Source organism: Neobacillus drentensis NBRC 102427, assembly GCF_001591445.1.
Classification (GTDB): Bacteria; Bacillota; Bacilli; order Bacillales; family Cytobacillaceae; genus Neobacillus; species Neobacillus drentensis.
On record NZ_BCUX01000013.1, the window covers coordinates 1 to 57,671 of the forward strand.

At 38.4% G+C, this 57,671-nt stretch carries 50 protein-coding genes and 3 pseudogenes (1 of these 53 running past the window's edge); 38 read left to right on the forward strand and 15 right to left on the reverse strand.

Going from position 1 to position 57,671, the window contains the following annotated elements; translation table 11 throughout:
- Nucleotides 1–68: 68 nt before the first annotated feature.
- Nucleotides 69–293, reverse strand: a complete 225-nt coding sequence (locus tag BDR01S_RS07920; protein ID WP_066251264.1) for a DUF1128 domain-containing protein — start codon at nucleotides 291–293, stop codon at nucleotides 69–71.
- 229 nt (nucleotides 294–522) lie between these two features.
- On the opposite strand from BDR01S_RS07920, the gene BDR01S_RS07925 reads away from it, so the two are divergent.
- Together BDR01S_RS07925 and BDR01S_RS07930 are read left to right on the forward strand one after the other, a co-directional pair.
- Nucleotides 523–894, forward strand: coding sequence for a YtxH domain-containing protein (locus tag BDR01S_RS07925; protein ID WP_066251267.1), 372 nt, complete (start codon nucleotides 523–525; stop codon nucleotides 892–894).
- A 13-nt stretch (nucleotides 895–907) separates the two neighbouring features.
- Complete coding sequence (locus BDR01S_RS07930; protein WP_066251271.1) at nucleotides 908–1,744, forward strand: YihY/virulence factor BrkB family protein; 837 nt, start codon at nucleotides 908–910, stop codon at nucleotides 1,742–1,744.
- Between the two features lie 243 nt (nucleotides 1,745–1,987).
- Here the strand turns inward: BDR01S_RS07930 and BDR01S_RS07935 are convergent, their stop codons facing one another.
- Together BDR01S_RS07935 and BDR01S_RS07940 are read right to left on the reverse strand one after the other, a co-directional pair.
- Nucleotides 1,988–3,901, reverse strand: coding sequence for a heavy metal translocating P-type ATPase (locus BDR01S_RS07935; protein WP_066259716.1), 1,914 nt, complete (start codon nucleotides 3,899–3,901; stop codon nucleotides 1,988–1,990).
- Nucleotides 3,902–4,073: 172 nt separating this feature from the next.
- Nucleotides 4,074–5,252 (reverse strand): MFS transporter, encoded by a 1,179-nt coding sequence (locus tag BDR01S_RS07940; RefSeq protein WP_066251272.1) that lies wholly within the window; start codon nucleotides 5,250–5,252, stop codon nucleotides 4,074–4,076.
- A 212-nt stretch (nucleotides 5,253–5,464) separates the two neighbouring features.
- On the opposite strand from BDR01S_RS07940, the gene cax reads away from it, so the two are divergent.
- From cax to BDR01S_RS08010, 14 genes are all read left to right on the forward strand, one after another.
- Complete coding sequence (cax, locus tag BDR01S_RS07945; RefSeq protein ID WP_418303038.1) at nucleotides 5,465–6,505, forward strand: calcium/proton exchanger; 1,041 nt, start codon at nucleotides 5,465–5,467, stop codon at nucleotides 6,503–6,505.
- 388 nt (nucleotides 6,506–6,893) lie between these two features.
- Nucleotides 6,894–7,511: a YczE/YyaS/YitT family protein gene (locus tag BDR01S_RS07950; protein ID WP_066251279.1), complete on the forward strand. Its 618-nt coding sequence runs from the start codon at nucleotides 6,894–6,896 to the stop codon at nucleotides 7,509–7,511.
- An 88-nt stretch (nucleotides 7,512–7,599) separates the two neighbouring features.
- On the forward strand, nucleotides 7,600–8,409 hold the full coding sequence (locus tag BDR01S_RS07955) for a YfkD famly protein (protein WP_066251281.1): 810 nt from the start codon (nucleotides 7,600–7,602) through the stop codon (nucleotides 8,407–8,409).
- Nucleotides 8,410–8,542: 133 nt separating this feature from the next.
- Nucleotides 8,543–8,740, forward strand: coding sequence for an SE1561 family protein (locus tag BDR01S_RS07960; protein WP_066251284.1), 198 nt, complete (start codon nucleotides 8,543–8,545; stop codon nucleotides 8,738–8,740).
- Between the two features lie 161 nt (nucleotides 8,741–8,901).
- On the forward strand, nucleotides 8,902–10,443 hold the full coding sequence (locus BDR01S_RS07965; protein ID WP_066251286.1) for a fumarate hydratase: 1,542 nt from the start codon (nucleotides 8,902–8,904) through the stop codon (nucleotides 10,441–10,443).
- A 547-nt stretch (nucleotides 10,444–10,990) separates the two neighbouring features.
- Nucleotides 10,991–11,758, forward strand: a complete 768-nt coding sequence (pdaA, locus tag BDR01S_RS07970) for a delta-lactam-biosynthetic de-N-acetylase (protein WP_066251288.1) — start codon at nucleotides 10,991–10,993, stop codon at nucleotides 11,756–11,758.
- 88 nt (nucleotides 11,759–11,846) lie between these two features.
- Nucleotides 11,847–12,602, forward strand: coding sequence for a class I SAM-dependent methyltransferase (locus tag BDR01S_RS07975; protein WP_066251290.1), 756 nt, complete (start codon nucleotides 11,847–11,849; stop codon nucleotides 12,600–12,602).
- 204 nt (nucleotides 12,603–12,806) lie between these two features.
- Nucleotides 12,807–14,177, forward strand: a complete 1,371-nt coding sequence (locus tag BDR01S_RS07980) for a sulfurtransferase (protein ID WP_066251295.1) — start codon at nucleotides 12,807–12,809, stop codon at nucleotides 14,175–14,177.
- Between the two features lie 67 nt (nucleotides 14,178–14,244).
- Nucleotides 14,245–14,655, forward strand: coding sequence for a hypothetical protein (locus BDR01S_RS07985; protein ID WP_066251297.1), 411 nt, complete (start codon nucleotides 14,245–14,247; stop codon nucleotides 14,653–14,655).
- Between the two features lie 118 nt (nucleotides 14,656–14,773).
- Nucleotides 14,774–16,156: a 23S rRNA (uracil(1939)-C(5))-methyltransferase RlmD gene (gene rlmD / locus BDR01S_RS07990; RefSeq protein ID WP_066251299.1), complete on the forward strand. Its 1,383-nt coding sequence runs from the start codon at nucleotides 14,774–14,776 to the stop codon at nucleotides 16,154–16,156.
- Nucleotides 16,157–16,391: 235 nt separating this feature from the next.
- Nucleotides 16,392–16,637 carry a DUF6429 family protein gene (locus BDR01S_RS07995; RefSeq protein WP_066251300.1) on the forward strand — a complete coding sequence of 82 codons (246 nt, stop codon included), beginning with the start codon at nucleotides 16,392–16,394 and terminating at the stop codon, nucleotides 16,635–16,637.
- Between the two features lie 46 nt (nucleotides 16,638–16,683).
- A complete protein-coding gene (locus BDR01S_RS08000) occupies nucleotides 16,684–16,932 on the forward strand; it encodes a hypothetical protein (RefSeq protein ID WP_066251304.1) in 249 nt (82 codons plus the stop codon).
- A 9-nt stretch (nucleotides 16,933–16,941) separates the two neighbouring features.
- A complete protein-coding gene (locus tag BDR01S_RS25710; RefSeq protein WP_501193413.1) occupies nucleotides 16,942–17,277 on the forward strand; it encodes an HI_0787 family protein in 336 nt (111 codons plus the stop codon).
- A 39-nt stretch (nucleotides 17,278–17,316) separates the two neighbouring features.
- Nucleotides 17,317–17,538 carry a hypothetical protein gene (locus BDR01S_RS08010; protein ID WP_066251306.1) on the forward strand — a complete coding sequence of 74 codons (222 nt, stop codon included), beginning with the start codon at nucleotides 17,317–17,319 and terminating at the stop codon, nucleotides 17,536–17,538.
- Between the two features lie 383 nt (nucleotides 17,539–17,921).
- Here BDR01S_RS08010 and BDR01S_RS08015 read toward each other — a convergent pair whose 3' ends face one another.
- Entirely contained in the window at nucleotides 17,922–18,401 is a 480-nt protein-coding gene (locus BDR01S_RS08015; RefSeq protein ID WP_157406124.1) for a VOC family protein, read from the reverse strand.
- Between the two features lie 301 nt (nucleotides 18,402–18,702).
- On the opposite strand from BDR01S_RS08015, the gene BDR01S_RS08020 reads away from it, so the two are divergent.
- The 4 genes and pseudogenes from BDR01S_RS08020 to BDR01S_RS26475 all read left to right on the forward strand — a co-directional run.
- A complete protein-coding gene (locus tag BDR01S_RS08020) occupies nucleotides 18,703–19,542 on the forward strand; it encodes a hypothetical protein (RefSeq protein ID WP_066251310.1) in 840 nt (279 codons plus the stop codon).
- 378 nt (nucleotides 19,543–19,920) lie between these two features.
- Nucleotides 19,921–20,169 (forward strand): annotated as a pseudogene (locus tag BDR01S_RS08025) (hypothetical protein).
- A 332-nt stretch (nucleotides 20,170–20,501) separates the two neighbouring features.
- Nucleotides 20,502–20,915 carry an NAD(+)--rifampin ADP-ribosyltransferase gene (gene arr, locus BDR01S_RS26725; RefSeq protein ID WP_066259718.1) on the forward strand — a complete coding sequence of 138 codons (414 nt, stop codon included), beginning with the start codon at nucleotides 20,502–20,504 and terminating at the stop codon, nucleotides 20,913–20,915.
- A gap of 105 nt (nucleotides 20,916–21,020) precedes the next feature.
- Nucleotides 21,021–21,208: pseudogene (locus BDR01S_RS26475) on the forward strand (hypothetical protein); the annotation flags it as partial.
- Between the two features lie 96 nt (nucleotides 21,209–21,304).
- Here the strand turns inward: BDR01S_RS26475 and BDR01S_RS25270 are convergent.
- The 3 genes and pseudogenes from BDR01S_RS25270 to BDR01S_RS08040 all read right to left on the reverse strand — a co-directional run.
- Nucleotides 21,305–21,411: pseudogene (locus tag BDR01S_RS25270) on the reverse strand (transposase); the annotation flags it as partial.
- 26 nt (nucleotides 21,412–21,437) lie between these two features.
- The gene (locus tag BDR01S_RS08035; protein ID WP_066363109.1) at nucleotides 21,438–23,348 is read right to left on the reverse strand and encodes a sigma 54-interacting transcriptional regulator; all 1,911 of its coding nucleotides are present in this window, start codon (nucleotides 23,346–23,348) and stop codon (nucleotides 21,438–21,440) included.
- A gap of 260 nt (nucleotides 23,349–23,608) precedes the next feature.
- Entirely contained in the window at nucleotides 23,609–24,895 is a 1,287-nt protein-coding gene (locus BDR01S_RS08040; protein ID WP_235846518.1) for an MFS transporter, read from the reverse strand.
- Between the two features lie 386 nt (nucleotides 24,896–25,281).
- On the opposite strand from BDR01S_RS08040, the gene BDR01S_RS08045 reads away from it, so the two are divergent.
- From BDR01S_RS08045 to BDR01S_RS08120, 15 genes are all read left to right on the forward strand, one after another.
- On the forward strand, nucleotides 25,282–26,493 hold the full coding sequence (locus tag BDR01S_RS08045; RefSeq protein WP_066251314.1) for an MFS transporter: 1,212 nt from the start codon (nucleotides 25,282–25,284) through the stop codon (nucleotides 26,491–26,493).
- A 275-nt stretch (nucleotides 26,494–26,768) separates the two neighbouring features.
- Entirely contained in the window at nucleotides 26,769–27,548 is a 780-nt protein-coding gene (locus tag BDR01S_RS08050) for an enoyl-CoA hydratase/isomerase family protein (protein ID WP_066363114.1), read from the forward strand.
- 309 nt (nucleotides 27,549–27,857) lie between these two features.
- Entirely contained in the window at nucleotides 27,858–28,838 is a 981-nt protein-coding gene (locus BDR01S_RS08055; protein WP_066251317.1) for a TAXI family TRAP transporter solute-binding subunit, read from the forward strand.
- Between the two features lie 38 nt (nucleotides 28,839–28,876).
- On the forward strand, nucleotides 28,877–30,784 hold the full coding sequence (locus tag BDR01S_RS08060) for a TRAP transporter permease (protein WP_066251318.1): 1,908 nt from the start codon (nucleotides 28,877–28,879) through the stop codon (nucleotides 30,782–30,784).
- Nucleotides 30,785–30,819: 35 nt separating this feature from the next.
- Entirely contained in the window at nucleotides 30,820–32,190 is a 1,371-nt protein-coding gene (locus BDR01S_RS08065; RefSeq protein ID WP_066251321.1) for an MmgE/PrpD family protein, read from the forward strand.
- A 25-nt stretch (nucleotides 32,191–32,215) separates the two neighbouring features.
- The gene (locus tag BDR01S_RS08070) at nucleotides 32,216–32,992 is read left to right on the forward strand and encodes an enoyl-CoA hydratase/isomerase family protein (protein ID WP_066251324.1); all 777 of its coding nucleotides are present in this window, start codon (nucleotides 32,216–32,218) and stop codon (nucleotides 32,990–32,992) included.
- Nucleotides 32,993–33,315: 323 nt separating this feature from the next.
- On the forward strand, nucleotides 33,316–34,494 hold the full coding sequence (locus BDR01S_RS08080) for an acyl-CoA dehydrogenase family protein (protein WP_066251330.1): 1,179 nt from the start codon (nucleotides 33,316–33,318) through the stop codon (nucleotides 34,492–34,494).
- Nucleotides 34,481–36,592: an acetate--CoA ligase family protein gene (locus BDR01S_RS08085; RefSeq protein WP_066251332.1), complete on the forward strand. Its 2,112-nt coding sequence runs from the start codon at nucleotides 34,481–34,483 to the stop codon at nucleotides 36,590–36,592. The genes BDR01S_RS08080 and BDR01S_RS08085 overlap by 14 nt, the downstream gene beginning before the upstream one ends.
- A 90-nt stretch (nucleotides 36,593–36,682) precedes the next feature.
- Complete coding sequence (locus BDR01S_RS08090; protein WP_066251335.1) at nucleotides 36,683–37,546, forward strand: 3-hydroxyacyl-CoA dehydrogenase; 864 nt, start codon at nucleotides 36,683–36,685, stop codon at nucleotides 37,544–37,546.
- A complete protein-coding gene (locus BDR01S_RS08095; protein WP_066251336.1) occupies nucleotides 37,543–38,736 on the forward strand; it encodes a thiolase family protein in 1,194 nt (397 codons plus the stop codon). The genes BDR01S_RS08090 and BDR01S_RS08095 overlap by 4 nt, the downstream gene beginning before the upstream one ends.
- Before the next feature lie 117 nt (nucleotides 38,737–38,853).
- On the forward strand, nucleotides 38,854–39,621 hold the full coding sequence (locus tag BDR01S_RS08100; protein ID WP_066251338.1) for an electron transfer flavoprotein subunit beta/FixA family protein: 768 nt from the start codon (nucleotides 38,854–38,856) through the stop codon (nucleotides 39,619–39,621).
- Nucleotides 39,622–39,634: 13 nt separating this feature from the next.
- On the forward strand, nucleotides 39,635–40,609 hold the full coding sequence (locus BDR01S_RS08105; RefSeq protein ID WP_066251340.1) for an electron transfer flavoprotein subunit alpha/FixB family protein: 975 nt from the start codon (nucleotides 39,635–39,637) through the stop codon (nucleotides 40,607–40,609).
- Between the two features lie 63 nt (nucleotides 40,610–40,672).
- Nucleotides 40,673–42,772, forward strand: a complete 2,100-nt coding sequence (locus tag BDR01S_RS08110; protein WP_066251343.1) for a (Fe-S)-binding protein — start codon at nucleotides 40,673–40,675, stop codon at nucleotides 42,770–42,772.
- Nucleotides 42,773–42,847: 75 nt separating this feature from the next.
- Nucleotides 42,848–43,360: an acyl-CoA thioesterase gene (locus BDR01S_RS08115; protein ID WP_066251346.1), complete on the forward strand. Its 513-nt coding sequence runs from the start codon at nucleotides 42,848–42,850 to the stop codon at nucleotides 43,358–43,360.
- A 97-nt stretch (nucleotides 43,361–43,457) separates the two neighbouring features.
- Nucleotides 43,458–43,844 carry a PaaI family thioesterase gene (locus tag BDR01S_RS08120; RefSeq protein ID WP_066251349.1) on the forward strand — a complete coding sequence of 129 codons (387 nt, stop codon included), beginning with the start codon at nucleotides 43,458–43,460 and terminating at the stop codon, nucleotides 43,842–43,844.
- Between the two features lie 327 nt (nucleotides 43,845–44,171).
- Here BDR01S_RS08120 and BDR01S_RS08125 read toward each other — a convergent pair whose 3' ends face one another.
- The 3 genes from BDR01S_RS08125 to BDR01S_RS08135 form a co-directional block, all read right to left on the reverse strand.
- Complete coding sequence (locus tag BDR01S_RS08125) at nucleotides 44,172–45,725, reverse strand: ABC-F family ATP-binding cassette domain-containing protein (protein ID WP_066251352.1); 1,554 nt, start codon at nucleotides 45,723–45,725, stop codon at nucleotides 44,172–44,174.
- Nucleotides 45,726–46,016: 291 nt separating this feature from the next.
- On the reverse strand, nucleotides 46,017–46,343 hold the full coding sequence (locus BDR01S_RS08130) for an AzlD domain-containing protein (RefSeq protein WP_066251355.1): 327 nt from the start codon (nucleotides 46,341–46,343) through the stop codon (nucleotides 46,017–46,019).
- A complete protein-coding gene (locus tag BDR01S_RS08135) occupies nucleotides 46,334–47,053 on the reverse strand; it encodes an AzlC family ABC transporter permease (RefSeq protein WP_066251358.1) in 720 nt (239 codons plus the stop codon). The genes BDR01S_RS08130 and BDR01S_RS08135 overlap by 10 nt, the downstream gene beginning before the upstream one ends.
- 113 nt (nucleotides 47,054–47,166) lie before the next feature.
- Here BDR01S_RS08135 and BDR01S_RS08140 point away from each other — a divergent pair, with 113 nt between their 5' ends.
- Nucleotides 47,167–48,552, forward strand: coding sequence for an aminotransferase-like domain-containing protein (locus tag BDR01S_RS08140; protein WP_066251361.1), 1,386 nt, complete (start codon nucleotides 47,167–47,169; stop codon nucleotides 48,550–48,552).
- A gap of 661 nt (nucleotides 48,553–49,213) precedes the next feature.
- Entirely contained in the window at nucleotides 49,214–50,605 is a 1,392-nt protein-coding gene (locus BDR01S_RS08145) for a purine-cytosine permease family protein (protein ID WP_066251364.1), read from the forward strand.
- 350 nt (nucleotides 50,606–50,955) lie between these two features.
- Here the strand turns inward: BDR01S_RS08145 and BDR01S_RS08150 are convergent, their stop codons facing one another.
- From BDR01S_RS08150 to BDR01S_RS08165, 4 genes are all read right to left on the reverse strand, one after another.
- A complete protein-coding gene (locus BDR01S_RS08150) occupies nucleotides 50,956–51,996 on the reverse strand; it encodes an AbrB family transcriptional regulator (RefSeq protein WP_066259724.1) in 1,041 nt (346 codons plus the stop codon).
- 103 nt (nucleotides 51,997–52,099) lie between these two features.
- Entirely contained in the window at nucleotides 52,100–53,080 is a 981-nt protein-coding gene (locus BDR01S_RS08155) for a VOC family protein (RefSeq protein WP_066251366.1), read from the reverse strand.
- A 94-nt stretch (nucleotides 53,081–53,174) separates the two neighbouring features.
- A complete protein-coding gene (locus tag BDR01S_RS08160) occupies nucleotides 53,175–54,344 on the reverse strand; it encodes an acyl-CoA dehydrogenase family protein (protein ID WP_066251369.1) in 1,170 nt (389 codons plus the stop codon).
- A 24-nt stretch (nucleotides 54,345–54,368) separates the two neighbouring features.
- A complete protein-coding gene (locus BDR01S_RS08165) occupies nucleotides 54,369–55,265 on the reverse strand; it encodes an alpha/beta fold hydrolase (RefSeq protein ID WP_066251372.1) in 897 nt (298 codons plus the stop codon).
- Nucleotides 55,266–55,438: 173 nt separating this feature from the next.
- Between BDR01S_RS08165 and BDR01S_RS08170 the strand changes: the two genes are divergently transcribed.
- Entirely contained in the window at nucleotides 55,439–57,244 is a 1,806-nt protein-coding gene (locus BDR01S_RS08170) for a V4R domain-containing protein (RefSeq protein WP_066251374.1), read from the forward strand.
- Nucleotides 57,245–57,366: 122 nt separating this feature from the next.
- Here BDR01S_RS08170 and BDR01S_RS08175 read toward each other — a convergent pair whose 3' ends face one another.
- Nucleotides 57,367–57,671: the 3' portion of an MFS transporter gene (locus BDR01S_RS08175; protein WP_066251378.1), read on the reverse strand. The gene runs 991 nt beyond the window's last position; 305 of the gene's 1,296 nt are visible here — the last part of the coding sequence; its start codon lies off the right edge, out of view — the gene reads right to left on this strand; it ends in the stop codon at nucleotides 57,367–57,369.

Below are 57,671 nucleotides of genomic sequence, written 5' to 3' on the forward strand. Positions count from 1 at the left end.
ATTTGGTTTGTGATTAACCATTTTGCACCTCACATGAATCCATTAATATGAAATAACGGGTTTTTGACTTATTTTTTTCGAAGGCTTCCCAATTCTTCCACTAATGCCTGCATTTCATTGGGACTAAATGAATTCTTTCTAAGTACCATGTCATAAATCTCTTTTAATTCCTCGTACATTTCTTCATCAAAATGAGAAGGCTTTATGGCGCCAAGGTTCAGAACCTTAAGTTTTTCCTTTATTTGTTCAATCATATATTCGACATTCTCAATCGATTTTTCAGATAAATTCATTTCGGTCACCCTTTTCGAATTAATATATTCATCTTTTCATGTTGAAAATTATATGTCAATATAAACATCCTCGAATAACTCCAATTAGTTTAGCCAAAAAAGTGGATAAAAGTATCAACTGGACTTGCGTCGAAATCCGCTATGAAGCAAAATAAATGAAAGAGGGAGTTTGGTATTTTTTTTATGTGGTAATTTAATGATAATAATAATGATTAAAGGAGACGTTAACATGATAAAGAAAAATCAATTTTGGCGCGGAATGTTACTCGGGGCACTTGCTGGCGGGGCGATCAGCCTATTAGATAAACAAACACGCGAAGTAATGTGTGAAAATGTACAAAAAACCACTAGTAAGGTGACCTATGTTTTGAAAAATCCCGGAGAGGTAACTGAAAAGGTAAGGGAGACGGCAGAGAAATTAAAGACTACCGTTAAGCAGGTCAGTGAAGACATCACTTACATAACAGATAAAGTGGAGGAGTTCCGAGAAATAACCCCTCAGGTAACTGACATTTTGAAAGAAACGAAGGATGCCTTCACAAAAAGTGACGAAGAACTCCTATTAGCAGAAGTGGTGGGAGAAGAAGAAAAAATTCATTAAAAGGAGGATGGAAATGGAAAAGGGGGGGAATGTCCGCTCTTCTTTACTGAAATTACTTTGGCATAGAATCGATGAAGATGATCTTCCTGGATTAAGTGCACAGTTGGCCTATTACTTTCTATTGTCCTTATTTCCGCTCCTGATTGTTCTATTTACACTTTTGCCTTATATTCCGATACCTCATCAAGATATGCTGGGGCTGATAAGAGATTTTGCACCAGTGGAGGCAATGGACCTTATTGAGAAAAATGTCCATGATATTATGAACGACCGGAATGGCGGTCTGCTTTCGTTCGGGATCATCGGTACAATTTGGTCGGCGTCAAACGGAATCGAGGCCATTGTAAAGGCATTAAATAAGGCATACAACGTCAAAGAGAGCCGCTCATTTATAGTTTCTAGAGGAATGGCTATTCTATTAACCTTTGGAATGATTTTGGTTCTAATTCTTGCGATTGTTCTTCCAATATTCGGCAGAGAAATAGGTCTATTTTTATTTTCTCGAATGGGCTATACCACAGAATTTATTAAGTTATGGGATACGCTTAGCAGGCTGGTTAGTGCGATTATTTTGTTCCTAATTTTTACAGGATTGTATTGGATTGCACCGAATGTAAAATTAAAATGCCGTAGTGCCTTTCCGGGGGCCGCTTTTGCAACCATTGGATGGATTATTTCCTCGCTTGGCTTAACATTTTATGTGGGAAATATCAGTAATTATTCGCTAACCTATGGCAGTATTGGGGCAATAATTGTCTTAATGATCTGGTTGTACATATCGGCATTTATTATTATTTTAGGTGGAGAAATAAATGCCTTTTATAGTGAAAAAAGCCGTAAAAACTGCTAATAGTTACCTTCATGAAAATAGCCCATCTGTTTAAACTAAGATAGAAGGCTAATTAATTTAACTTCAGGGAGGTCACTAACATGACAAAGAAGACTAAAAAAGATGGCGGTACAAAACAAAAAGGTAAGGGAAGTAAAGGAAATAAAACTTCCAGTTCTGCGAACGGCTCAAATGGCTATCACTAATGGGTTACAATCCCTATAAAAAAAGGCCGGATGAATTTTCATCCGGTCTTCTTATGGTTTATTTTAATAATCTTAGGCTATTTAGAATAACTAAAATAGTACTGCCTTCATGACCGATTACTCCATAGGGCAAATCGAGCATCTGAAAGAAATTCGATGAAATTAAGAGCATGATAACGGTGATGGAGAAAATAACATTTTGCTTAATAATTCTATTCATACGCTTCGAAAGATCAATCGCCTCGGCAATTCGCGGCAAGTCATTCTTCATTAGGACAATATCCGCAGTCTCAAGGGCAACATCCGTGCCACCGCCCATGGCAATACCGACATTAGCAATTGCCAATGCAGGTGCATCATTAATCCCATCACCAACCATCGCCACTGTTTGAAACTTTGCTTTCAAACTCTTAAGTTTTTCGACTTTGACCTCGGGTAAGCATTCGGCGAAAAATTCATCGACATGGCTTTCATTGGCAATCGCATGAGCTGTCTTCTCACTATCACCTGTCAGCATAACTGTATGGATACCTTGCTTTCTTAAATGGTCAATCGCAAGCTTTGTTTCCTCGCGCACGACATCCTTCATGGCAATGATTGCACTCAGTTCACCGTTTATCTCAATAAATACAAGTGTATTGCCAAGACTTGCAAGGTCTCTTGCTTTACCTTCAGCAAATGTGTCAATATGTTCATTGTCAACAAAGGCAGCCTTACCAATTTTCCACTGTTCTCCGTTAATGGTCGCCCGAACACCCCAGCCTGGTACATCCTCAAGGCTTTCTGGATAAAGTAGTTCCTTGGTGATGTTCGATTTCACGTAGTTCACAATCGCGTTTGCGAGCGGGTGGTTCGAATGGCTTTCAATTGAAGCTGCTTTCCAAATAAGATCCTTTTTATCAAGCCCTTCTTTAACAAACACTTCAGTTACTTCCGGTTTTCCTTTGGTAAGTGTTCCCGTTTTGTCAAAAGCAATTGCCCCAAGATGGCTTAAATTTTCAAGATGAACCCCGCCCTTAACCAATATCCCATGCCTTGCCCCATTAGAGATGGCAGATAAAGTGGCCGGCATAATGGAAGCAACTAGGGCACAGGGGGATGCAACCACTAATAAAATCATTGCCCTGTAAAAGGATTCCTGCCAACTCCAGCCTAATATAAAGTGTGGAAGGAAGAACATCAGTAACACAACTGATAGAACTACTTTTACATAGGTTCCTTCAAAACGTTCAATAAACTGCTGGCTGGGAGATTTCTCACTTTGAGCAGATTGAACGAGTTGAATAATTTTATGAAATAGGGTATCATGACTTTCTTTTGTAACTTGGACTGTAATTGCGCCAGTCATGTTAACCGTTCCGGCAAATACAGTTTCCTCTGCCCCCTTTGAAACAGGCATAGATTCTCCCGTTATCGCTGCTTCATCGATATTCGTGTGTCCTTTGATGATCATGCCATCAGAAGGGACACGTTCCCCAGGCTTAATTAAAATAAGATCACCGACACGAAGCACTGAAACTGGAACTTTTTTTTCATAACCACTTGAGATAAGCAAGGCTTCATCTGGCTGAAGCTTCATTAAAGAGGAAATTTCTTTGTGGCTTTTATTCATGGTATAGGTTTCTAATGCTCCACTAACAGCGAAAATGAAAATGAGCATAGCACCTTCTGTCCAGTAACCAATAATGGCTGATCCGATTGCAGCAAAAATCATTAACATTTCAACATTTAATTCTTTATTTTCATAGGTCGCTTCAATACCCTCTTTTGCCTTTGCAAATCCACCAATAACAAAAGCCAGAAGGTAAGCAATGATTGAATCCGCACCATCTCCATACTTATCAAGGATCCAGCCAGCTGCGATAAATCCACCACTTAAACCAGCCGCAATTAATTCTGCGTGCGGTTTAATTTTTTCTAAGAAACCTACTTTGTTTATACTCTTTGTTAGAGCCTTTGCTTCGGTATTCAATGAATCTCCCTCCCCATTATCTAATTGATAAGAATAATCAAAGTCAATCCCCTTAAAAAACACGAAAGCTGTCATCAAAGAGATGACAGCAACATTCTTAAATTTCACTTTATTTACCTTTATCTTACCACATATTTTATGCTTAAGATATGAATTTGCTCCATAATAGGGATTAAGATTTTTGTTGTTCGAAAGCCAAAAAAGTTTTTTTTCCAAAAGCGAAGATGATAATAGATAAGGCTAAAAGCATTGTGCTAATGATATAGAAGAAACTCACATTTTCGGAGAATTTAATGAACAATCCCCCAATGATAGGTCCACTTAAAGACCCAAGACTAAAAAAGATCCCACATAGTAAATTTCCTGTCGGAAGAAGGCTCTTTGGAACCAAATCGGTCATGTAGCTAATACCGAGCGAGAAGGTAGAACCGACTATCATCCCAGAAATGAGGAAAGCTACAAACAGTCCAACAAAGGAGTGCTCCAGGAAACTGGCTGCTGTAAAGCTGAAAAATCCCAAAAAAAGAATAGTTATTAAGAGATTTTTGCGCCCATACTTATCGCTAATGATTCCTAATGGCAGTTGGGTAATAATACTACCGACGGCAAAAGCCGCTAACACCATGGAAACACTGGTTACGTCTATACCCATTCTTAATGCATAGACAGGAAAACTGCCGTTTAAGGAGGATTCTAAGAAGCCGTATGAAAAGGGCGGCAAGAAAGCAACCCAACCGTATTTCAATGCCTTCCTAAACTGTTTGATCGTTGCTAAGAATGAATTGATACCAGCTTCCTGTTCAGGAAGTTCATTTTTAAGAGTAAAAACAAACACCCAGCCAATAAAACATAAAATCGAGGAGACAATAAAGGGCAGCGATTGATTTACGTTTACTAATGGTGTCATTAGAGGACCAGAGGCAAAACCAATCCCAAAAAACAGGCCATATAGTGAAATGTTTCGTCCCCTTCTTGCAGCCGGAGAAGAGGAAGTGATCCACGTTTGTGTGGCAAAATGGAGGGAATGGTCGCCAATGCCAATCAGCAACCTTAGGGCAAACCAAAACCAAAAGGTCTTCCATAATGGAAACAAAGCGAGTGAGACAATGACGAGCGCCCCTCCAAAGATAATCACTGGTTTATACCCGTATTTTCGGAGCGGCATTTCCATAAAAGGGGACACAAGTAAAATTCCGATATAGAGTGCTGTGGCATTTAAGCCATTTAATGAAGGAGAGACGCCACTTTGCTCAAAAATGACTGCAATAAGCGGTAACAGCATTCCTTGCGAAAAACCAGAAATAGCCACGATACTTACCAATATCCAGAAACGATGGTTATTTTTATTCATAGAACTTCCTCAATTCTGAAAGGTCATTCATTATTTTTAATAGTACCTAAATGATGGTACCGAGAAAAACTTCCATTTGCAAGTGAAAAATCTTACCTAGACATTTGTGTGTCTATTAGGTAAATTAAGGAATAAAAGGAAAAAAATGATATGTAGAGATGTTAAGCAGATTACATATAGATTATGGAGGGAATACAGTGAACAGGATTTTTATGCTTATGACACTTATTGGGGTACCACTTTCAGTGATTGGATCACTTATGCATTGGTCTAATATCATTTTATTTATCATTTATTGTTTAACGATCGTAGCATTAGCCAGTTTTATGGGGAGGGCAACAGAGAGTCTTGCCATCGTGGCAGGGCCGCGAATTGGCGGACTATTAAATGCCACCTTTGGTAATGCAGTAGAGCTTATTATTTCTATCTTTTCATTGAAGGCTGGACTTATTGGCATTGTGCTAGCCTCATTAACGGGTTCCGTGCTCGGAAACTTACTTCTTGTGGCAGGACTATCTTTTTTTATTGGGGGCATAAAATTTAAGCGACAATCTTTTAATGTATACGATGCTCGACACAATTCAGGACTGCTTATGTTTGCTGTTATTATTGCCTTTGTCATTCCGGAAGTTTTTTCGATGCACATGAATGAAACGAAAACTCTTTCTTTAAGTATCGGAATTTCAATCATTCTGATTATCCTTTATCTGGCTGCTTTATTCTTTAAGCTGGTAACCCATCGAGGTGTGTATCAGCACGGTAATGAAAAACCGGTACATGAGGAAGAAGAACCGGAATGGAGTAAAGGGAAGGCGATTGCTGTCCTTTTTGTGGCCACAATAGCAGTTGCATACATTTCTGAACACCTTGTCCATACCTTTGAATATGTTGGAGAAACACTCGGTTGGTCTGAATTGTTTATTGGGGTGATTATCGTGGCGATTGTTGGTAATGCAGCAGAACATGCCTCGGCGGTAGTCATGGCCTTTAAAAACAAAATGGATATTGCGGTAGAAATCGCAATTGGTTCTACCTTGCAAGTGGCCATGTTTGTTTTACCCGTACTTGTCCTTGTTTCTCTATTCTTTGAAACCACGATGCCGCTTCTTTTTAGCTGGCAGGAATTAATTGCAATGGTTTCATCGGTACTCCTGATGGTAGTCATCTCTAACGACGGCGAATCCAATTGGTTTGAAGGGTTAACTTTAATGGCTGCCTATTTGATTATGGGAATCGGCTTTTACTTACTCTAATTCACATTAAAAAGAGACTCTAAGCCTAATGGTGGCTTGGAGTCTCTTTTTAAATTTATAACATTTTAAATTCCTTCATGTACAGAGTAAATCACCTTACGTGTGATATAATGAAAAATAGCTTTTTGTAGGGTTAAGTATCAATCGCTTTTCTCTGGGCCATCAATCACCATCCTTCATGTTAATTTAGATACATGAACACGAGTGTTGAATCTCATATAAGACGGGAATCCCAACCTCCTTATGAATAAATAGGTTAATGGTAAGCGAATTGAGTACGGCCCTCCTTACTTGGTAGATTAAGTTTATTATAAAATAAAATTAAAATTTTGTAAATGTTCTGATTATTACACTTATGTTACTTTTTCAAAAAAAAAAGGAGCGACACATGAAATTACTTATTAGAGCTCTATTTTTCATTTTCGGTTTAGCAATTATGACTTTCGGTGTTTGTATGACAATTAAAGTAGCAGAAATCGGTGTAGGAGCATGGGATGCCTTAAATGTCAGCCTAACGGAAAAGGTTGGGTTATCGGTGGGAAAATGGGTGATGATTGACGGGGCAGTCTTAGTCATCGTTGTGTCTTTATTATTGAAAAAAAGACCGGATTTGCTTTCGCTGCTAACCATTATAATCATCGGTTCTCTGGTTGATTTTTGGTTGGGTACTGTTTTTGAATTATTTGAAGTCAACCAATTGATAGGGAAAATTGGGATGTTATTGATTGGGATCTTGATCATTGGATTTGGTGCATCTATTTATATTCAGGCCAAGTTCCCACAAAGTCCAATTGATAATTTTATGTTAGCGATAAAGGAACGGTTTCATGTGAATTTAATGGTTGCGAAGACAATTGGGGAAATTACCGCCTTAATTCCAGCATTTTTCCTAAACGGTCCTATTTCATACGGAACTATAGTTATTACGTTTACGGTTGGACCTGCCATTCAATTGTTTTTTCCATTTTTTGAAAAATTAATGGTGCGTCTTCAAGCGAAATATTGAAATTATTACTAGGATGGATAAAATATATCAACTCCGAAAAAACTAGTAGCAGACTGATTAATGCTATTTAGTGAAAGGAGTTTCGCTCGTGAAGAGAAATATCTCTATTCTAATAACCATGCTATTAATGTTAACTTTTATTCCGTCTGCCTACGCCCAAAAGGTCCCGGTGAAAAAAGTCGCGGTAAAATACCAAGTCCCGCCTTCGGTTCGGAATATTACTAAGGAAAATACGTATCCGAATTCGACCCAGGACCTGCCATTATTGCAACCCAGTGATTTAACGAAGAAGTTGATTAATTCTTCCAAGGTCAAGATTGAAAATCCGGATTTAATACGGATGCTGAATGAATCAAGTATTAATAGCACACCATTTGCGATTGGTTATCGTGCCATCGTTTACTTAGGTCAGTGGCCCTTGAATTATGAATCCACTGAGACCTCCCCAAATTGGGAGTTCCAAAAGATTAACACCAACTACTTTGATAATCGCGGCGGGAAAGTACCCTATCAGATCAAATATGTTCAGGAGTCGCAAAAGATTATCAGAGGCGGGCTGACTGCTAAAATCGCCAATGCTGAAGATGTGAAAAAAATGATGCTATTAAAGGCAATGGAAAAAACGCAACTTCCCCTTTCATTCGATACGATTATTGGTGCAGGCACGAAGAATGACCATATTTATAACATCCCGCCGAACCGCTTGGGCTATTTATTTGCCTATGCACCGGGTGTAAATGAAAAAGGTAAAGTAACCTACGGAGAAGTTTACTTAATGCTAAAAGGAAGTAAAAAGTTTATCGTGATTAAAAATGTCACCTCGCAAGGGATTGGAGCTTGGATCCCGGTGCAGGACTATGTTTCCTTTGGCTTTGCGGCATCTGAACGGCCACGCTGATAATGATTTAAATGGACTCCTGATCGTGGGGGTCTTTTTATTTTTAAAAAATAGGGCAAAATATGATTAATTGATTGTCAAAGGATCAATTTTTCGGTAGGATGAGAACGTTAACGAAAAGGAGTGAAACCGCTTGGGTAGTCCAATTGAAGATAAAAATACACAAGTCAATTTTTTAAAACAACGCTTAAATATGTTCATTGATGTGCTCGATGCCATTGATCCGGAGGATACGGATCTCGAGGATATTGACCGCTTAATTTCAATGTTAGATGATATGGAATCTAAATGCAGAGAATTTAATAACCGTGAAGTGAGTGAGTCTGTTTAATCAACAGGCTTTTTTTATTGAATTTATTTCCTTTAGCAAACAAGTAAACGATTCCAAGCTAATCCTTTAATTCAAGTGGTTTTAGGAGTATAATATAAACGTGCAAAAAATTGTAAAATTGAAAAAGATTACTGGGGAACATTGGGAGAGGGGTACTCGAATTGAATATTACTAAATTTCAAGAAAGCATGTACAAGCTAGTCGTTGAAACTTCTACAAAACTTCCTAAGGATGTACGCCGGGCTGTTAAAAGGGCGAAGGAAATAGAAAATGCCGGAACCAGTGCAGCCATGAGCCTTGCGACGATTACCAACAATATTAAAATGGCGGACGATCAAGTGTCACCCATTTGCCAGGACACTGGTTTACCAACTTTTAAAATTAAAACGCCGGTTGGTGTGAATCAGTTAGAAATCAAAGAAGCGATTCGTAATGCCATTGTGTTGGCGACGAAAGAAGGAAAATTGCGCCCGAACTCGGTTGATTCGCTAACCGGAGAAAACAGTGGTGACAATCTTGGTGCAGGAGTGCCGGTCATCAAATTTGACCAATGGGAAAAAGACTATATCGACGTTCGTCTGATTTTAAAAGGCGGCGGTTGTGAAAATAAAAACATTCAATACAGCCTGCCGTGTGAGATTGACGGCCTAGGCCGTGCTGGTCGTGACCTTGATGGCATTCGCAAGTGTGTTATGCATTCTGTCTATCAAGCTCAAGGACAAGGCTGCAGTGCTGGGTTTATCGGTGTCGGTATTGGCGGTGACCGTTCCTCCGGATACGATTTAGCCAAAGAACAGCTATTCCGTTCGGTAGAAGATGTGAACCCAAATGAAGATCTTCGCAAATTAGAAGAGTATGTGATGGAAAATGCGAATAAATTAGGAATTGGCACCATGGGCTTTGGCGGGGAGGCAACACTTTTGGGCTGTAAAGTCGGTGTAATGAATCGTATCCCTGCAAGCTTCTATGTGTCTGTTGCCTACAATTGCTGGGCATTCCGCCGTTTAGGCGTGAGTGTGGATCCTATTTCTGGTGAAATTAATGAGTGGATGTACCAAGACGGAGAATTCATTGATTTTGCCGAAGGAGAGGCGGCGAAGGAAACAGCAGCTAATTCTGAGGATGTTATCACGCTGCAAGCGCCAATTTCCGAAGAACAGATTCGTTCTCTTAAAGTTGGCGATGTCGTTCAAATTAACGGCATGATGTATACAGGCCGTGATGCAATCCATAAATATTTAAGCGATCACGACGCACCGGTTGATTTGAATGGACAAGTTATTTATCACTGTGGGCCAGTCATGCTGAAGGATGAGGCCGGTGAGTGGCATGTTAAAGCTGCCGGACCGACAACCAGTATTCGGGAGGAGCCATACCAAGGCGATATCATGAAGAAGTTCGGCATCCGCGCTGTTATCGGCAAAGGCGGAATGGGTCCGAAAACCTTGGCTGCTTTAGAAGAGCATGGCGGCGTGTACTTAAATGCGATTGGCGGTGCGGCCCAGTATTACGCAGATTGCATTAAAGCAGTTGAAGGTGTCGATTTAATGCAATTCGGAATCCCAGAAGCCATGTGGCATCTACGTGTAGAGGGCTTCACAGCCGTAGTTACAATGGACTCGCACGGAAACAGCTTACACGCAGACGTCGATAAATCTTCATTGGAGAAATTAGCTCAGTTTAAGGAACCGGTTTTTAAATAGGATATCTTTGAGATAGGCGCTTTGTATAGGTGCCTATTTTTTATGCACTAGTGAGGTTGAGGAAATTCCCAATAAATATCCAGGAAATGTCGTAAGTTTTGTGAAATATGTAATAATAGTCTGGAATTATGTAGTAGGTTTTGGAAAATATGTAATAAAGACTTGGAATTATGTAATAAGAACCAAAAAATATGTAGTAATTATCGTGGGGGTGATATAATTTCCAATTAATATCCAGTAGATGTCGTAAGTTTTGTAAAATAGGTAGTAAAAGTCTGGAATTATGTAGTAAGCTCCGAAAAATGTGTAATATTAAGCGATTACTTCTTGCTGATAAGACCCTCATTTAGCAATCCGGAAATACGGTCATTTCTTCTCTTGCCATCTTCAAGAGCAACCACATCATTTCTACCAAAACTAAATTTTCCCCATACGGGTACGAAAAAAGGCCGAATCTACCATCAGCCAACATTTCCTTTTTTAACCAATCATGATATTCCAATTAAAAACAAACAATAAAATTAAACAAAAAATAGGGGGAATATGGATGAGAAGATTATTGTGCATCCTCAGTATGCTTTTTTTATTAATACCTCAGAGTACATATGCGGCTGTATCAAATCAGCCAATTCATTGGGGCTTTAAAAAAGGGGCAAACGAACAGCCTGCGGAAGCAGGGGCCGAGCTTGATCAGGTAATCGAAAAATATGGTGCTTTTTATAAAAGTGACCCCAATAAAAGGATTCTTTACCTGACCTTTGATAACGGTTATGAACAAGGCTATACCCCACAGATTCTTGATATCTTAAAAAAGGAAAAGGTTCCTGCCACATTTTTTGTCACGGGGCATTACTTGCTTTCCGCAGGGGATATAGTTAAAAGGATGGTAAAAGAAGGACATATTGTCGGCAACCATTCATGGCATCATCCGGACCTGACAACCGTTAGTGACCAAAGGATTCGTGAAGAACTGGAAAAGGTCCGCGTCAAAACCAAAGAATTAACTGGTCAAAAAGAAATGAAATACCTTCGGCCGCCACGAGGAGTATTTAGTGAAAGAACGATGCAGATTGCTAAAGAACAGGGATTCACTCATGTTTTCTGGTCACTCGCTTTCGTCGATTGGAATGTAAACGCGCAAAAAGGCTGGCAATATTCTTACGATAATATTATGAAGCAGGTCCATCCCGGCTGTATTCTCCTTTTACACACAGTCTCAAAGGATAATGCCGATGCACTTGAAAAGGTTATTCAGGACTTAAAGAAAAAAGGCTACAAGTTCAAAAGCCTAGATAAATTTCCGATAAAAAAATAATTAAAGCTAAAGGCGAATTTTAATTAAATTCGCCTTTTCATGATTTATTTCTTAATATACAATATTATCCAGGGGGGAGGAATGTTTAATGAAATCCACAGAAAAATTTACGGACAAGGCAGAGGTTTATGAAAAATATCGTCCCAATTATCCCAATGAGTATGTTGATTACTTGCTGGCTGCAACGATGTTAAATGAGAATTCTACCATTGCAGATATTGGTTCAGGGACAGGCATATTCAGTAGACAATTACTTGAAAGAAACCTGACTGTTATTGGGGTAGAACCAAACGATGATATGAGGAAGAAAGCAGAACAATTGTTAAAAGAGAAAGTCCGGTTTATTTCGGTAAAAGGTGAGGCTGAGCAAACGACTCTCAAAGATAAAAGTGTTGATTTAGTTACGGTTGCACAGGCATTTCATTGGTTTGATAAAGAGAAGTTCAGATTGGAATGTAAACGGATATTGAAACCGCAAGCAAAGGTAGTGCTAGTATGGAATAGTCGAGATGGAGCAAGTGAGTTAAACCAGAAAAGTGCAGAAATTTGCCAAAAGTACTGTCCTAATTTTAAAGGGTTTAGTGGCGGAATTGACGAAACTCCGGAAGTTTACCAACAATTTTTTAAAGATGGAACTTATGAGTTCAAAAGTTTTCGAAATGACTTGGAATTAGATTTTGAAGGATTTCTGGGCAGATATTTGTCCGCTTCCTATTCTCCCAAAAAGAATGAAAACGAGTATGAAAACTTCCGGAATGCTCTATCAAATTTATTCGATAAATATAGTAATAACGGGCAAATAATCTTTCTAAATATAACCCGAAGCTATTTGGGGAAAGTGTAAATTTTATAAAATAAAGGCCGAATTCTTATCTGGAATTCGGTTTATTTTTTGCGTTGAAAACAATACGGCCATAGTTCTAATTATAAAAGCGATTCAATAGCATTGGTCTGATGGATAGAATGAATTTATTTAAGAAATTCATTTATTTATAATGGTTAAGGAATCAATATTTGTAACACGTAAATTTTAGGAGGAATAACGTTAATGGTACTTCATAGAAAAGCAATCCTATTTCTTTTGTTCAGCTGTTTATTAATCTTATCAGCAGCATGCTCAAATGTTTCAAAGTCAAGCAATGAAAAGGCTGATAAAAAGGATTCTACCAATTTAGCAGAATCTATTAAAACAGAGGACTTAAAAGCGAATATTGGAAAAAACGACTGGGTAATTGTTGATACAAGATCGAATGATGCATTTAATGGTTGGGCGTTAGATGGAGTGGAAAGGGGCGGCCATATTAAGGGTGCTGTAGATTTTTCTGCTAACTGGCTAAATGTAGAAGCTGATCAAAAAAATAAAAAATTATCAGATACACTGAAAAGTAAAGGGATTACTTCCGATAAAAAAGTCGTTCTTTACGATGCCAATGGGAAAGATGCTCAAAGCGTTGCAGAATATCTAAAAGGTGAAGGATTCAAAAACCTATATAAATATGATGTGAAGGAATGGGCAGCCAATCAAGACTTGGCAATGGAAAACTATCCGAATTACGAAATGCTGGTGCCACCAGCATGGGTTAATGACCTAAAGACTAATAAAAATAACGGAAAGCCTTACAAAATTTTTGAAGTCAGCTGGGGCGATGAAGCGAAGGATTATAAAACTGGCCATATTCCTAGGGCTGTCCATATTAATACGGACGAAGTGGAGGAAGGACCAGTTTGGAATCGTCTGCAAGATCAAGAACTTGAAAAGTTTGCATTAATAAATGGAATTACAACAGATACAACAGTTGTTCTCTATGGCAGTGATTCCATGCCGGCATTTCGTGTTGCGGTGATTTTGAAATATATGGGTGTTAAAGATGTAAGAGTTCTAAATGGTGGATATACTGCTTGGAAAAATGCTAAATACGATGTTGAAACAAAGGTGAATTCTAAAGAGTCAGTTCCAACGTTTGGAGCAACCGTACCTGCTAATCCGGATTATATTATTGACCTGGCAGAAGCAAAAGAAATTCTTGCTAATAAATCTACGAGCACATTAGTGGATATTAGAAGTTGGGATGAATACATCGGGAAAATATCAGGTTATGATTATATTAAACCAAAAGGGCGTCCTGCGGGTGCAGTATGGGGACATGCTGGTTCTGATTCAAGCAATCTTGAGGATTTTAGAAATATTGATCATACGATGAGGAACGGGTCAGATGTTTTGGCTATGTGGGAAAAAGATGGAATTAATCCTGACAATAAGCTATCCTTTTATTGCGGAACCGGTTGGAGAGCTGCCGAAGTATTATTTTATGCAGATGTTTTAGGTTTAAAAAATATTTCACTTTACGATGGTGGTTGGAATGAATGGAGTATGGATTCTTCCAATCCTGTTGAAAAGGGTGAACCAAACAAGAAATAATATCTTTTGGAAAAAGACAATCCGAATATTGGTATTGTCTTTTTCTATCGGCAAAGGAGATCTTACTATGATAAAAAAAATAACCTACTTGCTGGTTTTTCTACTTCAATTTTCGGGTATTATCTTAGCCATCGTCCTTGAAAATCTATCATCTAAAAAAATGGGAGTTGCCAGATATCTAACCTATAAAAAACAAGAATTTGAATCAACTTTATTTACTCCTTTTATTGTGCATCTTCTTATGTACCTTTTGATTGTGGGGACAATCGTGTGTTTAGCCCTCCTGTTGCTAAAAAAAGGAGGCGGAGTGGTTTTATTCGCAGCACTTGTCAATATTATTGGAATCATTTTTATTCGGTTTGAAAAAGAGCTGCAAGCCTATCACTTTTTTGTACTTGGCATATTAATCGTTCTAGTTATTCAATATGTTTGGATTATGTATTTCTACTTTAGAAAAAGAAGATCCGCGACTAAGTAACAACATCTAAAAAAACCGAATTTCAGATGGAATTCGGTTTTTTTGTATGAAACATGCTATAATACGGGGAAAATTAAAATGCTATTTTGAATTTATGGAATAATTTGGAGTGAAATAGATGAAAACTGATCAAAATATCAAAATCGAACTGAATCAAACCTTTCCGCTCACCATTAAAAGGCTTGGAATTAATGGGGAAGGCGTAGGCTATTTTAAAAAGCAGGTTGTCTTTGTACCAGGAGCCCTTCCAGGAGAAGAAGTTGTCGTCGAGGCAACAAAGATTAACCCTAAATTTGCTGAGGCAAAAATAAAAAAAATTCGCATTAAATCGCCGCATCGCGTCCTGCCACTTTGCCCGGTTTATGATCAATGCGGAGGATGCCAGCTGCAGCACTTGAAATACGATCAACAGCTTAAGGAAAAACGTGATATTATCATTCAATCACTTGAGCGCCATACCAAAGTTGACATTAGCAAGCTCGATATCCGTGAAACCATTGGTATGGAAGACCCTTGGGGATATAGAAACAAGAGCAGTTTTCAAGTAAAGGCGGTTGATGGCAAGGTCCTAGCCGGATTGTATGGCCTTAATTCCCATCAATTGATTAACATTGACAAATGTGCAGTCCAGCACGCACAAACAAATGAAGGAACAGCAAAAGTTAAACAAATTTTAGAGGAATTAAAAATTCCTATTTATAATGAAAAATCCAGAAAAGGTATTATCCGAACCATTGTCACGCGTGTCGGCATTCAATCAGGAGAGCTGCAAATCGTTCTGATTACCACACAAAAAGAATTGCCAAAAGTGGACATCATCATTCAGGAAATTCAAAAACGGCTTCCGAATGTGAAATCGATCGTTCAGAACATTAATGGACAAAAAACTTCACTTATTTTTGGAGAAGAAACATTACCATTGGCTGGTGAGGATTTTATCCAAGAGACACTCGGAGATTTACAATTCGAGCTTTCAGCAAGGACCTTCTTCCAGTTAAACCCTGTTCAGACGGTAAAGCTCTATAACGAAGTGAAAGTAGCAGCAGCACTGACGGGTCAAGAAAAAGTCCTCGATGCCTATTGTGGAGTGGGCACAATTGGGTTGTGGCTTGCAAACCAGGCAGCTGAAGTTCGTGGGATGGACGTCATCACGGAATCGATTGAGGATGCGAAGAAAAACGCGAAGCGTCACGGATTTACCAATACAAAATATGTACCGGGAAAAGCGGAGGAAGTTCTTCCTAAATGGGTCAAAAAGGGTTGGAAGCCAGATGTCATTGTCGTCGATCCACCTAGAACAGGCCTCGAGGGGCAATTAATCCAAACTATTCTTCAGGCAGAACCCAAAAAGCTCATTTACATCTCGTGCAATCCATCTACATTGGCTAAAGACATTCAGGACTTAGGTGCAAAATATGAGGTAAAGTATATTCAACCAGTGGACATGTTCCCGCATACGGCGCATGTTGAGTGTGTTGTGCAACTCATTCTTGTAAAGTAATATATATAGAATTTATGCCTATTCTTCGGAGTAGGCTTTTTGCGTAGCTCAGAAAGGGATTGATTTTAGACAAGATTTGGCACTCTTCGAGTCGTGACAGGCACCCAACTTAACAAGGGCTGATTTGAAGTGTTTTCAAGTCGGTCTGTTTTTTTAGTTTGAAAACAATATTATAATTTCCTGTCATTTCTATTAAGCTGAAGTTAATACTGGTGTAGTAAGGATTTTGTTGGACATGGAGGAAAAGATTAAGGAGCTTACTCTGTTATTGCTATACTTAACATCATGGAAAGAAAATGATCTTCCTGGAGAGATGAGGAGAAGTTGGAAGGGGTATCCGTTTGATATCTTAAATGAACTAACAGATGAGGAATTGCTCCGAGGTAGTACCCGGTCAAAGTCAGTTTATTTAACTGAGGATGGTATTAAAAAAGCTGAAGAATTAATGGGAAAGTATCTAGCGGACATAGAAAATGTGTAAGTAAAAGTATGGATTTGTTCAGAAGCAAAAAAGGGAGAGGGAGCATATGATTAAACAATTCTCTAAAGAGGTTTTGAATAAATTAAAATATTATGTTTATATTTACTCCGACCCGGAAACTGAAGAAATATTTTATGTTGGAAAAGGTATAGCGAATAGAGTATTTTCCCATTTATCTGACACTGAAGATATAGAAAAGAGTCGGCTTATTAGACGTATTTTGGATCGAGGGCTAGAGCCAAAAATTGAAATCCTAATCCATGGCTTGGAAGATGAGCATATTGGGAGAAGTTAATCAATTAATATCGCATTATGCGTTACACTTGTAAATGAGATTGCCAAGGTACAGATGGATAATGGAACGGTAAAGAATTTTTATTCCTTTGCCACCAAGTATTGTAGTCACCATAACCCAACGGAGTTTCCTATATATGATAGCTACGTTGATAAAGCCCTTCGCTATTTTAGGGAAATGGATAATTTTTTTCATTTTAAGAATGATGAATTAAAAAGATATATAGAGTTTAAAAATATTCTTCTTCAGTTTAGAACTTTTTATGAGCTTGAACCGTGTACATTGAAGGATATCGATAAATACCTATGGCTGCTGGGTAAAGAGAAGTTCCCTAATAAATATTAGGTTAAAGACATATAAGAAAATAATGGAGGGGTAAAGTTAATGAATGGAGAATTAATGTGGAATAGCATTATATCAAAACTTACGACTGTGGGCATTGAATTACAAACAACAACAGGTCTTTGGTTTAATGCGTCAACTGATAAAGGTAAATTATATGTAGATAAGGCAACAATCTATACACCATCAAGTAAATTATCAATGCGTAGACCAATCTCAAAAAATGATTTTTACTTATATACTCCTACCACGATCGCTGGGTAAATGGTGAAAGGGATAAGACATGAGGCTAGTAGAAAATCAAGAAATACAGCGTATATATTTGCACTTATAGAAAAATTTATATAATGGGTGAACATAGGCAAAAGAATTACTTCGTTTGTCATGTTTTTTACCCGCGAAAGCAAACCGACATACCGCTTATCGCCAATGCATTTGTCTATGGGTATCGTCTGGAAAATGTGTTAACGTTAAAGAGTTTAAAAAGTAAAAAAAAGCCTAATCCCTCCGTATTTTAGCGAAGAGTTAGGCTAATGGATCCTCCACAAACGTGCCCGATTACGGAAGATTAAGATAATTATTGATTGCTGCTTTAGCTTATTGAAAACGCTAAAGCATCATATATGATGCCATCTTCCAAAATAGTTTTATTTCTTCGTGGATTCTGTCCTCTCGTTAGCTATCTTCCCTCCCCAGCTAACAGGACTAACGTCTTTAACGTGCTCCGAAAAAGTCCATACATGCCCCTCTAAATCTTGGGCTGAATATTGACGCTCACCGTATTCCGTGTTGAAAATCTCCTCCAAAATGCGTGCACCCGAAGATATCGAATTCCTATAATGCACATCTACATTGTTGACGAATACCATAAGGGACTGCGTTTGGAGTCCAAGTTTACTAGGGCTTGTCATTGTTCGGCCCGAATTTTTAAGCATGACCCAGGCATTACCTTTATGTATCATCACACCATGAAGTTGTCCATCGGGGAGATTGAAATGATAGTCTTCGACGAAATCGAACACTGAAGTTAACCAAGCTAAGGCATCAGCAACGTTCTCATAATAAACATGCGGAAGGATGTGATCAGTTGGTACGGAACGATTTTTCACCATAAATAGACCCTCCATTTATTTGTCTATTTTACTAGTTCTCCAATTTTAAACAAACACCTCTTCGAATTTACATAGAATAATCTTAGACATCTTCCGACTGAGAATAATGAAAAAAAGTTTGATATAGCTGTCTTTCGCATTGAAAGATATACCACTTTTGGAAAAGTTTTTTCAGACTGTGACACAAGAGTATTCATCTCCCATTATCAAAGGGATAATGCAATTGTTTTTCTTCATTTGTTAATGACAAATGAAGAAAAACAATTATAATGTAGGTTGTTAATTATGTTCTTTCAAAAAAGGAGCCACCACAAGTATGCAAAACAATAAATTAAAAGTCATCATGCCCTATTTTTTGATGATACCTTCTATCATTATAGGGATACTGGCAATGATATCATATGGTGTAGACTCAAGTATTTGGATTCAAAATATAATAGTTTGGATTTTCGGAACCATTTTGGGGTGTGCTTTTTTAATCAGAAACAAGAAAAGTTATTTACACCAGGATAATTTTAGTTTTACTATTATTATTTTACTTTTATTAGTTTTACCATTTTTGTTTAATGGATTAGATGGTGTTCATCGTTGGGTATCGTTGGGACCAATAAGATTTAATGTAGCGGTGATTTTTTTGCCTTTACTAATTATTCAACTTTGGCGTTTATCATTAAAACGTCCTATATTTTATACAGTATTACTGACCTACATCGCATTAATCACATTGCTATTCCATCCAGATGCAAGTCAAGTAACTGCTTTTGCATGTGCTACTGTAGTTATTATCTGGAAAAAGATTACTAATACTATGCTAAAGATACTTTATCTAGCACTTACAGCTATTATTGTTATTCTATCATGGCTCTTCCTTGATGATTTAACTCCGGTTCCTTACGTAGAACAAATTATCTTTTTAGTTGCAGATATGGGGACTATCTGGCTTATTTTGGGTGTCATATCTCTTATATTATTATTGCTTCCCTTCTTTTTTGGGGGAAAAAAAACTGTTTTATCTTTATCACTAGGAGCTTATTGTCTAATAATGATCATTGCAACTTTCTTTGGGAATTTCCCAATGCCAATCATGGGATATGGAGTATCACCAATTATTGGTTATTCAATCGCCATCACTTTACTGAACAAAGTTAATAGATAACTTCAATGGGTTAGGAAGAATAACTAAAAAACTTGTTATTTTTTTTCGCGTTTTTTCTTAATATCTTTATTACGCAGTATTGTCCAACTGTAAAATAATGAAGAATTTATATAAAAATAGGTATAATCGCCTTTAAGATATTTATTATCTGTTAAAAACAACCCACATATGTTGAGTGTGTTATCAAGATCATTTTAAAATCCTTTAAACATTCCCAATCTTAGGACTGGGTTTTAGTATATAAAGGGTGCTTACATTACAGGAGTGATAATTTCGAGCATGTGTGACAAGTAGCTGAGCATTCTATGGTTTTGTATGATATTTCCTTTGAATCAATTATAATAAATTTAAGGAAAAGTAAGAGGAGGGCTGGCTAAAATGAAATGGCAAGAAGCGAGGGAGTTATTCCTAAATCAATTTCTTTTGGTTTCAATTCTTGATTATCATGAAGAAGGTGACAAGAAGATTGTCGATGTAGTAGCCCCAATAAGAACTATTTCTGAATAGGACGCAAACAAAGAATTCTTTCGCGCTAAAGAGGGAACTTTTGTTTATCACTCTTCTAATGAAGAATTTGTGATTCACATTCGAAGAGATCCTTTAATGAAAGTGGAGGTAATTAGATGAATATAAAATTTGATCCAAATAACGTCGTGATTAAACTCTGTATGAGTGGGATGGGATTGGAGGATAGTGGAAATATTGAAGATGCAGTCAAGGTGTTTCATAAAGCATGGCACGAAGCAACAGACGACTATGAAAGATTTATTGCAGCTTATCATTTAGCTCGTCAACAAAAGAGTATTACAGACAAATTAAAATGGATGGAAACATCTCTACAGTGTGCACTAAAAATAAACGATGATAATGTGAAGAGTGCATACTCAACGTTATATTTAAACATTGCCAAATGTTATGAGGAGTTGTGTGATACTGAGAATGCAAAAAGAAATTATGAATTGTCAAATTCATCTAAGGGTGCACCTTCTGATGTAGGACTATTTTACCATGGGACAAAGGCAGATTTGAAGGTTGGTGATTTACTAACAGCAGGTGGAAATTCAAATTACAAACCTGGGCTTAAAATGAACCACATTTATTTCACTGCTAATGTCAATGGCGCAGGACTTGCAGCAGCTTTAGCAAAAGGAGAAGGAAGAGAACGAGTTTATATAATAGAACCAACAGGTGAATTTGAAAACGACCCAAATGTTACTGACAAAAAATTTCCTGGTAACTTAACACGTTCTTATCGTTCAAAAGAACCTCTAAGAATTATTGGTGAAGTAACAGAATGGGCGAAACTGACAACTACGGATCGACGCGAATGGAACGAAAATTTAGCTAAAAACAAGGGCGAAATTATTAACTGAACATATTTCAAGATGTTACAATGCAAATGACTTTTTTAAAATAGAATAACAATGATTAGTGACCAACTCAGCATTGAATTTATATCTGGAATCGAAATAAGATCTCTAAGCTCTTTGAATCTTGCTTACAGAGAAGTAGGCGGGTATTACCGGCCCAAGATGAAAGAAAATATTAAGAACTGGTTGCTGCATATCCAGGTTCAATTGCTGAGTTGACATTGGTATCCTTCACCAGCACCCCATTTGTTGCCAAATACACTCCGCACATGTGGAGTGCTGTTCACTACTTGTAAGAAAAGATTAAGATGTAATAGTGAGTAGCGAGCCTTTCTGTTATAGAAGGGCTCTTTTAATGTGTTTTTTCAGCTATATCTAACTCATTCACTTTAACCGTAGAACTTTTTGATGCTTAGATGTTGTTTTATCCATCTAAAAAACAGCTCAATTGCCCAGCGCATTAATATATCTCTGAAATTTCTTCGGCGCTCAAATCAAAATGAACGTTCTTATAAAATGGGAGGATTAAGTAGAAGATTCAAGTCCTTTTTCGTTTAATTTTTTCCATAAAGTAGTACGACTGATCCCTAACTTTTCTGCTACAAGTTTTTTATTATTTTGATGAAGGTCTAGCATATGTTCAATTACTTGTTTTTCAATATCTTCCATAGTGCCATTTTCGACAATTAAGGTGTTGCTATTTTGCTTTAAATAATAATGATTTTCCGTTTCTTTAATGACATCTTTTATAAAGGCACTTTCATCCTTTGGGTGCCGAACCCTTAAGTGAAATCTTTCTATTATGTTTTCCAAATGTCTTATATTACCTGGCCAAGCATAAGACAAAAAAAATGCCTTAAGTTGTTCTGAAAAATCCTCATAACACAAAATGGACCCTAAACGTTTCAAGAAAGTATTCACAAGTATAGGAATATCCTCTTGGCGTTCACGGAGAGCAGGGACCTGTAGATGTAAAACACTAAGTCTAAAGTAAAGGTCTGAACGAAATTTTCCTTCGACAACTAAATCCCATAGATTTTGGTTAGTAGCCGCTACTATCCGAATGTCGACAGGCGTTACCCTATCACCCCCGACGCGCATGACCTCTTTTTCTTGAAGTACCCTTAACAAACGGGTTTGGATATGGTGAGGGATTTCTCCTATTTCATCCAGAAAGATTGTTCCTCCATGAGCTAATTCAAAGACTCCCTGACGTCCGCCTTTATTGGCTCCTGTAAAGGCCCCTTCAGCATAACCAAATAATTCACTTTCTAACAGGTTTTCAGGTAAGGCGGCACAATTTACAGCAACAAAAGGTCCCTCATTTCGTTTACTTTCGATATGTATACCTTGCGCAATTAATTCTTTCCCCGTTCCGCTTTCTCCAATTAATAGAACCGTAGAGCTTGTTGCTGCATACTCTCCTGCAAGTTTTATAACATCATTCATTTTTTCCCCGGTATGAACAATATCGTTCAAGGTGAAGCGGGCAACTAGTCCTTTTGAATGTAATTCACGACGGATTTTGTTCTCCAATTGCTGAATTTTTTTTATTTCACGACAGGTAATGACCGTTCCAATTCTTTCATTCTCTACTATCACTGGCTCATAGATCACGTTAATATTTTGTAAAGTAATATTACTATTATCTGAAAATATCCTTTTAGGGTTTAATAGGTCGATGAGCTGATGGTCATTAATTTCTTCAACATTTTTACCTATTACCAAATTCTCTTTAATTCCAAAAATCTTTTCTGCAGCAGGATTGAATGTTTCAATTTTACCATTTTTATTAACATACAAAATACCCTCTTCAGATACATTGATCACTGATTTTAATCGTTCTGCTTCTTTTTTTATCACTAAACGATCTTTAGCTACTTTACAAGCAAGCATTAGGGAACGTTTAATAGTTCGTTCACTAGTTGTTAGATTCATACTTTGCATTCCATGATTGCGAGCAACCTCTGACGCACGTATACCTCCGCCCACAACTACATCTATTCCCATCTTTTTCGCTGTTTTAACTTGATTAAGGAGTTCACCCCATGTTTTATACTTCAGAATGGTAACGGGAAATCCAAGTAAATCAATTATTTGGTTAAAATTAAATAGAAACCCGCTCTCAGGGTAAGTTATAAAACAGATTTTTTCCCCTAACTTTCTTGCTTTTTTAAATGCTTGTAATAGGTCAAAGTGATCGGAATCACTATATACAATCGGTAAATCTACGATATTACTTATTGCCTTTGCGGTTCCGGCACGACTAACAATGACTTCGTATCCACCTTTATCAATAATATTTTTTACCTCTTGAGCGGCTTCAAATAATATCCCCTCTACAACCGTAACCTTTAATTCTAATTCTGCGGCAATTCTTCTTATCATTTGTACCATTTCTGGGTATCCAGCTGTCATTATGATTTTAAAATCCAAAACAATCCCCCCGTAAAAAAACACTTCAGAAAACGCTCAATTTGAGTAAATAATGTTAATTATTTGAACATCTAGTCAAATAAATTAACGTAACTATAGAAATTATATCTTAATGAAGAGAGTTTTTAAACGGAATATTTTAAATTTTGTAAAATTAATTCAAAAAAGTAATCTCCCGAATTAACTGCTTTCACAGAAATTCGGGAGATTACCCCGTCAAACAAACACATGCTTTATTGGTTTAACCCTTCTAGTATAAACTATTGTGCTATTTCTTTAGATTCCTCTTTTTCATGATTCTGTTCCCTGCCACTTTCAAAAGGATCATACATTTTTTCACGAATAAATAGGGCTGGAAGGAGTCCACTTAAAGCATAGGCAACTGCTAATAATAAAAATCCGTAGCCAATTGTTTGGTTCATAGCAATCATCCCAATTAAAATAGGTGCTATTGCAGAACCTCCTCTTCCGATATTATGAGCTGCACCGACAGCCGTTCCACGTATATCTGTTGGAAAACTTTCATTCATATAAACTGCATTCACTGCATGTTGCATACCAAATAAAAATCCAAAAAGTGTTAGTAGGATCACAATATTTTCTGCCGTATGGTAATGAACAATTATAGGAATAGCAAAGGCCGTACTAAATGCACCAATAGCAAACAGTTTTCTTCTCTCGAATTTGTCAGCCAAAATACCGGTTATGATTTTTCCGATAATCATAGCTGTATAAGTACCTACAAGATAACTAGTCATGTTCTTAAAATCTAAATGCAACTCTTGTATTAAATAAGTAGGAAGCCAGCTGCTCACTCCGTAATAGCCAAATTGTAAGAAAATAGCTGTAAAAACCCAAAGTAAAAGGGTTTTCCGATTTTGGGGTTCTTTGAAAAGAGAAATCCATTCGTTTTGAAGCTTTTTCGCTTTCCGCAGCTCTTTCTTTCTCTGAACGCTTTCCTTCCATCCCTCGGGCTCTGGGATGGTGAATCTCATATAAATGGCTAATAGGACAGGTATAAGCCCTACTAAAAATAATGGGCGCCAACCATAGTTAGGCATAATGAGCGATGCAACCACTGTAGCAACAAGATAGCCAACGGACCAACCGGCTTGTACAGAGCCGCCAATCGTTGTGCGTTTCTCTGTGGGAACGTATTCTGAGACGAGCATATTGGCTACGGCAAATTCTGCGCCCAACCCTAATGCTGTGAAAAATCTTAAAATGATAAATTGCTCATATGTGTGTACAAAAGCTAAAAATCCTGTCCCGATGGAAAAAATCAACATAGACCAGGTGATAACTTTAACTCTCCCAATTCTGTCTGATAACCATCCGCTTATCAATCCACCAATGGACATTCCGATTATTGACCAAGTTGCGATTGCTCCAGCTTCAACTTTTGTCAGTTTGAATTCTTCCATTAAGTCTGGAAGGCTAAGAGAAAGCATTTGGACATCCATGGCATCCACCATTAACCCAAGAAAAGAGGAGACCAATACAATAATCCATAATTTGTTGTTTTTGGCTTTAATCGTTTTGCTCAAAAAATTCACCTCATTTTTTGTAAAGATGTGTAAGCGTTTTAGCTTTTTACCTTATAAGATTATATAATCTTGCTTTTTAAGAGTGATCATAAATCGAAAACACTTTCATTTGTTATTTAGCTTCTAATCTTCTTTTATTATAAGTCTTGCAAAATTATTGCCAAGGCTTATTTTTCTGATATATCAATAAAATTGATAAATGACATAATTTCAAAAATTCATATTCTTAACACTTTCGTTTACATTTTGAACGTCCAAAATTGTACAGTAACGACAAGAAGGACCTTAAATAGAAGAGTAAAAATAGATTGGTACATTTCTTGCAAGTTTTATAGTTGTATTGATTGGAATGAATCTTGTAATTAAAGAAGTAAGGTGGAGAAGTTATGAAAAATCCCATTTCCTTGTTTTTTGCAGCTGTTATTTTTGTTTTTATCCCTGTTTTTGCGGCAAGGCCGATGACATCTTTATTCGCTGAAGAGCTGAATGCGTCAATGTACGAAATAGGTTTGATAACAGCTTGCTATTCCATTACACCTTTAGTAATGGCGATTTTTGCTGGAAGATATATTGATCGCTATGGCGAGAGAATTCCATTATTTATTGGATCATTGGGAATCCTGATATCCTTGTCCCTGCCATTCATATTTCCAGTGATTCCAAGTTTATATCTTTCACAGATTCTTTTAGGAGCATCTCAACTGCTGGCGATATTATCCATCCAAAATGGAGTAAACAAGTCAGCTTCTAATCAAAACCGGGATAGGGCAGTAGGAACTTTCAGCTTCTTTTCGTCGATTGGAATGCTACTTGGTCCAGTATTTGGCGGATATGCTACAGAGCATTTCGGGTTTCGACAGTCATTTTTACTTCTTGCTCTTGTACCTTTGGTCTCTTTATTCATTTCCTTATTTGTTCCGACTTCGAAAAGAACAATGAATCAATCTAAGCAAAAATTTACAATTGGCTTTAAAGAATTACTATTAATCCCTAGCTTAAGCAGGACCATACTGGTCAGTATGGTCATTTTATCTGCGTTAGATATTTTTTACGTTTATTTTCCGTTATTTGCTCAATCATTGGGATTTAGGCCATCTCAGATTGGCTGGCTTTTAGCGGCCCAATCGCTTGGAAATACGTTATCTCGATTTTTTATGCCAAAATTAGTCGAACATTACGGCCGAATCACCATTTTATGGGTTTTTATGGGGATTGGGGCATTAGCATATGGCAGTATCCCCTTTATGCAGCAATTTGTATTGTTATTTTGTACAGCTCTTATATTAGGAGCCGGGTTGGGAGTGACGCAGCCTTTGACAATCATTCTTGCCTTCAATGCATCTCCTCATGGGATGACAGGAGAAGTGCTAGGAATTCGATTAGCTTCTAATCGATTGGCTCAAACCATTATCCCTTTCTTTTTTGCCAGCTTAAGCAATGTAATTGGTCTAGGACCTATCTTTTTTTTAAAAGCATTTTTGCTTATAATCGGTGCCCTGACAGCAAAAAGAATGACTGACCCCTCAGAGAAGCAAAAATCAGAGAATAAAAAACTGGATTTATCTGAAAGGAATATAACGGAGAAGCCCCATTTATAAACATGGATTCATGTTTTACAAAATCTTACATGATTATAAATTGAACATAAAACAGGGAAAGGTTTTATTTTTGAACACAGAAAAGTGGTCGTTTTTTTACGTCAATCTAAAAAATAAAGTGTAATTCATGATTGGATGAAATCTATGGGGTTTCATAGATAGGCTTATATCAAAGTAATTTCGAGAGTGAATTTAAGTTTGGAGGTAATGAGAAATGTTTTTGGCATGAATCTTGCTATATTGTTTATTAAAAGTAATGGGAGGGTGAAAGGGAATTGGGAAATAGTGTATTGGTTGAAAAGCAGGATGGCATAGCGATGATTTACTTAAATGAGCCTAACTCATTAAACGCGTTAAGTCTGCAATTGAAAAAAGAACTATTAAACACATTGCGGAATCTAGAAAGAGATGCTGATATTGGTGTGGTTATTTTTGCTGGTAAAGGTAGAGCGTTCTGTGCCGGTGGGGATGTTAAGGCTATGGCTGATACGCACAATCTAATAGAAATAAAAAGGAATATGGAGGAATCTTCAAAAATAATCGAAAGCATTCGAAGATTGAACAAAATTACGATAGCTGCTGTCCATGGTTATGTGGCTGGGGCTGGTATTAGTTTGGCTTTAGCCTCGGATTTGATCCTTGCAGAAGAGGGAACCAAACTCTTCCTTTCGTTTAAAAATGTAGGTTTAATTCCAGATTTGGGTCTCCATTATCATCTGCCAAGATTATTGGGTGAATGGAAGGCAAAAGAGTTGATATGGAAAGGGGCAACTATTACCGCAGAAGAAGCTCATTTCCTTGGGGTGGTTAAAGAGGTCGTTTCGAAAGGAAGGGTGCATGAAAAGGCATTAAACTTAGGACAAGAACTAATGGAAGGACCAATACAAGCCTTTATTTCATCAAAAATGATTATTAACAATTCCGCTCATTTAAAACTGGAAGATGTACAAAAAATGGAGATTGATGGGCATACCATTTTACGGGGCACAGAAGATCATAAAGAAGGGGTTAGAGCCTTTTTAGAGAAACGGGCCCCTGTATTTTCAGGAAGATAGGAATGAAGTTCGAATAGGAGCAGTTTTGTAAGCGTTATCTGACCGTTGTGATATCCTTTTCTCTTCCAAACAATATAAATATTTTACACTTCGTTCAAACATAAAAGACTGAAATTTCTTAGTGTTCAAAATAGAGGTAAATTTTAATATTTTTAAAATGGTACAGTTCTTGCGTTCATTTAGGATTGGGGAGGTGAAACCTATGAGAATAGCCATTTAAAAAGTGTCTTCAGGATGGTTGCTTAATGGAAAATTTTTTTAATGACTATTTTTAGTACTTTCATTCAAATTCGATAAGGGGGAAAAGAAATGTTTAAGCCAAAAAAATTTCGTGTATTGATTATTATGACTGTTTTGATTCTAGCATTAGCAGGTTGTGGTTCCTCTACGGTTTCCAAAAATTCTAACAAGAACATTACCATTGCAACTGCCGGGACGGGTGGTGCATTCTATCCAATTGGAGCAGCACTCGCAAAACAAATCAATAATAGTAAAACTGGTATTCGAATTACGAATCAAGCATCCGGAGGATCAGTTGAGAATGTTAGATTAATGGAAAATAAAGAAGTGGAAATGGCGATGTTAGGTGGAGACAGTGCACAAGGTGCCTTCGATGGAACCGGAGAGTTTCAGGGGAAGTCACATAAAGATTTAATTCGTGGGGTGTTCTCTATGTATTCTCAGCCCCTTTCTCTTGTGACATTTGAAAGTTCGAAGATTAATAGTTTTTCTGATTTAAAAGGCAAGCGCATTGCGGTAGGGGCACCTGGAAGTGGAAGTGAAGTAAAGTCAAAAATTGTTTTGGAAGATTTGGGACTTCACTATGATAAAGATGTAAAACAGCAATACTTATCTTTTGCCGAGGCCGTTGAAGGGATGAAAGATGGTCATATTGATGCTGCTTTTGTTTGGGCAGGTCTTCCAGTACCGGCAATTCAAGATTTAGCAACTGTTAAAAAGATAAAATTAATTTCATTTACTGATGAAGAAATTCAAAAAGTTATAAAAGGAAATTCTTTTATGTATCATGAAGTCATTCCAGGTGGGACTTATAAAGGAATTAATGAAGAAATTCAAACCTTGGCTGTCAATACTCAACTTGTTGTTCGTGCGGATGTTAGTGAGGATACCGTCTATAAATTTACGAAATATGTAATGGAACATTTAGATAGCATTCATCAAGCGCATAAATCAATGGAAGAGTTAACAAAGGATACTGCAACGAATAAACTGATTCAATTACACCCAGGGGCAGAAAAGTACTATAAAGAGGCGGGAATCCTCAAATAAATATATTTAGAAAAAAGGATGCTAGAAGGGGTGGTAAAATGGAAAGTGTAAGAAAAAATTCAAAGGCGATTGCCTCAGTTGTTCTATTATTATCAGTCGCGTTATCGCTCTTTCAACTTTATACAAGTGGTTTTGGAGTTTTAACGGCTATGCTGCAGCGGAGCTTTCATTTGACCTTAGTATTGGTTTTAATCTTTTTAATTTATCCAATACATTCATCCAAATATCTTCGCTGGATTGATTTCGTTTTAGTTGGATTTTCGATTGCTTCAGGTCTATATATTTTCCGAACCTACGAGGACTTGTTGTTCCGGGTAGGAAATCCAGATACTTGGGATATGGTATTAGGAATTGCCACGATGATACTCGTATTAGAAGCAACAAGGCGTGTGGCCGGGAATATACTTGCGTTAATTGGATCTATTTTTCTGATTTATGCCTATTTTGGCGAGTATTTTCCTGGAATCTTTCAGCATTCGAATATGTCCTTAAATAGAATTGTTTCGCTCGTTTATTTGTCAACAGATGGTCTTTGGGGTGAAACGTTAGGTGTTGCCGCTACCTTTGTAGCCATGTTCATTATCTTCGGGGCCTTTTTAAATTCAACAGGGGCTGGGAAAGTGTTCATCGATTTAGCTTACATTGTGGGTGGAAGATATCGTGGAGGTCCAGCAAAAGTAGCGGTTGTTTCTAGTGGGTTAATGGGTACGATGTCAGGTAGCCCGGTTGCCAATGTTGCATCCATTGGACATTTTACCATTCCACTTATGAAAAAAATTGGATATTCCCCACAAGTTGCCGCATCTATTGAGGCCGTTGCCTCTACGGGCGGTTCGATTATGCCGCCAATCATGGGCGCAGGGGCCTTTGTAATGGCAGAGTTAACAGGGATTTCCTATTCAAAAATTGTGATTGCAGCAATTATTCCTGCTATCCTGTACTATTTATCAATTTTCACCTTTGTTGATTTTGAAGCGGCTAGGAAAAACATGATTGGTCTATCGAAAGATCAACTTCCTCATTTCAAGAAAATCTTTTTTAAGGGAATACATTTATACACAGGGTTATTCACTCTTATCTATTTGTTAGTTTTTGCGAAGGTCTCACCGATGAACTCTGCCTTTTACTCTATTATTGTGCTGGTAGGAACCTATGTAGTGGTTTATTTCAAACAAATAAAGTGGAAATTTATCATAGAAGCGCTAGAATCGTCAGCTAAATCTATGCTTTTAGTGACAGCTGCCTGTGCCACGGCAGGGATTGTCGTGGGTGTCATTAATTTGACCGGAATTGGTGTTACATTAACAACGTTATTAGTCAATATCGGTGAAAATTCACTTCTTTTGACACTTATTGTCACGATGATCGCTTGTATCATAATGGGTATGGGATTGCCGCCAACAGCTTCCTATATTTTATTGGCCGTGCTTACTGCTCCAGCATTAATCAATTTAGGTGTGAACATCTTAGTTGCACATATGTTTGTGTTTTATTTCTCTTGTTTAGCGCCTATTACTCCACCCGTTGCCTTAGCTTCTTATACTGCAGCCGGTATTGCAGGAAGTGATCCTTTAAGAACCGGTATCACATCGGCTCGGATTGGTTTAGTAGCCTTTTTGATTCCTTACATGTTTGTTTATGGGCCAGCACTTTTGGCTCAAGGGAGCTTAGGGAATATTTTGTTGAGCCTTTTTATGGCAATCATAGGAGTCATAACGTTGGCTGCCGCTTTGGCTGGCTGGTTTAAGAGAGAACTCGTCTTATATGAACGGGTCTTTGCTCTTGTTATTTCATTACTTTTAATTTATAGCGGTTTGATAACTGATTTGATTGGATTGGGTTTACTCGTGATATTTTTCCTATTAGTCACTTTTACACATAAGGAATTAAACACAAAAAAATATGTAGCATCAAAAAATAATGATAATGTTGAAGCTACATCTTAACAAGGACAGGAAAAGGACAAGGAGATTGGCTAAAAATGGAAGAATCTAAAGTGAAAGAACGAGAAGCTATAAAAGCTACAGAAAAATTAGCTGCCCATGTTGTAAACGCAAGAGACATTTCTTTAGATAAAGAATTGACACAACAAGTGAAGAAGGTTTTCTTGGATTATTTGTGTTCGGCGATTACTGGCTCTAAGACAGAAGTAAGCAGGTTGGTTTACCAATACTTATTAGAATCTGAGGGGCCTGGTGAATATAACGTCATTGGACATGAAAAAGGTTTATCAAAAACAAATGCGGCGTTTATCAATGGAACAAGTGCACATAGCCTAGACTTGGATGATGGCCATACTGGCGGATCCATTCATCCAGGTGCGGTTGTTGTTCCCGCTGTTTTAGCTGCCGCCCAGCAGGTGAAACCAACATTTGACGTCTTGGCTAAATCTGTTGTGATAGGATATGACATTTGTTTACGGATTTCTTCCGCGATTCATCCTTCTTCAAGGCTGAGAGGATTCCATAATACGCCTTTGGCGGGAATTTTTGGTGCTTGTGCAGCTGTAAGTTTTCTATATGAATTGGACAAAGAGGAGGTACAGAATGCATTTGGTGTAGCTGCTAGTTTTGCAGGAGGACTCTTTGCTTTTCTTGGAAGTAATGCTGAAGTGAAGCGAATACACCCTGGTCAAGCAGCACGGGATGCCATTTTGGCGGTTGAATTGGTTAAAAAAGGGTTAACTGGACCAAAGTCAGTCCTGGAATGTGAGAATGGAATCTTCCAGGCTTTTGCAGGAAATCAAATCTCCGTGGAACGATTGTTTGAAGATCTTGGGAAAAAATATGAAATCATGGATATTTATTTTAAACCCTATCCTTGTTGCAGGCATCTTCACTCTGCGATTGATGCTGTATATGAAATCAAAAAGTATTCCACTTTTTACCCAGAGAAAATAGAAGGAATAAAAGTGGGCGTAAATCAAATGGCTTTTTTACATCGTCATAAAGAATTTAATACGTTATTGGATGCACAAATGAGCTTGCCATATGCAATAGCGGCTGCTATCTATTATCCAGTATTAGAGATTAATCATTTTGAACCCAGAGATACAAATGAATCTATTCGAAGGTTAGCTCAAATTGTAACGGTATATATAGATAAAGAAGCAGAACGTGCTTATCCTGCCCAAAGAGCTGCAATGCTTGAAATTACGCTGAAAAATGGAGATACATTATTGAAACGTGTGGAAAATCCTTTAGGAGAACCGAGTAATCCCTTATCAGCAGAGCAGCTAGAGAATAAATTTTTAGCCAATTGTATTCCATTTGCTGGAGAAACAACTGCAAGAACGATTGTAGAAAATATTAACCAATTGGAATTCAAGAAGGATTTTCTCTATCACATTTAATAAGAGATTCTGGGGAGGAAAACGGATGAACTTTGAAAATATTTTAGTATATAAGGATGGGGCGATCGGGGTAATAAAAATCAATCGTCCTGAAGTTAGAAATGCACTTGATGCCCAAACCTTGCAAGAAATAGATCAGGCATTAAATCAATGGGAAAGTCATGAAGGAGTTAAGGTCATTGTATTTACAGGGGAGGGTGGAAAGTCTTTTGCTGCAGGTGCTGATATTAGACAACTTCAACAAAGAACAATTATCGATCCACTATTACCTGGTATGTCAACTATCTGTCAAAAAATTGAGAACAGCGGTAAGGTAACAATCGCTGCCATAAATGGATATGCATTAGGCGGAGGCTGTGAGCTGGCCCTTGCCTGCGATATACGAATTGCCGCAGAACAAGCAAAGTTTGGACTTCCTGAGTTAAATTTATCGATTATTCCTGGAGCAGGTGGAACCCAGCGATTGGCTAGAATGATAGGAAAAGGCAGAGCCATGGATATGATTATAACCGGTGAAATTATTTCCGCTCAAAAGGCCGAAGAAATTGGATTAGTTTCTACTGTAGTGCCAATGGAAAATCTATGGGAAACCGTCTATGATAAAGCATTACAAATTATTAAAAAAGGTCCATTGGCCGTTCGTTTAGCCAAATTAGTAATTAATCAAGGTTTTGATTCTGATATCCATACAGCCTTAACAATAGAAAAACTTGCTCAATCGATTCTTTTTAGTACGGAAGATAAAATAGAAGGAACCAGTGCTTTCTTGGAAAAGAGAGAACCAGTTTATAAAGGGAAATAATTGAAGTGATATATAATAAAACGTTTGATCAAAAAAACATGTGGAGACACATGTTTTTTTAGATAAAACAAAGGGTTAGAAATGTGGACGAAATTTGTTCAGAAAGTAAACACAATTAGTTGGAATATTATTGATTTCATTTGTGTGAACGCATTTGTTAGAAAAATGAACACAATCTTAAAGTTCTATATTAAACAGACAGAGAATAAAGCAGAATCAATGAATTCTAAGTGTTGGCATGGTTCTTGCATATATAAAAAGTGTATTCAATTATATCAAGTTATTTACTGATAAGTGAATAATGGGAGAGGAGAAAAAGAGCAATGGATTTCAATTTAAGTGAGGACTTATTAGAGTTACAAAAGTGGGCGAAAAATTTTGCAAAGGAAAAGTTTGGAGAAAAAGCTTATACATGGACAAAAAATCATCAGGTTCCATGGGAAAATGCTAAGATCCTAGCAGAAAATGGATTAATGGGCATAACTCTTCCCATTAAAGATGGCGGTCAAGGAATGTCATTAATCGAAGCTATTATCGTAATGGAAGAAGTGGCGAAGGTATGTCCGAGTACAGCTGATATGCTGCAAGTAGGAAACTTTGGAGCCATTCGACAATTAGCTGCATATGGTTCAGAGGAACTGAAGAATCGAGTTTTACCATCGATTTTAGCTGGAGAAAAGCTTATTTCAGTAGCCATGTCGGAGCCAAATGCAGGTTCTGCAACAACTGATTTACAGACAAAAGCCAAAATTGCAGGGGATAAGGTCATTATCAATGGCTCAAAAGTGTTTAATACACATGGACCACATAATTCCTATTATGTGGTGTGGGTTAAATTTGGAGATAGTGTAAAATCCGCTGGCGCTATATTAGTTGAACGGGGAGCCCCTGGTTTTACTGTTGGAAAAACAGAAACGCATATGTCAGGCGAAGAACATTGTGCTTTATATTTTGAGGATTGTGAAGTACCGGTTGGTAATATTTTAGTTCCGGATAATGGATTTAAACGTTTATTCACGATGTTTAATGTGGAGCGGATGGGAAATACATCAAGATCATTAGCATTAGCACAAGCAGCGTTTGATATGGCTGTACAGCATGCAAAGGAAAGAGAACAATTTGGGCGTCCGTTAGCTGAATTCCAAGGAATCCAATGGAAAATTGCTGAAATGAAAATGAAATTAGAAGCTGGAAGGCTGTTATTATATAAAGCTGCAATCAATGCGGATAAAGGGGCTCCGAATCCTCTTGAAGCCAATATGGCAAAAGCTTACATTAATACCACTGCATTTGAAGTGGCAAATGAAGCGGTCCAAATCTTTGGCGGGTATGGCTATTCTACCGATTACCCATTGGAATACATCTTTAGGAGAGTAAGAGGATGGATGATTGCCGGGGGTACACCTGAAATGTTAAAAAATAAAATTGCCGAAGATGTGTTTGGTATGAAATTTAGCCAAAGAAAACCCAAAACAGGAGGGGAAAAGGTTGTCACGAAATAATGAATCAGTTGGATTAGAAGAAAAATCAAATTTTTTAATGGAATATGAAGGGGCCCAGCTTTTACTAGATTTAGGGCTTCCAGTTGCCCAATCTTTACTCGTTAAAACGAAGCAAGAAGCTGTACAATTTGCAGAAAGAATCGGATATCCGGTTGTCATGAAAGGGATGTCACGGGAGATTGTACACAAAACAGAAGCAGGAATCGTTAAATTAAATATCAGAAATGCGGTAGAGGTGGAAGCAGCGTTTATCGAGATCCAGAAAAACGCTACCATTTATAACAAGAGTGCAATCATGACAGGGATTCTCGTGCAAAAAATGGCACCAAAAGGGACGGAATTGATTTTTGGAGTGAAAAAGGATCCTGTCTTTGGCCATCAATTAGTGATTGGCTTCGGCGGCATCTTTGTAGAAATCATGAAAGACTTTGCCATGAGGATGATGCCCGTTTCCTTAAAAGATGTGGATGAAATGCTGCAGGAATTAAAAACGTATCCCATCATTAAAGGTTACCGCGGACAAGAAGGACTGAATCAGAGTTTAATAGCAGATATTTGTCTGGGGTTAAATGATTTAGTAGAACAAAGGCCGGAAATCGAAGAGTTGGATTTAAATCCTGTGATCCTTTCAGGCCAAGAGGCTTTCATTTGTGATGTTAGAATCTTGTTGGGCGAAACAGAAGAAACCGCTCGAAAACAAAGATCACTTGTAAACCTCGAGAAAATGATTAATCCTGCTTCCATAGCAGTGGTGGGAGCATCTGCAAATGAAAAGAAGAACGGCGGCCGGCTTTTCCGCTACCTAATTGAAAATCAGTATCCTGGAAAGCTTTACCCCATTAATCCGGGTTCCTCTGAAATAAAAGGCTATAAAGCCTATCCAACTATCAAAGAGGTTCCAGAAGATATTGATTTGGCTTGTATTATTGTGGAGGCCAAACGTATTCCACAGGTTATGGAGGATTGTATATCAAAGGGTATAAAAGCTGTCATAATTTATTCCTCTGGTTTTGCCGAGATTGGCGAAGGAGGGAAAAAACTGCAAGATGAAGTATTGGAGCTTGCGGAAAAAGGAAATATTCGAGTGCTAGGTCCAAATTCCATTGGAATTGCAAGCCCGTCTAAAAAAATCTATACTGCCTTTGGAGCTGCATTGGAATCCAAAGTGAAGCCACTGGGGAATATCGGGTTTATTTCGCAAAGCGGTGCAATGGGGAGCGCCCTGTTAAGCCGTGCATGGGACCAAGGGGCGGGTTTCAGTAGATGGGTCAGTGTTGGAAATGAAGCCGATTTAACTACCTCTGATTTTATTGAATTACTGGCTGACGATGAATTAACTAAGGTTATTACGGTCTTTATGGAGGGGATTAAAGATCTCCCAGCATTTGAAAAAGCAACGGCTAAAGCTTTAAGCGCAAGGAAACCAGTATTAGTGTTTAAAACAGGCCGTTCGGCAGTCGGGAAAAGAGCCGTGCAATCGCATACAGGTTCCATTGCCGGGGATGATGCGGTTTACTCAGCAGCCTTCCAAAAGCTTGGAGCTTTAAGAGTTTCGAGATTAGAAGAAATCATTGATGTTTCAAGAGCATTTACCGTTCAAAAACTGCCAAAGGGAAATCGGATCGGTGTGCTGACGGCTTCAGGTGGAGCATGCAGTGTCATTGCGGATTTGTGTTCTGAGAGAGGCATGGTAGTTCCTGAATTAACAGAAAGCTCAGAAAAAATAAAAGAATTGATTCCACCTTTTGGATCAGCCCAAAATCCAGTGGATGTAACTGCTGAAGTCATTGCTAAGCCGGAAATGTTCAAAAAGGTGCTGCAAACATTAGCAGAAGATCAGGAAATCGATGGAGTCATTGTCATGTTGACCACCAATGCCGATCCCGGAGCAGCGGTTATTGCTGAAGCCATCTTGGAGGTTCAGAGAGAGCAGGACAAACCAATCGTGGTAGGGCGTTTGGGAGCTGATGGTATCGCCCCAAAAGCAATGGCTATCTACGAAAAGGAAAACTTCCCTGTTTATGCATCTCCAGAACGAGTAGTAAGTGTCATGAATTACTTAGTGAAATATAGTCAATTGCTGCAAAGTAGAATCTAAAACCCTATTTTAATCCGATATAATCCTGCGAGATTGGTATTTTATGCAGGATTATATCAATAAAGCATACAAAAATGGAGCGGAGAAAAGATGAAAAAAATAGCTGTAATCGGAAGCGGACTAATGGGCCGAGGAATTGCTTATGCTGCGAGTACAAATGAATTTCAAGTTCAGCTGCAGGATATTAGTGCTGCAGCATTAGATAAAGCTGAATCTTATATTCGGGAAGAAATGGAGAAGGCTGTTGAGCGAGGATTTATGACAGCGGAAGTAAGAATCGAAAGTTTTAACCGTATTACTTTTACGACAAGCCTGGAGGACGCAGTAAAAGAGGCAGATCTCGTTATTGAGGCTGTTCTAGAGAAAATGGAATTGAAAATTGAAATTTTTAAAAAGCTCGATGAAGTTTGCCCGCACCACACGATTCTAGCAACCAATACATCCACGATGAGCCCGACGGAAATTGGAGCTCAAACCTCCCGGCCTGATCAATGTATCGCCATGCACTTCTTTAATCCGCCACACAAAATGAAACTAGTAGAAATTATCCGAGGGTTAAATACTTCGGATGAAACATACGAGGCAGTCCGCCAGGTTGCAGAACAAATGAAAAAAGAAACGGTTGAAGTGAATGAATTCCCTGGCTTTGTAACAAGCCGAATGAACTGTTTAATTGGAAATGAAGCGATGAATATGCTTATGGAAGGCGTTGCATCGGCTGCTGATATTGATAAAGCCATTAAATTAGGCCTAAACCATCCTATGGGTCCCCTTGAAATGGCAGATCTTGTAGGGTTGGATACCCGTTTGCGAAATATGGAGTATTTGTATCAAACATTAGGAGAAAAATACCGTCCATGCCCACTTCTAACGAAATATGTGAAAGCGGGAAGACTTGGGAAGAAGTCAGGAGCTGGGTTCTATAATTATAACCTTCAGGAGGGTAGCAAATGAAAAATGCGGTGATTGTTGATTCCGTTCGAACGGGTATTGGTCGTTTAGGAGGAAGCTTAAAAGATGTCCAGGTAGATTTTTTGGCTGCAAAAGTATTGGATGAAATTATTCAACGTACAGGAATCGATAAGAGTGCAGTAGATGAAGTGATTTTAGGACAGGGGAAACAAAGTGCAGATTCTTCTAATCTGGCAAGACTTTCCTTGTTGCGGGCTGGATATCCAATCGAAATACCTGGCTACACCATTCATCGTCAATGCGGCTCAGGTCTTCAAGCTGTGAATAATGCTGTACAGCAAATTCAATGTGGGCTGTCAGATGTGGTCGTTGCCGGCGGTGCGGAGAGCATGAGCACTGCTCCGTATTATATTCGGCATGCCCGTTATGGATTTGGGGCAGGGAATGGGGAGATTTTAGATCCAAACACAGAAAGCCAACCACGGTCACAGCCAATTGAGGTTTATGGGAATTTGAATATGGGAATAACAGCGGAAAATTTAGCGGAAAAATACCAAATTTCCCGTACGGAGCAGGATGAATTCGCCGCCCGCAGCCAAGAACTGGCTCATGCGGCGATGGAAAAAGGTTATTTTGATAAAGAAATTGTGCCATTCGAGATCAAAAGGAAAAAGGAACCGGTTCGATTTGAACGGGACGAGCACCCACGCCAAACATCCTTTGAAAAACTATCAACCTTAAAACCGGTTTTTAAAGCAAACGGAACGGTTACGGCCGGAAATAGCAGCGGAAGAAATGATGGGGCCTCAAGCTTGCTTCTCATGTCAGAAGAGGCAGCAAACCAATACGGCATGAAGCCGAAAGCAAGAATTATTGCACAGGCAGCAGCGGGTGTTTCCCCTGAAATGATGGGAATTGGACCTGTGCCAGCCACCTTGAAAGCTTTAAAAATGGCAAATCTCACCTTCGATGATATCGGTGTGATTGAACTGAATGAAGCTTTTGCTGCTCAATCGTTAGCGGTCATTAAAGAATGGAATATTCCTTTAGATAAGATCAACGTCAATGGAGGCGCGATCGCTTTAGGCCATCCGATTGGTGCATCTGGGGCGATTCTCCTAACCAAGTTGTTGCACGAAATGGAACGACGCGGTGAAAAATATGGACTTGTTTCCCTTTGCATCGCCGGAGGCATGGGAATAACAACGATTGTTGAAAATTTACAAGTTTAAAAACAGGGCTAATTGCTATGAAAATGTTAGTTTACTAACTTTATAGATCTTTTTCGAGTTGTGGATGAATGTAATGTTCTACTACTTAGAAAAGAACGAAGAACAGGAGGAGAACAGATGAATATTTTTGTCATCATGAAGCGTACGTTTGATACCGAAGAAAAAATTATGATCAGTGATGGACAGGTGGATGAAAGTGGAGCTGAGTTTATCATTAACCCGTACGATGAATATGCCATTGAAGAGGCGATTGTCCTTCGAGAAAAGCATGGCGGTGAAGTGACGGTTGTGACGGTTGGAGAAGACGAAGCCGAAAAAGTACTTCGAACTGCTCTTGCCATGGGAGCAGATAAGGCTGTTCTTATAAATGATGAAGAAATTCAAGATGGAGATTCATTCTCCACGGCAGCCATTTTAGCCGCATTCCTTAAAGACAAAGAGGCGGATATTATTTTAGCAGGAAATGTAACGGTAGATGGCAGTTCTGGACAGGTCGGACCTAGGCTTGCGGTAGAACTTGGCATTCCTGCAGTCACCTCCATTACGAAATTAACCATTGATGGGTATCAAGCACTGATCGAACGGGATGTCGAAGGAGATCTCGAAACCGTTGAAGCCCAGCTGCCGTTGCTCGTTACTTGCCAACAAGGTTTAAATGAACCCCGCTATCCTTCTTTGCCCGGTATTATGAAGGCTAAGAAAAAGCAAATTGAAACATTCGATTTGGATGATTTAGATTTAGAAGAGGATGTTAAGGCAAAATCAAAAATGCTCGATATTTTTTTACCGCCGGTTAAAGGTGCAGGGAGAATTCTTGAAGGAGAATTGGGGCAGCAAGCAAAAGAACTCATTTCTTTATTAAAAACAGAAGCAAAAGTAATGTAAGGAGGCAGACAGCATGGCAAAAAAAGTTTTGGTATTAGGTGAGGTACGTCAAGGTGAAATTCGAAATGTCTCTTTTGAAGCAATTGCAGCCGCAAGGCAAATGGCAGATGGTGGAGAAGTAGTGGGATTACTACTTGGAAATCATTCTGATCCACTTGCAAATGAAATGATTCATTATGGCGCTGATCGTGTGATCGTGGCACAGCACACCGATTTAGAGACCTATGTTCCAGATGCCTATTCACAAGCTATTATGCAAGTGATTAAGGCGGAAAATCCGTATGGCTTTATCTTAGGCCATACGTCAATAGGGAAGGACATTTCCCCAAGAATTGCTGCAAGGCTTAAATCAGGATTAATATCGGACGCAATCAGCCTTGAAGTAAACGGAGATCAGGTTGTATTTACCCGGCCGATCTACTCCGGTAAAGCATTTGAAAAGAAAGTGATTACGGATGGAATCGTTTTTGCTACCATTCGTCCAAATAATATTCCATCACTGGAAAAGGATGAATCTCGTTTTGGAGAAGTTACTTCATTGAATGTTGAAATAAAAGATTTACGAACCATTGTGAAAGATGTTGTTCATAAAGCGACGAGCGGGGTTGACCTTTCCGAAGCGAAAATCATTGTCTCCGGTGGACGTGGGGTCAAGAGCAAAGATGGATTTAATCTCTTGCAAGAGTTAGCAGATTTGTTAGGCGGTGCGGTTGGGGCATCCCGCGGTGCATGTGATGCAGACTATTGCGATTACTCTCTTCAAATTGGTCAAACAGGGAAAGTGGTGACACCCGATCTTTACATTGCTTGTGGAATATCAGGTGCTATTCAACATATTGCGGGTATGTCCAATGCCAAAGTCATTGTTGCCATTAACAAAGACCCTGAAGCCAATATATTCAGCATTGCTGATTATGGGATTGTGGGGGACTTATTTGAAGTGATCCCATTATTAATAGAAGAGTTTAAAAGTGTAGCTGTTTACTAGCTTCAAAGATGTCGAATCCCTTAAAGGGGTTCGGCTATAATCCATTCTTAAAGGAGCATTAGGATGAATCAATTACAAATTTTGAACATACTTCTATTCCTAATTGTTACAGGCTATGCGATTTACTTATTTGCAGCATTAGTCAAAACTCGCTATCACTATATAAAGTTAGGAAAAAAGGCTGAATTTAACCGAACGACAAAAGAGAGAATCGATGCCATTCTCATCAATGTATTAGGACAAAAAAAGCTCCTGAAGGATAAAAAGAGTGGAACCATGCATGTCATGTATTTTTATGGCTTCCTGCTTGTTCAATTCGGAGCGATTGATCTCATTTGGAAAGGACTTGCCCCGGGATCCCATCTTCCATTTGGACCTATTTATCCGTATTTCACTTTCTTACAGGAAATGGTTATCTTACTGATTTTATTCGCGACAGCATGGGGCTTCTACCGGCGCTATATTGAAAAACTTGCTCGTTTAAAACGGGGATTTATGGCTGGGCTTGTTTATATTTTCCTTACTGGACTTATGTTTTGTACGTTATTGGCAAATGGAATGGACATGATTTGGCTCGGGGATGAACCTAGTTGGACGGAACCGATTGCTTCAGTTGTTTCCATCGTATTTAACTCGTTGCCGCAAGGTGTTGCAGGTGCCCTCTTCTTTGTTTTTTGGTGGGGACATCTTTTATTTTTACTTGGATTCCTCGTGTATGTTCCACAAGGAAAACATGCCCATTTAATTGCAGGAGTTGCAAACGTTTGGTTAGGGCGTACCCATAAGGTCGGCCGATTATCAACGATTGATTTTGAAGACGAATCACAGGAAACATTTGGCGTGAGCAAAATAGAAGATTTTAACCAAAAGCAGCTATTAGACCTTTATGCATGTGTGGAGTGTGGGCGATGCACCAATATGTGTCCGGCATCTGGAACAGGAAAAATGCTCTCCCCAAAGGATTTAATTCTAAAATTACGGGATCATTTAACGGAACAAGGTGCAGCCATTACATCGAGAGGACCGTGGATGCCTGCCTTTGCTTTTAACCATACAAGGGGAAATCAATTAGCATTAGCGGGTAGATTGTCCGGTGTCCAAGAAGTGGCTGCCTCAATAGAAAGTGTTCGTTTAATTGGCGATGTGATTACGGAAGAAGAAATTTGGGCGTGTACGACATGCCGCAACTGTGAAGATCAATGTCCTGTCATGAATGAGCATGTCGATAAAATCATTGATCTGCGCCGTTATCTTGTTCTAACAGAAGGAAAAATGAATCCTGATGCCCAGCGTGCGATTACCAATATTGAACGGCAGAGTAATCCATGGGGAATAAACCGTAAGGAACGGCTTAAATGGAGAGATGTATTAGAAGATGTTACCCTGCCAACGGTTAAAGAATTAAAAAAAGCTGGGGAAGAATTTGAATATCTATTCTTTGTTGGTTCGATGGGATCCTATGATAACCGGAGCCAAAAAATTGCTCAATCCTTCGTCCGAGTGATAAACCAAGCAGGAGTGAAACTGGCCATACTTGGTAATGAGGAAAAGAACTCCGGGGATACTCCGCGTCGAATTGGAAATGAGTTTTTATTCCAAGAGTTGGCAAATGCCAATATTGAAACCTTTAAAAAGTATGATGTGAAGAAAATTGTCACAATCGATCCGCATGCTTTTAACACACTAAAAAATGAGTACCCTGAGTTTGGTTTAGAAGCAGAAGTTTATCATCATACGGAGCTGCTGGCAAATTTAATTAAAGAAGGAAAACTGACGCCAAAAAATCATGTGGATGAAACGATTACCTATCATGATTCCTGTTATTTGGGCCGCTACAATAATGTGTACGATGCGCCTCGTGGAATCTTGAAATCCATTCCTGGTGTGAAGCTTAAAGAACCTGAACGGAATCGTGAAACAGCCATGTGCTGCGGTGCCGGCGGAGGACTCATGTGGATGGAAGAAGATACAGGAACCCGGATCAATATTGCAAGAACTGAGCAGCTTCTGGAAACAAAAGCAACAATAATTAGTACTGGATGCCCTTATTGCTTGACCATGATCAGCGATGGAACAAAGGCAAAAGAAGTTGAAGATCAGGTTCAAACGTTAGATGTGGTGGAAATATTAGAAAAATCCATATTCACTGGAATATCCGGCTAACCTGCACACTTATACCGTTTGGTTTGCAAAGTAACCTATTGATTTGGGCTCAGATGGATTGAGGGAGAAATACTTATGAAAACAAAATATTGCAGGGAATCCCGAGTTGTACGAACGAGCAGGGTATTTCCAAATGACGTAAATAATCATAATACATTATTTGGCGGAAAGTTAATGAGTGATTTGGACCAGGTCGCCTCCATTTCCGCAGCCCGTCATAGCCGGAGGGAATGTGTAACGGCTTCTACTGATTCGGTTGACTTTCTCTATCCCATCCGACCAACAGATTCTGTATGTTTTGAATCGTATGTAACCTGGACCGGTACATCCTCTATGGAAGTGTTCGTAAAAATTATTGCCGAAGACTTAAAAAGCGGACAGTGTAAAATAGCAGCAACTGCACTTTTAACCTTTGTCGCACTTGACGAAAATAAAATGCCTACACGCGTTCCAGAAATTATTCCAGAAACAGAAGAAGAGAAAAAATTGCATGAAACAGCACCAGAGCGAGCAAAGATCCGAAAAGTGAGAAAACAAAAGAGCCAAGAGTTGGCTGCGTTTTTAACAACGAGTCATCCGTGGAATTAACTTTTCTATGATTCTTTAATGGTGCAAAAATGGATAAGGCCTAATTACATGGTACAAGCCATTAATTATATTTCGAAAAAAAGGGAGGGAGTACTCTATGAGGAAAACTGAACCAGGAATGAGTCCTTTTTGGGATTATATTGGAATGACAGAGGAAATAATTGAGGAGGGGTATGCAGAGTTAAGGTTAAATATTACACCTAACTTAACTCAAAGGAGAGGTACAGTTCACGGAGGGGTACTTGCTTCTCTCGTTGATGCTGCTGTCGGCTCTGCCGTACGTTCTACACTTTCGAAAGAACAGGCTTCTGCCACAGTTGAGTTAAAAGTAAATTATGTTCGTCCTGCCAAAGGAGTTTATCTAATCGGAAAGGCTAAACTTTTTCAGCAAGGAAAGACCTTAGCAGCAGGACAAGCTGAAATATTCAACTCGGATGGGAATTTAGTGGCAATTGGCACTGCTACATATATGATTTTAACTTGATAAAAATGGTATCACGATTGTTTGTGGAGAGGGAATCTTGTTCGTTCACTTTTTTTTCTAAAAAAGTGGATACCTAATTATTACCACTGATAATACGGATAAAGAATTGAAAATGCAGAGATTCCACCAAAGAAGGTAAACTAAAAAAAGTTTAAATAGGTGCCAGTGGTCAAGTCCCTAAAAAATGGACACACAAAAAATTCTACATTTAGCTACATTTGAACCTTTTTAAGAAATCTAAAGTATATTTTTATTAAAAATTTTGGATGGTTATAAAAAGGGGTACCCAAGTGGAATTTAATTCATTGGGTACCCCTTAATCTTTATTTAAAAAACTTTCGTAGTCCAATCCTCACAATTCCAAATATCGGTCGCAATTTCACGATAGAAATCTGGTTCGTGGGATACCATCAAGATACTTCCGCGATATGCCTTTAAAGCACGCTTCAATTCTTCTTTTGCGTCCACATCCAAGTGATTGGTAGGTTCGTCTAGAATTAATAAATTCGTTTCTGTGTTTAAAATTTTACACAATCGAACTTTGGCTTTTTCGCCACCAGAAAGGACTTCGATTTTACTTTCAATATGTTTTGTCGTTAATCCACATTTTGCAAGAGCAGCACGGACTTCAGCCTGATTCATACTTGGAAACTCGCTCCAAATTTCTTCAATACAAGTGTTGTAGTTGGACTGTTTAACTTCCTGCTCGAAGTAACCGATGTGTTGATACTCACCACGTTCCACTGTACCCGAAATTGGATTAATCAACCCAAGAATACTTTTTAAAAGAGTAGACTTACCAATACCGTTTGCACCGACGAATGCAATTTTCTGTCCGCGTTCCATTTTCAAATTCAGCGGGCGAGAAAGTGGTTCATTGTACCCGATAACAAGATCTTCAGCCGTGAAAATATAACGACTGGTTGCACGAGCTTCTTTGAAGTTAAACTCTGGTTTTGGCTTCTCTCTCCCCAATTCAATTACTTCCATTTTGTCGAGCTTCTTCTGACGAGACATCGCCATATTACGAGTCGCCACACTTGCCTTGTTACGAGCAACGAAATCCTTCAAATTAGCAATTTCTTGTTGTTGGCGCTTGTAAGCAGACTCTAGCTGTTGCTTTTTCATTTCATGAATATTTAAGAAGTTATCATAATCACCAACATAGCGATTTAACTCTTGATTTTCCATGTGATAGATCAAGTTAACAACATTGTTCAAGAATGGAATATCATGTGAAATCAAGATAAATGCATTCTCATATTCCTGTAAATAGCGCTTTAACCATTCGATATGCTGTTCATCCAAATAGTTCGTAGGCTCGTCTAGTAATAGGATTTCAGGCTTTTCTAGCAAAAGCTTAGCTAGCAAAACTTTCGTACGTTGCCCACCGCTAAGATCATCTACATCTCGATCAAGTCCAACATCGTCTAATCCTAGACCACGAGCAACTTCCTCAACTTTTGAATTAATTCGATAGAAATCATTACTATCTAAAGTTTCTTGTAGCTCTCCAACTTCTGCAAGCAGTGCATCGATATCAGCACCTTCATCACCCATTTTTGCATAAAGTTCATTGATCTCTGCTTCAGCATCAAATAGATATTGAAAAGCAGTACTCAAAGCTTCACGCATGGTAGTACCTTTTTGAAGTACAGCATGCTGGTCTAAATAACCAACACGAACTTTTCGTGACCAATCTACTTTCCCCTCGTCGGGTTGCAACTTCCCAGTAACAATATTCATGAAAGTAGACTTACCCTCACCATTTGCCCCAACTAGTCCAACGTGCTCTCCTTTTAAAAGTCGAAAAGACACATTATTAAAAATCGCACGATCACCAAAACCGTGACTTAAATTTTGTACGTTTAATACGCTCATTTATATAACCCCTTATCTAATATCACATGTGGATATCTTACTAGATTTCAGCTACTTTTTCTATCTTGAAATTAATTTTTTGAAACTAAAATTTTTTAAAAACAAGTGTAAACCCATCAACACCCGATGTGTTGCCACATACATATGGCACACGTGGAGTGCATAGCAAAAGTAGTATTAAAATAATTCAAAGAGCCTATTTCAAAAATAGAAATGGGCTCTTTTTTTTGGCATAAGTTGTTCTTTCGACAAAATCTAGCAAACTTCGGGTCATGACAGTGCTTTACCAATTTAAAACACAAAACGTAATATCATTATAGAGATGATTCCAGCTACAACAGTTCCTAATAAACTGCGTGTTACAATGGCAATAATAAAGGCAGGCAACGCGGCGATTAGTTCAAGGTTATTTTGCAAAGGTTTCAATTTACCGTTTGGCATTAGCAATTCTTGCCCCACTAAGGCTGCCATAACGGCAATGGGGACGTAGTTCAACCATCTCATGGTCCATTCTGGCAGTTCAACACGACTCAAAATCGCAATTGGTAGCACTCGTGGAATGAATGTTACAAGGGCTGAGCCTAAAATAATTAAAAAGATAGACCATCTTACTTCCATTTTTCCACCGCCATTCCTATGGTTGAGGCAATGATTGTCGCCACAATAACACCTACGCTTCCAGATGCGACTAAACTTACCCCTACAACAATGGCAACAGCACATAGTGCCACAATAACATCTTTCATCAATTTTCTTCGGCTGACCATTTGCAGAACAAGAAGGCCTATAAACATACCCGGCAATGCAAAATCAAGACCGAATTTTTCTGGATTCGAAATCCATTCTCCGAAAAATGCTCCTGCAATATTGGCAATGAACCAATTTAAATAAGCGGATATATTTAAACCATACATCCATTTTTCGCTGAGCCATTTCTTACTTGCTGCTTCATTCATTGCCACACCAAATGTTTCATCTGTAAGTAAAGAACCGATTAATATATTCTTGAAGGGTGAAAGATGACGGAAATAAGGCGATATAGCCGCGCTCATTAAAAGATGGCGGAGGTTAATAAAGAAAATAGTAAAGATAATCGCTAGAGTGGGACTATTAGCCCCAATCATCGCGGCAGCAATAAATTGACCAGAACCTGCGTATAAAAGCAAGGATATTAGTCCAATTTCAACAATCGAAAGTCCTGCTGTTTTTTCCACAACACCGGCCGCAAATCCAATACTTAAGTAACCAAGTACAGTGGGCAGACAATCCCGTACACCGGCAAAGAAGCTGTGTTCTTCCCGCAAAAAAGTGCTATCACTTATGTTCATCTTCCTTCACTCACTTTTAGAACTAATTTGTATGTAAACTAACTTTAGCATCCTTATTGTATGGCTTCAATGATATAATTGTATGCAATACAATTTTTCGAGGAGGGTGTTATATGCCAGTTAATTCATTTGAAAATTATCCTATGTCGTGGAAGCCGGATAAAAAACAGCTTGTCCCTCCATTGTATCGATCGATTGCCAGTTTGCTGGAATATGATATTCTCAATGGCTTTCTTGCACCCAATACGAAACTTCCTCCTCAACGAGAATTAGCAGATTACCTTGATATTAACCTGAGCACTATCACAAGGGCATTTAAAATATGCGAAGTGAAAAGATTAATCTATGCCGTTACCGGAAGGGGAACCTTTGTTACTCCCAATATAAAAAATGCTATTTTCATGGCAGAAAGTGATGAGAATAAGAATTATATAGAGATGGGGATCATCAAGCCCCTTGATAGCACAAACTCATTGGTCGCACAAGCGATTAAAAGAATTGCCACCAAAGATTATCTGGAAAATTTATTAGATTACAGACACCCGTTAGGAATGCCTTATCATCGAATGGCAGCCAAAAAGTGGATGCAACGTTATAACATGGATGTACCCATTGAAAATATTGCGATCACTTCAGGAGGGCAAAATTCTTTTTCGCTGATTCTGATGGCCTTGTTTCATCCGGGAGATAGAATAGCGGTGGATATGTATACTTATCCTAATTTTATTGAACTGGCAAAAATGTTGAATATCCAATTAATCCCTATTGAGGGGGATGAGTTAGGCATGAAGCCGGAGAGATTAGATGCCGTCTGCAGAACAAATTCATTGCAGGGAATTTATTTGAGTCCCTCCTGCAATAATCCAACTGCTGTAACAATGAATATGAATCGCAGAAAGAAAATAGCAGAGATCATCAATAAACACGGGCTTATTTTAATAGAGGATGACGTATACTCTTTCCTGGCTCCGCATGGCTATTTCCCTATTTCACATTTTGTACCGGAAAGGTTTGTTTATATCCTGAGTATTGCCAAATCACTAAGCTCTGGTATTCGAGTTGCATTTATCGCTTACGCCAATCAGTTTGTTGAAAAAATTACGTATGGAATTTTCAATCTCAATGTAAAAACATCTGCCTTAAATGCAGAAGTTATAACAGAATTAATTAATACAGGGGCTGCTGAACAAATCATTAAGAAAAAGAGGGAAATTTCACAAGAAAGGAATCGGATTTACCAGAAATATTTTCAAATCGATCAGCCGAGCGAAAACCCTATTAGTTTTTTTCGCTGGTTACCATTGCATAAAGAATGGCAACTAAACCAGTTTGAGCATATTGCTCTAACCCGGGGGATTCATGTTTATCATTCGCATCGTTTCTTGGTCAAAAAAGATGAAGCTCCCCAATTTATTCGTATTTCACTAACATCTCCTAAGGACTCCGATGAATTGGAGAAAGGGCTTTGTATCCTAACAAGATTTTTGCTAGAGCCGTAAATATCTGGTCACCACATCCTATGTGTTGCCACATACACTCCGCACACGTAGAGTGTGTGGCGCAACTCATTTCAAGGATAGGCAACTAACCATTTTGGGGAGTTGCCTTTTCATATTTCTTGTAACGGATGAACAAAGCTGTATTGAATATGGAATATGATTAGACTCTTATGAAAGCTTGCAACGCATTTATGTTCCTGGAAATCTGGATTATGTAAACTGATTGTGTTATACTATTAACATAACTCTTCACAAAAAACACATTGAATGCTTTGGAAAACACTATATGTTGAATTGGTAATGGGTTCGGCGGGCATTAAATGCTCCACTTCGTACTCATTTTTTTTATTGTATAAAAGGAAAGTTTAATTTATCCCCCTAATAAACCATGGCTGTTCTGTTTGTTAGATTAAAAACCTCCACTTCACTTCTAACTGCCTAATCGGCGGTTTAATCCTTCTGAAAAACCATTACTTAGATCTGATTGAAACGATCGAATGATTCCTCCGCAGTAATTATGAATCATAAAAAAATCCTATTTTCAGGTTCGGCCTTTACAAGGGCCAGTTGGTTCCAATTCATATAGTCATAGTTATTTTTCTGACATAAGTGTCCTTCATTCATAATATGTGAAAGTATACACAAAAGAAGGGGTGTTAAAATGGGGAATGTCCAAACTACAGATTTCAAAGAAAAAGAAGATGACTATTCGTTCGATAAGGTACCAAAGCAAAAAAGGAATATGGGCTGGTTTAGTATTACAAACATAACCTTTGGAATCGCAACAGCCATTTTTTACTTTCAAATGGGAAGTGTAATGGCACTTCAATTTGGGGCGGTTAACGCAATCATTTCAGCTGCTTACGCCATCGTTGTGGCTGGAATACTCGGAACAATCATTGCTTATTTATCAGCTAAATCTGGTATGAATGTGAATTTATTATCCAGAGGAGGATTTGGATATATAGGTGCCTCATTAACCTCTTTTATTTACGCATCCAACTTTATCATGTATTGTGCATTTGAAGGCATGATATTAGTTGCTGCCATACATGCATTTTTTCCACACATCCCAGTATGGCTTTTAATCATTGTCTTTGGTTCAGCCGTTATACCTTTAAATTGGTTTGGTATCAAACAGTTGGATAAATTAGAAAAATGGTCACTGCCTATATTCGGAGTATTTTTAGTAACAACCATCATAGTAGCATTCAATAAAACCTCGGTTTACGATGGGAACTTTTGGACATATTTGCCAGATGGTATTCAAACAGGAGGAACAGCTTTGCTTCTCTGCATAGGTATGCAGCACGGTATAATGGGGTTAACAGCTCTTCTTGGATCAGATTATGCAAGGTTCCTTAAACCAAAGGATATTAAAATAGGATCATTCATGATTGGATTTGTACCACAAGTTTTCTGTTTTGGAGTGATGGGCGGCCTTGGAATATGGTTTGGTGTTCGTTTAGGAGAGTCCAATCCAGGTGTTTATATTGTATCACTCCTTGGTTTAGGTGGAGTTATATTTACTTTATTGACTCAAATCAGAATTAATATTACCAATATCTATAGTGCTTCACTTTCACTCTCTAACTTTTTTGAGAATGTTTTTAAATTTAAACCAGGCAGACGTTTTTGGATTGTTGTGGCAGGGGTAATATCCATGGCCATGATGTTGGGCGGCATACTGGATCATTTAGATACTGCCATGACATTCCAAGGGGTTTTTCTTTTGACTTGGGCAGCTATTTTGGTTACTGATTCTTTAGTAGTGAAAAAGATATTAAAGATTGGTCCTGGTTATTATGAGGCCAGACAGGAGAAATTGTATAAATGGAATCCTGTTGGAGTCATTCCGTTAGTTACGGCAAGTGTTTTAGGTACGGTGGCTGCATTAGGATATATGGGGATGTTCTTACAAAGTACGGCAGCCTTTTTTGCGGCGATTCTAGCTTCTATCCTCACTGTAGTTTTCGCTGTGTTAACAAAAGGAAAATATTATAGCATGTGTAAAGCTGACGATATATTGGAAGATGATTATATTGCATCGTAAGTTATTTTAGAACTGTGAAAAGGAAATTATAGGAATCTTACCAGTACCATTGTTGAAAAAATAAAAGAGCTGGCTCTAATTTGGTCCGTCCGAACCTTATAGAGCCAGCTTTTTTATGTAAAGTAAGGAGATGCTGATTTTCTAGAATATCGAGTCCAATATGCTTTGAACAGGGTTACCACAAGAAAACACCGAATTCCTTCTATTATATATGTTTAACTTTGACCCTATAAATTTCAATCAAAAAAAGGCCCCACTGACATAAATTCAAGTATCAGAGCGTTTTCACCACAGGTATAGATTTCCAATAAAAATTTTCCATAATTATGCTGTTATATATTAATACTTTACTACACTGCTTGCTTGATAGTAGACAATCTCTTTTTTTCTCGCCAACGGTAAAACATTTTCATCAAAGGCATTATTAAAATAAAGATGAACAGTAGCCTGAATGTTTGGAACATCGAAACAAGCGAGACTTCTGCTTTAACTGCATCAGCTAATAATACCATTTGATCTAAACCACCTGGGGCAGTGCTTAGAAAACTTGTAGCAAATGTTGTGTCCAATGCAAACGACATTAGGAAGCTTGAGCCAAATGTTAGAGCAATCAGTGCGAATGCGCTGAAAATGCCGCCTACAAGTACACGTACTGGAAGCTTAATCATATGTGGCTTGAGCATTAAGCCAATATGAGCGCCAATTAATAGTTGTGCGACGTCCATGAATATGCCAGGTACTTGTGGCATTACGATAGGTGTTGTGAGGTGCAAGGTAATTAACAAAATAATGGGTGTAATGAAAAATGCGACAGGCAAATGGATGCGTTGCATTAAATGTGAGCATACCCATGCAAGTGCAATTAATAATACTAAACTAATGGTTAGCTTTGCGTCAGTTGGCTGCTTACTTATTACTTGTCCAGCGACGATAAACGGTACGAATACAACGACTAGTAACAGCCGAATTACTTGAAAATAAGAAATAACGCCAATTTCTTCTACTTTTTCTTCTTCAGCAAATACGACGATTTGACCTAAGCCGCCTGGGATAGCACCTAGTACAGCAGCCTTCATCGGGATATTTGCCCATTTACTCGTTAAGTAAGCGATGCCAATTGAGCCACCGATTAAAATAACGTTTAGCGTTATCATGTAAAATAAAATTGAACCCATCATGCCGAATAAATCGATGTTAAATTGTACGCCTATTACGGTACCGACCATGACGACACCTAAATCACGCAATTTGCCGGACCATCTGAGTGGTCCTTTATAAATAAATTGGGCCAACATGATGACAACAATTGGGCCGAGCATCCAAGGAATAGGGATGTGCAGCAGGCTAAAAATATAACCGCCAATTAAAGATAAAACTAACACCTTTAACATTGCCTTCAACAGTAACACCCCTTCCTTTAATAATATTCCTAACTACATTTATTACCTAAGAAACCACCAGCGTTCAAGGTCATGAATACTGGTGGTTTAGTTATTATGATTTCGCTAATTCTTTTACTTGTGCTTCACGATCTACATCATCACGTCGACGATCACCCCAGTATGCAGACCCATTTTTCAAATATTCTTCATAAGTCCATTTTACTGGCTCCCAGTCTGGCTCGAAGATTAAGTAGCCGTTTGTAAAGATTTCAAGACGTAAGCCGCTTCCTGGGTCTTTTACGTAAATATACATTGCTTGAGAAATCCCATGTTTCCCAGGACCAACAAATTGTACTTCTGACTCGCATAGAATGTCAGCGGCACGTAGTAAGTCTTGTGCGTTGTCTAACCAGTAAGCGATATGGTGCATTTCGTTTGGTTCTTTTGAACGTGGTGTCGACATAACAGCTACGTCATGTACTAAGTTAGTTACGGATAACCAGCTGGCAACTTGGACATCGTCTTGATTGACGAAATATTCACGCAACTTGAAGCCTAATGCTTCTTGTAAAAATTTTACGATCCCCGCGTTGTCGTGAGAAGTTTGTAAGTTTACATGATCGATACGGCGTGGAGATACACCCTTCGCCCAGGATTTATACGTTTGGTTTTTAAGGACTGATTTACGAGATTTATCAGCCGGTGTTTTTTCCATATCGTAGTAAAGTTCAAAACGGTGACCACTTGGTAATTCGAAACGGATGGCTTCGCCTTGCGCTACCTCTTTGCCTGCCTCAATCCAACGCACTTCTGCACCAGCATCTTCTAATAAGGTTGCGAAAGTTGCGATGTCCTCGCGGCGTTTGGTACGCCAGCCGATGTGGTCGATGTAAGAAGTTTCACCAGCTGTGATGGATAAAGTATGATGTTCGAAGTCTCCCCAAGCTCGTAAATAGTGTACACCATCAACAACTTCTGTTTCTTCTAAGCCAATGGTGTCGCGGAAGAACAATAATGACTTTTCAAGATCTGCTGACACTAAAGCTACGTGTCCTAATTTTGCAATTTCTGGTGCGTAATGAAATTTTTCCATTTATTTTCACCTCATAATTAGTTGTTTTTTATATATAAGAAGACATATGAAATACAAATCCACACTTTATAAATTACATTTTAAAATACTAATATTAACCTTGAATGTTTGTATTAACGCCGAATAAATGTCTACCGTAACCTAAAATGCCGTCTTCATATAAAGAAGTAATGTGCGTTGCGATTGCCATTAAGTCACGAGTGAATAGTTCTACCGGGTGACCCTTTAATAATGCGTGTCCACCTAAAGTAAGTAGTGATTTTACGCCGATTTGTGTACACTTATCGATAATCTTTGCACGGATTGCTTTATATTTTGCCCCTTCGTATGGGTCACCTTTATCTGCTTCCATCATTGCGATGTATTCATTTAATAAGCTTTTAGCAGTAAGCATTTCAAGCTTTAACTCCGAAAGTACCCGTTGGCTCGTAGGAGAATCTTTTTCATTTATGCCAGAGAAGCGTACGCGACCAGCTGTATGCTTTTCGAATTCGTCAAGTACACGCTCTGCACCACCAACGGCCATTGCTGCGAACCCTACATAGAAGCCAGGGTAGAATGGTGTGTTGTAGTATAAGTAGTCTTGATCGAACTCTTCATACGGTGGTTGGCTCTTTTCGATAATTTTGCTAAAGCGTAAAATTGCATCAGGCTTAACGAAAACTTTATCGACGATTAATGTATTACTACCTGATCCACGAAGACCAAGCGAGTCCCAAGTTTTCACAACTTCTAAATCAGAAACTTTTAATAAAATACCTACACGTTCAGGTTGGTCGCTGTCTTCGAATTTCATAATTGCGCCGACGCCAACCCAATCGCTGTAATTAATACCGCTTACAAAGTTGTACTTACCCGAAACGATATAGCCGTCTTCAGCGGGTTCTACTTTGCCGATTGGTGCAAATACGTCAGCTACGAAGCCGCCTTGGTTAATGACTTCATCTCGAATGTGCCTTGGATAGTAGCATACCCAAGAGTTGTGCACTGAGAAGAAGTATGTTAACCACGAAGCAGATAAGTTATGGTAACCAACTGTACTTACCATATCAACGAACGTGCGCCAATCAAGTTGTGGATAGCCAAACTCTTTCGGTAAAATTAAACGATGAATTTCCTCCTCACGGATAATATCCGCGATGCGTGGAGATATTGTCGAGTTTAGATCTGCTTGGATTGCTTCTAACTCTGCAGCTTCACCGATACGGATTGCTTTTTGCATAATTTCTTCATACGTCGCTTTATTTTCAACTACTGTAACCATTTGATCATTCCTTTCAAAAATAAGTTATTGTGCTGTAACTGCTTGATCTTTTTCCACTGCTAAAAAATCAATGACAAGTTTGTTCACGATTTCTGGTTGGTCAGTTTGTGCTTGGTGACCGCAGTTTTCGATATATTCGAATTTAATGTTCGGTAATAATTTTTCCAGCTTATAACCTGTCTCAACTGGTGCAACAGTATCTTGGTTACCCCAAATGAATAAGCCAGGGATTTTTAATTTTGGGAATGAATCTTTAATGCAGTATCGATCCCAAAGCTTTGGATCTTCATTCATTTTTGCTAAGTAAGCATCGAATGCTTGATTTGATTCTTTTATACCTGGGCGAGTTGCCGCTTGATGACGTAGTTGAATGAGTTCTTCAGGAATGACTGTGTCTTCACTTGAATTGCGATACATAAATTTACGTAACGATTCTTCTGTATAGTCGTAACCAATCACCTCTAAGAATGAACGCAGCTTTCTTTCGGGTACTTCTTGCATCGCCTGATAAATGGTATTACTGCCGATGTATACAACCTTATTAACCTTTTCAGGATGGTCAATTGCATATTTAGCTGCAACGTAAGCACCTTGTGAGTTGCCGACAAGTGATACTTCATCGAGGCATAATGCTTCAATAAAATCATGTACATGATCCACTAAGCTTTGATGCCCACGTACTGGCCATGCGTGAGGGCGTGCATCTGTGAAGCCCATTGATAGTTGGTCTACTGCGTATGCGCGGAAGCCGGCTTTTGCTAATGCAGGTAACATCAAACGCCAACCCGCTGCGCCGCAAGCCCCAGGTCCAGCACCATGTAGTAAAATTACAGCTGGTCCCTCTGTTCCGGCCCAGGAATAATGTGTACGTACACCGTTTGCTAATACGAAACTATTATAAAAGCCTTCAAAAATTGTCATCAATTTGCCCCCTTGGATGTGATGTTATTTTCTGTTTTGAGTATAACTGTTAAAAAATTCTAACGTCATAGCGATTTTTATTGAATGAATAGTAATAATCTTTAAAATTTATTGAAAAATGAATTTTATTTTTGTAATATGGGAAATAGAAAAACAAAGGGGAAGTGATTTTAATGAGTGAAATAGCATTTGATTCTAGCGAAACGAAAAATATTTTAATGTCGGCAAATGCCTTCCACACATTAAAAAATAATTTATTTAACAACATTGGCTCTCATAAAACGAAAGGTTTTTTATTCCGATTTGGTAAAGAGTTTGGGGAGGAATCAGCAAAAAATATGCTCCAAAATAAGAACTCGATGAATGCTGTCGGTAAAAGACATTCGCGCTTAGGTCATGTAAAAGATGTTATTTTCATGGGGGAAATTGTGCGCCATCCGGACGGCACGATTGAATGTATCGATACGTGGGGACAATGGGTAGAATCATTCGAAGCAGCATTACACCTTAAAAATTACGGTGTAGCAAATGAATGTGTATGTCATATGTTATGCGGCTTTGCAAGTGGTGCATTGACATATGAGTTTGGCGAGTCAATTATTGCCGTTGAGTACAAGTGCGTCGCAAAAGGGGACCCATGCTGCGAGTTTAAAGTTCGTTTGGAGCGCGATTGGCTCAAAGAGAAGGAGGATCTTATAGACCTTTATCAGAACGACAACATTCTTTCCGAGCTCGAAATGACGTATGATGCACTTTTGCATCATAAGCAAATGCTCGAAAAAATTTCGATATTTCAAGGTCAACTTACACAAAAAGTAACAGATAAGCATTCGATGGATGAAATTGTACAGGCTGCGTATGAGCTGTTGAACATCCCAATTTTAATTGAGGATATTCACGGCACTCCGTTAAGTCAAATTGGTTTAACGGAAGAACAGCAGCTAGTAATAAAAAAAGATAAGGCGAAGTTATCGCATTTTGTCGATAAGCATAATGTTTTGCATTATCAAGGGGATAAGTATTGGAAGTTGACGGCACCTGTTCTTATTAATAAAAAAAGTTATGCCACGTGTTCGTTTGTTTACTTTGATGAGAAGCATATGGATGAAAACGACCACTTATTTTTAGAACGGATTTCAACGGTCGTGGCGTTATGTATTTTATACGAGGAGACGCAGTTTGAAGAGCAACAACGTTTGCGTAGCTCGCTATTAGAGCGCTTAATTCATAATCGAAATATTAAAGATATCGAATCTTACTATAAATTCTTACCGTTTAAGTTTCAGCCACCGTTTTCTACAGGTATTATTAGTGTGAAAAAGAAAAAGAAAAATGACGAAATTATTGACATTCATGACCAGCTAACAGCGCTGTCTAAGCTGGCAAAAGAGTCGGAATTACCTTGTATTTTTGCAGTACTCGGGGAAGAAATTGCTCTCCTTAACTCACTAAATAGCGATAAGCAAGGGTGGCAAAAGAAAATCACGAAAATTTTTCAAAAGATGGAGAAGCAAAATAGCAATTATAAATATTCAATAGGGCTTAGCGGAACGTTTAACAACTTTAAAGATTTCGAACGTTCTCTGCAAGAGGCGCGTGTCGCACAGCGGTTCCCAAACCAAAAGCTACTAACAGATTACCAAGATTTAGGAATGCTCGGCGATATCGTAAAGAACATGAGTGTTGAGCAGCTACATGAAATGGCGAAAAAGACATTAAAAGACTTATACAATTTCAATGATGTGCGTAAAAAAGAATTGTTGCACACGCTTTACGTTTATTTATTAAATAGCCAGCGCTTAAAAGAAACGATGGATGAGTTGACCTTATCAATCGGCGGGATCCAATATCGCATAAAGCAGATTGAGGAACAGCTGCAAATTTCACTAAAAAACGCATCAACAGCCGCATATACCTTATTAGTCATTCAGGCACTCATATTGTCGGATAGCTTAAACTTTGAGGAATTTGCACGATAAAAGCAAAATCAAGCACTCATACTTAGTGAATACCATTATTAATCAAAAAAGACTGTAAAACAAACTCACTTCCTGAGTTTGTTTACAGTCTTTTTTCTTATGTGGTAAACCCATGTTGAATTTTATTGCTCTACAACAATGTCTAAGTTCACTTGCTCTTCTTTAGCAGCAAGATTTACATCTTCATTTTCAGTTGCTGTCATTTTAAATTTACGAGTAACTAATATCACTATTGCAGATACAAAGTATAGTCCAACTATAAATAACACCCCTGAGTTGAAGCCAGAGCGAATATCATTACCAGCAAGTGTAATTAAGTAACCAGTAATCCATGGACCGATGATACCAGCCATACTTGCAATAGATAATGAAATACCTGTTACACTGCCTACTAAGTTTTTCGGAATGATTAACGTTTTAATCGTGG

Coding starts and splice junctions, on each gene's coding strand:
- BDR01S_RS07920 (WP_066251264.1), bottom strand. CDS start 293: ATGAATTTATCTGAAAAATCGATTGAGAATGTCGAATATATGATTGAA.
- BDR01S_RS07925 (WP_066251267.1), top strand. CDS start 523: ATGATAAAGAAAAATCAATTTTGGCGCGGAATGTTACTCGGGGCACTT.
- BDR01S_RS07930 (WP_066251271.1), top strand. CDS start 908: ATGGAAAAGGGGGGGAATGTCCGCTCTTCTTTACTGAAATTACTTTGG.
- BDR01S_RS07940 (WP_066251272.1), bottom strand. CDS start 5,252: ATGAATAAAAATAACCATCGTTTCTGGATATTGGTAAGTATCGTGGCT.
- cax (WP_418303038.1), top strand. CDS start 5,465: ATGCTTATGACACTTATTGGGGTACCACTTTCAGTGATTGGATCACTT.
- BDR01S_RS07950 (WP_066251279.1), top strand. CDS start 6,894: ATGAAATTACTTATTAGAGCTCTATTTTTCATTTTCGGTTTAGCAATT.
- pdaA (WP_066251288.1), top strand. CDS start 10,991: ATGAGAAGATTATTGTGCATCCTCAGTATGCTTTTTTTATTAATACCT.
- BDR01S_RS07975 (WP_066251290.1), top strand. CDS start 11,847: ATGAAATCCACAGAAAAATTTACGGACAAGGCAGAGGTTTATGAAAAA.
- BDR01S_RS07980 (WP_066251295.1), top strand. CDS start 12,807: ATGGTACTTCATAGAAAAGCAATCCTATTTCTTTTGTTCAGCTGTTTA.
- BDR01S_RS07985 (WP_066251297.1), top strand. CDS start 14,245: ATGATAAAAAAAATAACCTACTTGCTGGTTTTTCTACTTCAATTTTCG.
- rlmD (WP_066251299.1), top strand. CDS start 14,774: ATGAAAACTGATCAAAATATCAAAATCGAACTGAATCAAACCTTTCCG.
- BDR01S_RS07995 (WP_066251300.1), top strand. CDS start 16,392: ATGGAGGAAAAGATTAAGGAGCTTACTCTGTTATTGCTATACTTAACA.
- BDR01S_RS08000 (WP_066251304.1), top strand. CDS start 16,684: ATGATTAAACAATTCTCTAAAGAGGTTTTGAATAAATTAAAATATTAT.
- BDR01S_RS08010 (WP_066251306.1), top strand. CDS start 17,317: ATGAATGGAGAATTAATGTGGAATAGCATTATATCAAAACTTACGACT.
- BDR01S_RS08015 (WP_157406124.1), bottom strand. CDS start 18,401: ATGGAGGGTCTATTTATGGTGAAAAATCGTTCCGTACCAACTGATCAC.
- BDR01S_RS08020 (WP_066251310.1), top strand. CDS start 18,703: ATGCAAAACAATAAATTAAAAGTCATCATGCCCTATTTTTTGATGATA.
- BDR01S_RS08045 (WP_066251314.1), top strand. CDS start 25,282: ATGAAAAATCCCATTTCCTTGTTTTTTGCAGCTGTTATTTTTGTTTTT.
- BDR01S_RS08055 (WP_066251317.1), top strand. CDS start 27,858: ATGTTTAAGCCAAAAAAATTTCGTGTATTGATTATTATGACTGTTTTG.
- BDR01S_RS08060 (WP_066251318.1), top strand. CDS start 28,877: ATGGAAAGTGTAAGAAAAAATTCAAAGGCGATTGCCTCAGTTGTTCTA.
- BDR01S_RS08065 (WP_066251321.1), top strand. CDS start 30,820: ATGGAAGAATCTAAAGTGAAAGAACGAGAAGCTATAAAAGCTACAGAA.
- BDR01S_RS08070 (WP_066251324.1), top strand. CDS start 32,216: ATGAACTTTGAAAATATTTTAGTATATAAGGATGGGGCGATCGGGGTA.
- BDR01S_RS08080 (WP_066251330.1), top strand. CDS start 33,316: ATGGATTTCAATTTAAGTGAGGACTTATTAGAGTTACAAAAGTGGGCG.
- BDR01S_RS08090 (WP_066251335.1), top strand. CDS start 36,683: ATGAAAAAAATAGCTGTAATCGGAAGCGGACTAATGGGCCGAGGAATT.
- BDR01S_RS08095 (WP_066251336.1), top strand. CDS start 37,543: ATGAAAAATGCGGTGATTGTTGATTCCGTTCGAACGGGTATTGGTCGT.
- BDR01S_RS08100 (WP_066251338.1), top strand. CDS start 38,854: ATGAATATTTTTGTCATCATGAAGCGTACGTTTGATACCGAAGAAAAA.
- BDR01S_RS08105 (WP_066251340.1), top strand. CDS start 39,635: ATGGCAAAAAAAGTTTTGGTATTAGGTGAGGTACGTCAAGGTGAAATT.
- BDR01S_RS08110 (WP_066251343.1), top strand. CDS start 40,673: ATGAATCAATTACAAATTTTGAACATACTTCTATTCCTAATTGTTACA.
- BDR01S_RS08115 (WP_066251346.1), top strand. CDS start 42,848: ATGAAAACAAAATATTGCAGGGAATCCCGAGTTGTACGAACGAGCAGG.
- BDR01S_RS08120 (WP_066251349.1), top strand. CDS start 43,458: ATGAGGAAAACTGAACCAGGAATGAGTCCTTTTTGGGATTATATTGGA.
- BDR01S_RS08125 (WP_066251352.1), bottom strand. CDS start 45,725: ATGAGCGTATTAAACGTACAAAATTTAAGTCACGGTTTTGGTGATCGT.
- BDR01S_RS08130 (WP_066251355.1), bottom strand. CDS start 46,343: ATGGAAGTAAGATGGTCTATCTTTTTAATTATTTTAGGCTCAGCCCTT.
- BDR01S_RS08135 (WP_066251358.1), bottom strand. CDS start 47,053: ATGAACATAAGTGATAGCACTTTTTTGCGGGAAGAACACAGCTTCTTT.
- BDR01S_RS08140 (WP_066251361.1), top strand. CDS start 47,167: ATGCCAGTTAATTCATTTGAAAATTATCCTATGTCGTGGAAGCCGGAT.
- BDR01S_RS08145 (WP_066251364.1), top strand. CDS start 49,214: ATGGGGAATGTCCAAACTACAGATTTCAAAGAAAAAGAAGATGACTAT.
- BDR01S_RS08150 (WP_066259724.1), bottom strand. CDS start 51,996: ATGTTAAAGGTGTTAGTTTTATCTTTAATTGGCGGTTATATTTTTAGC.
- BDR01S_RS08155 (WP_066251366.1), bottom strand. CDS start 53,080: ATGGAAAAATTTCATTACGCACCAGAAATTGCAAAATTAGGACACGTA.
- BDR01S_RS08160 (WP_066251369.1), bottom strand. CDS start 54,344: ATGGTTACAGTAGTTGAAAATAAAGCGACGTATGAAGAAATTATGCAA.
- BDR01S_RS08165 (WP_066251372.1), bottom strand. CDS start 55,265: ATGACAATTTTTGAAGGCTTTTATAATAGTTTCGTATTAGCAAACGGT.
- BDR01S_RS08170 (WP_066251374.1), top strand. CDS start 55,439: ATGAGTGAAATAGCATTTGATTCTAGCGAAACGAAAAATATTTTAATG.